61 protein-coding genes and 3 pseudogenes (1 of these 64 cut by a window edge) are annotated in these 55,459 nt (G+C 55.0%); 15 read left to right on the top strand and 49 right to left on the bottom strand.

The window, feature by feature from the left end:
* On the top strand, positions 1–63 hold a 63-nt coding region (locus tag ACMWKK_RS17840; protein ID WP_224236997.1), incomplete at its 5' end, for a hypothetical protein.
* 45 nt (positions 64–108) lie between these two features.
* Here ACMWKK_RS17840 and ACMWKK_RS17845 read toward each other — a convergent pair.
* The 12 genes and pseudogenes from ACMWKK_RS17845 to punC all read right to left on the bottom strand — a co-directional run bounded on the left by ACMWKK_RS17845 (position 109) and on the right by punC (position 12,141).
* Positions 109–525 carry an RHS repeat-associated core domain-containing protein gene (locus ACMWKK_RS17845; RefSeq protein WP_406542906.1) on the bottom strand — a complete coding sequence of 139 codons (417 nt, stop codon included), beginning with the start codon at positions 523–525 and terminating at the stop codon, positions 109–111.
* 50 nt (positions 526–575) lie between these two features.
* On the bottom strand, positions 576–800 hold the full coding sequence (locus ACMWKK_RS17850) for a hypothetical protein (RefSeq protein WP_112780693.1): 225 nt from the start codon (positions 798–800) through the stop codon (positions 576–578).
* Between the two features lie 2 nt (positions 801–802).
* Positions 803–1,168 carry a hypothetical protein gene (locus ACMWKK_RS17855; RefSeq protein ID WP_139156895.1) on the bottom strand — a complete coding sequence of 122 codons (366 nt, stop codon included), beginning with the start codon at positions 1,166–1,168 and terminating at the stop codon, positions 803–805.
* A 354-nt stretch (positions 1,169–1,522) separates the two neighbouring features.
* The gene (locus tag ACMWKK_RS17860; protein ID WP_258526870.1) at positions 1,523–1,843 is read right to left on the bottom strand and encodes a hypothetical protein; all 321 of its coding nucleotides are present in this window, start codon (positions 1,841–1,843) and stop codon (positions 1,523–1,525) included.
* Between the two features lie 5 nt (positions 1,844–1,848).
* Positions 1,849–2,229 (bottom strand): type IV secretion protein Rhs, encoded by a 381-nt coding sequence (locus ACMWKK_RS17865; protein ID WP_258526872.1) that lies wholly within the window; start codon positions 2,227–2,229, stop codon positions 1,849–1,851.
* Positions 2,230–2,325: 96 nt separating this feature from the next.
* Positions 2,326–2,598, bottom strand: a pseudogene (locus ACMWKK_RS17870) (RHS repeat-associated core domain-containing protein); the annotation flags it as partial.
* 187 nt (positions 2,599–2,785) lie between these two features.
* Positions 2,786–3,172, bottom strand: a complete 387-nt coding sequence (locus tag ACMWKK_RS17875) for a hypothetical protein (protein ID WP_112780690.1) — start codon at positions 3,170–3,172, stop codon at positions 2,786–2,788.
* A complete protein-coding gene (locus ACMWKK_RS17880) occupies positions 3,172–7,038 on the bottom strand; it encodes an RHS repeat-associated core domain-containing protein (protein ID WP_112780689.1) in 3,867 nt (1,288 codons plus the stop codon). The genes ACMWKK_RS17875 and ACMWKK_RS17880 overlap by 1 nt, the downstream gene beginning before the upstream one ends.
* A gap of 18 nt (positions 7,039–7,056) precedes the next feature.
* Positions 7,057–8,208 (bottom strand): hypothetical protein, encoded by a 1,152-nt coding sequence (locus tag ACMWKK_RS17885; protein WP_406542878.1) that lies wholly within the window; start codon positions 8,206–8,208, stop codon positions 7,057–7,059.
* 1 nt (position 8,209) lies between these two features.
* Positions 8,210–8,971 carry a DUF4123 domain-containing protein gene (locus ACMWKK_RS17890; protein WP_112780687.1) on the bottom strand — a complete coding sequence of 254 codons (762 nt, stop codon included), beginning with the start codon at positions 8,969–8,971 and terminating at the stop codon, positions 8,210–8,212.
* Positions 8,972–9,495: 524 nt separating this feature from the next.
* Positions 9,496–10,644, bottom strand: coding sequence for a cyclopropane fatty acyl phospholipid synthase (gene cfa, locus ACMWKK_RS17895; protein WP_112780686.1), 1,149 nt, complete (start codon positions 10,642–10,644; stop codon positions 9,496–9,498).
* A 297-nt stretch (positions 10,645–10,941) separates the two neighbouring features.
* Positions 10,942–12,141, bottom strand: a complete 1,200-nt coding sequence (gene punC / locus ACMWKK_RS17900; protein WP_112780685.1) for a purine nucleoside transporter PunC — start codon at positions 12,139–12,141, stop codon at positions 10,942–10,944.
* Between the two features lie 114 nt (positions 12,142–12,255).
* Here punC and punR point away from each other — a divergent pair, with 114 nt between their 5' ends.
* Positions 12,256–13,167 carry a DNA-binding transcriptional activator PunR gene (punR, locus tag ACMWKK_RS17905; protein WP_032639979.1) on the top strand — a complete coding sequence of 304 codons (912 nt, stop codon included), beginning with the start codon at positions 12,256–12,258 and terminating at the stop codon, positions 13,165–13,167.
* Positions 13,168–13,184: 17 nt separating this feature from the next.
* Here punR and purR read toward each other — a convergent pair whose 3' ends face one another.
* Entirely contained in the window at positions 13,185–14,210 is a 1,026-nt protein-coding gene (purR, locus tag ACMWKK_RS17910) for an HTH-type transcriptional repressor PurR (protein ID WP_014883552.1), read from the bottom strand.
* A gap of 297 nt (positions 14,211–14,507) precedes the next feature.
* Here purR and ACMWKK_RS17915 point away from each other — a divergent pair, with 297 nt between their 5' ends.
* Positions 14,508–14,597 carry a YnhF family membrane protein gene (locus ACMWKK_RS17915; RefSeq protein WP_008500596.1) on the top strand — a complete coding sequence of 30 codons (90 nt, stop codon included), beginning with the start codon at positions 14,508–14,510 and terminating at the stop codon, positions 14,595–14,597.
* A gap of 162 nt (positions 14,598–14,759) precedes the next feature.
* Positions 14,760–15,926, top strand: a complete 1,167-nt coding sequence (locus ACMWKK_RS17920) for an MFS transporter (protein WP_112780684.1) — start codon at positions 14,760–14,762, stop codon at positions 15,924–15,926.
* Positions 15,927–15,964: 38 nt separating this feature from the next.
* On the opposite strand, the gene sodB is transcribed toward ACMWKK_RS17920, so the two are convergent.
* Both sodB and ACMWKK_RS17930 read right to left on the bottom strand, forming a co-directional pair.
* Positions 15,965–16,546: a superoxide dismutase [Fe] gene (gene sodB / locus ACMWKK_RS17925; RefSeq protein WP_028017287.1), complete on the bottom strand. Its 582-nt coding sequence runs from the start codon at positions 16,544–16,546 to the stop codon at positions 15,965–15,967.
* A 122-nt stretch (positions 16,547–16,668) separates the two neighbouring features.
* Positions 16,669–17,442 (bottom strand): C40 family peptidase, encoded by a 774-nt coding sequence (locus ACMWKK_RS17930; RefSeq protein WP_406542879.1) that lies wholly within the window; start codon positions 17,440–17,442, stop codon positions 16,669–16,671.
* Positions 17,443–17,780: 338 nt separating this feature from the next.
* Here ACMWKK_RS17930 and grxD point away from each other — a divergent pair, with 338 nt between their 5' ends.
* Positions 17,781–18,128, top strand: a complete 348-nt coding sequence (gene grxD, locus ACMWKK_RS17935) for a monothiol glutaredoxin 4 (protein WP_003832760.1) — start codon at positions 17,781–17,783, stop codon at positions 18,126–18,128.
* A 74-nt stretch (positions 18,129–18,202) separates the two neighbouring features.
* On the opposite strand, the gene rnt is transcribed toward grxD, so the two are convergent.
* From rnt to eptA, 5 genes are all read right to left on the bottom strand, one after another.
* Positions 18,203–18,862: a ribonuclease T gene (gene rnt, locus ACMWKK_RS17940; protein ID WP_045327114.1), complete on the bottom strand. Its 660-nt coding sequence runs from the start codon at positions 18,860–18,862 to the stop codon at positions 18,203–18,205.
* 95 nt (positions 18,863–18,957) lie between these two features.
* Positions 18,958–19,365 carry a lactoylglutathione lyase gene (gloA, locus tag ACMWKK_RS17945; protein WP_032639989.1) on the bottom strand — a complete coding sequence of 136 codons (408 nt, stop codon included), beginning with the start codon at positions 19,363–19,365 and terminating at the stop codon, positions 18,958–18,960.
* Positions 19,366–19,465: 100 nt separating this feature from the next.
* Positions 19,466–20,563 (bottom strand): alkene reductase, encoded by a 1,098-nt coding sequence (locus tag ACMWKK_RS17950; RefSeq protein ID WP_045327115.1) that lies wholly within the window; start codon positions 20,561–20,563, stop codon positions 19,466–19,468.
* A 53-nt stretch (positions 20,564–20,616) separates the two neighbouring features.
* Positions 20,617–21,216, bottom strand: coding sequence for a TetR/AcrR family transcriptional regulator (locus ACMWKK_RS17955; protein WP_112780682.1), 600 nt, complete (start codon positions 21,214–21,216; stop codon positions 20,617–20,619).
* Positions 21,217–21,257: 41 nt separating this feature from the next.
* A complete protein-coding gene (gene eptA, locus ACMWKK_RS17960) occupies positions 21,258–22,883 on the bottom strand; it encodes a phosphoethanolamine transferase EptA (protein WP_406542880.1) in 1,626 nt (541 codons plus the stop codon).
* A 149-nt stretch (positions 22,884–23,032) separates the two neighbouring features.
* On the opposite strand from eptA, the gene ACMWKK_RS17965 reads away from it, so the two are divergent.
* The 3 genes from ACMWKK_RS17965 to sodC all read left to right on the top strand — a co-directional run bounded on the left by ACMWKK_RS17965 (position 23,033) and on the right by sodC (position 24,816).
* Positions 23,033–23,272: a DUF1289 domain-containing protein gene (locus tag ACMWKK_RS17965; RefSeq protein ID WP_008500587.1), complete on the top strand. Its 240-nt coding sequence runs from the start codon at positions 23,033–23,035 to the stop codon at positions 23,270–23,272.
* Between the two features lie 48 nt (positions 23,273–23,320).
* Entirely contained in the window at positions 23,321–24,217 is an 897-nt protein-coding gene (locus ACMWKK_RS17970; protein ID WP_112780680.1) for an aldo/keto reductase, read from the top strand.
* Positions 24,218–24,297: 80 nt separating this feature from the next.
* Positions 24,298–24,816: a superoxide dismutase [Cu-Zn] SodC gene (sodC, locus tag ACMWKK_RS17975; protein WP_112780679.1), complete on the top strand. Its 519-nt coding sequence runs from the start codon at positions 24,298–24,300 to the stop codon at positions 24,814–24,816.
* On the opposite strand, the gene ACMWKK_RS17980 is transcribed toward sodC, so the two are convergent.
* Genes ACMWKK_RS17980 through ACMWKK_RS17990 form a run of 3 tightly spaced genes read right to left on the bottom strand, consistent with a single transcriptional unit; the run spans position 24,795 to position 27,927 of the window.
* Complete coding sequence (locus tag ACMWKK_RS17980) at positions 24,795–26,828, bottom strand: FUSC family protein (protein WP_112780678.1); 2,034 nt, start codon at positions 26,826–26,828, stop codon at positions 24,795–24,797. The two genes, sodC and ACMWKK_RS17980, sit on opposite strands and share 22 nt — an antisense overlap.
* Positions 26,828–27,688: an HlyD family secretion protein gene (locus ACMWKK_RS17985; RefSeq protein WP_112780776.1), complete on the bottom strand. Its 861-nt coding sequence runs from the start codon at positions 27,686–27,688 to the stop codon at positions 26,828–26,830. Before ACMWKK_RS17985 ends, ACMWKK_RS17980 begins: the two co-directional genes overlap by 1 nt.
* 2 nt (positions 27,689–27,690) lie before the next feature.
* Entirely contained in the window at positions 27,691–27,927 is a 237-nt protein-coding gene (locus ACMWKK_RS17990) for a DUF1656 domain-containing protein (RefSeq protein WP_406542881.1), read from the bottom strand.
* Positions 27,928–28,113: 186 nt separating this feature from the next.
* On the opposite strand from ACMWKK_RS17990, the gene slyA reads away from it, so the two are divergent.
* The gene (gene slyA / locus ACMWKK_RS17995) at positions 28,114–28,554 is read left to right on the top strand and encodes a transcriptional regulator SlyA (protein ID WP_021241135.1); all 441 of its coding nucleotides are present in this window, start codon (positions 28,114–28,116) and stop codon (positions 28,552–28,554) included.
* A gap of 37 nt (positions 28,555–28,591) precedes the next feature.
* Here slyA and ACMWKK_RS18000 read toward each other — a convergent pair whose 3' ends face one another.
* Together ACMWKK_RS18000 and slyB are read right to left on the bottom strand one after the other, a co-directional pair.
* Complete coding sequence (locus ACMWKK_RS18000) at positions 28,592–29,953, bottom strand: GGDEF domain-containing protein (protein ID WP_112780677.1); 1,362 nt, start codon at positions 29,951–29,953, stop codon at positions 28,592–28,594.
* Between the two features lie 203 nt (positions 29,954–30,156).
* Entirely contained in the window at positions 30,157–30,624 is a 468-nt protein-coding gene (slyB, locus tag ACMWKK_RS18005) for an outer membrane lipoprotein SlyB (RefSeq protein ID WP_045329125.1), read from the bottom strand.
* 255 nt (positions 30,625–30,879) lie between these two features.
* Between slyB and anmK the strand changes: the two genes are divergently transcribed.
* The 5 genes from anmK (at position 30,880) to pdxY (ending at position 35,463) form a co-directional block, all read left to right on the top strand.
* Positions 30,880–32,004: an anhydro-N-acetylmuramic acid kinase gene (gene anmK / locus ACMWKK_RS18010; RefSeq protein WP_045329124.1), complete on the top strand. Its 1,125-nt coding sequence runs from the start codon at positions 30,880–30,882 to the stop codon at positions 32,002–32,004.
* Between the two features lie 93 nt (positions 32,005–32,097).
* Complete coding sequence (gene mliC, locus ACMWKK_RS18015) at positions 32,098–32,421, top strand: C-type lysozyme inhibitor (protein WP_045329123.1); 324 nt, start codon at positions 32,098–32,100, stop codon at positions 32,419–32,421.
* A gap of 57 nt (positions 32,422–32,478) precedes the next feature.
* Positions 32,479–33,135 (top strand): pyridoxamine 5'-phosphate oxidase, encoded by a 657-nt coding sequence (gene pdxH / locus ACMWKK_RS18020; protein ID WP_032640017.1) that lies wholly within the window; start codon positions 32,479–32,481, stop codon positions 33,133–33,135.
* A gap of 125 nt (positions 33,136–33,260) precedes the next feature.
* Positions 33,261–34,535 carry a tyrosine--tRNA ligase gene (gene tyrS / locus ACMWKK_RS18025; RefSeq protein WP_032640019.1) on the top strand — a complete coding sequence of 425 codons (1,275 nt, stop codon included), beginning with the start codon at positions 33,261–33,263 and terminating at the stop codon, positions 34,533–34,535.
* Between the two features lie 67 nt (positions 34,536–34,602).
* Positions 34,603–35,463 (top strand): pyridoxal kinase PdxY, encoded by an 861-nt coding sequence (gene pdxY / locus ACMWKK_RS18030; RefSeq protein ID WP_045329122.1) that lies wholly within the window; start codon positions 34,603–34,605, stop codon positions 35,461–35,463.
* Positions 35,464–35,540: 77 nt separating this feature from the next.
* On the opposite strand, the gene gstA is transcribed toward pdxY, so the two are convergent.
* The 12 genes from gstA to blr form a co-directional block, all read right to left on the bottom strand.
* Positions 35,541–36,146 (bottom strand): glutathione transferase GstA, encoded by a 606-nt coding sequence (gene gstA, locus ACMWKK_RS18035; RefSeq protein WP_045329121.1) that lies wholly within the window; start codon positions 36,144–36,146, stop codon positions 35,541–35,543.
* A 105-nt stretch (positions 36,147–36,251) separates the two neighbouring features.
* Positions 36,252–37,760, bottom strand: a complete 1,509-nt coding sequence (gene dtpA, locus ACMWKK_RS18040; RefSeq protein ID WP_045329120.1) for a dipeptide/tripeptide permease DtpA — start codon at positions 37,758–37,760, stop codon at positions 36,252–36,254.
* A gap of 591 nt (positions 37,761–38,351) precedes the next feature.
* On the bottom strand, positions 38,352–38,987 hold the full coding sequence (gene nth / locus ACMWKK_RS18045; protein WP_112780676.1) for an endonuclease III: 636 nt from the start codon (positions 38,985–38,987) through the stop codon (positions 38,352–38,354).
* On the bottom strand, positions 38,984–39,670 hold the full coding sequence (locus tag ACMWKK_RS18050; RefSeq protein ID WP_008500569.1) for an electron transport complex subunit E: 687 nt from the start codon (positions 39,668–39,670) through the stop codon (positions 38,984–38,986). Before ACMWKK_RS18050 ends, nth begins: the two co-directional genes overlap by 4 nt.
* A gap of 2 nt (positions 39,671–39,672) precedes the next feature.
* Positions 39,673–40,293 (bottom strand): electron transport complex subunit RsxG, encoded by a 621-nt coding sequence (rsxG, locus tag ACMWKK_RS18055; RefSeq protein ID WP_112780675.1) that lies wholly within the window; start codon positions 40,291–40,293, stop codon positions 39,673–39,675.
* Positions 40,294–40,303: 10 nt separating this feature from the next.
* Positions 40,304–41,356, bottom strand: a complete 1,053-nt coding sequence (rsxD, locus tag ACMWKK_RS18060) for an electron transport complex subunit RsxD (protein WP_045329118.1) — start codon at positions 41,354–41,356, stop codon at positions 40,304–40,306.
* Entirely contained in the window at positions 41,357–43,378 is a 2,022-nt protein-coding gene (rsxC, locus tag ACMWKK_RS18065) for an electron transport complex subunit RsxC (protein ID WP_112780674.1), read from the bottom strand.
* Positions 43,371–43,949, bottom strand: a complete 579-nt coding sequence (rsxB, locus tag ACMWKK_RS18070; protein WP_042716342.1) for an electron transport complex subunit RsxB — start codon at positions 43,947–43,949, stop codon at positions 43,371–43,373. The genes rsxC and rsxB overlap by 8 nt, the downstream gene beginning before the upstream one ends.
* A complete protein-coding gene (rsxA, locus tag ACMWKK_RS18075; RefSeq protein ID WP_008500564.1) occupies positions 43,949–44,530 on the bottom strand; it encodes an electron transport complex subunit RsxA in 582 nt (193 codons plus the stop codon). Before rsxA ends, rsxB begins: the two co-directional genes overlap by 1 nt.
* A 76-nt stretch (positions 44,531–44,606) precedes the next feature.
* Positions 44,607–45,047: a DUF2569 domain-containing protein gene (locus ACMWKK_RS18080; protein ID WP_045329116.1), complete on the bottom strand. Its 441-nt coding sequence runs from the start codon at positions 45,045–45,047 to the stop codon at positions 44,607–44,609.
* An 86-nt stretch (positions 45,048–45,133) separates the two neighbouring features.
* Positions 45,134–45,349 (bottom strand): transcription modulator YdgT, encoded by a 216-nt coding sequence (gene ydgT, locus ACMWKK_RS18085; protein ID WP_013096896.1) that lies wholly within the window; start codon positions 45,347–45,349, stop codon positions 45,134–45,136.
* Between the two features lie 231 nt (positions 45,350–45,580).
* Positions 45,581–45,706, bottom strand: a complete 126-nt coding sequence (blr, locus tag ACMWKK_RS18090) for a division septum protein Blr (protein WP_168112406.1) — start codon at positions 45,704–45,706, stop codon at positions 45,581–45,583.
* A gap of 243 nt (positions 45,707–45,949) precedes the next feature.
* Here blr and ACMWKK_RS18095 point away from each other — a divergent pair, with 243 nt between their 5' ends.
* Complete coding sequence (locus ACMWKK_RS18095; protein ID WP_112780673.1) at positions 45,950–46,990, top strand: oxidoreductase; 1,041 nt, start codon at positions 45,950–45,952, stop codon at positions 46,988–46,990.
* Between the two features lie 54 nt (positions 46,991–47,044).
* On the opposite strand, the gene add is transcribed toward ACMWKK_RS18095, so the two are convergent.
* From add to ACMWKK_RS18155, 12 genes and pseudogenes are all read right to left on the bottom strand, one after another.
* On the bottom strand, positions 47,045–48,046 hold the full coding sequence (gene add / locus ACMWKK_RS18100; protein ID WP_045329114.1) for an adenosine deaminase: 1,002 nt from the start codon (positions 48,044–48,046) through the stop codon (positions 47,045–47,047).
* A gap of 96 nt (positions 48,047–48,142) precedes the next feature.
* Positions 48,143–49,315 carry a MalY/PatB family protein gene (locus ACMWKK_RS18105; protein ID WP_112780672.1) on the bottom strand — a complete coding sequence of 391 codons (1,173 nt, stop codon included), beginning with the start codon at positions 49,313–49,315 and terminating at the stop codon, positions 48,143–48,145.
* A 48-nt stretch (positions 49,316–49,363) separates the two neighbouring features.
* A pseudogene (gene malX / locus ACMWKK_RS18110) lies at positions 49,364–50,770 on the bottom strand (maltose/glucose-specific PTS transporter subunit IIBC); the annotation flags it as partial.
* Between the two features lie 44 nt (positions 50,771–50,814).
* Positions 50,815–52,095: an Arm DNA-binding domain-containing protein gene (locus ACMWKK_RS18115; protein WP_406542882.1), complete on the bottom strand. Its 1,281-nt coding sequence runs from the start codon at positions 52,093–52,095 to the stop codon at positions 50,815–50,817.
* Between the two features lie 32 nt (positions 52,096–52,127).
* Positions 52,128–52,376 carry an excisionase family protein gene (locus tag ACMWKK_RS18120; RefSeq protein WP_054830143.1) on the bottom strand — a complete coding sequence of 83 codons (249 nt, stop codon included), beginning with the start codon at positions 52,374–52,376 and terminating at the stop codon, positions 52,128–52,130.
* Positions 52,377–52,484: 108 nt separating this feature from the next.
* Entirely contained in the window at positions 52,485–52,670 is a 186-nt protein-coding gene (locus ACMWKK_RS18125; protein ID WP_406542883.1) for a hypothetical protein, read from the bottom strand.
* A 9-nt stretch (positions 52,671–52,679) separates the two neighbouring features.
* Entirely contained in the window at positions 52,680–52,919 is a 240-nt protein-coding gene (locus tag ACMWKK_RS18130) for a DUF4222 domain-containing protein (RefSeq protein WP_045338795.1), read from the bottom strand.
* On the bottom strand, positions 52,882–53,247 hold the full coding sequence (locus tag ACMWKK_RS18135) for a hypothetical protein (RefSeq protein ID WP_406542884.1): 366 nt from the start codon (positions 53,245–53,247) through the stop codon (positions 52,882–52,884). The genes ACMWKK_RS18130 and ACMWKK_RS18135 overlap by 38 nt, the downstream gene beginning before the upstream one ends.
* The gene (locus ACMWKK_RS18140; protein WP_406542885.1) at positions 53,244–53,465 is read right to left on the bottom strand and encodes a TraR/DksA C4-type zinc finger protein; all 222 of its coding nucleotides are present in this window, start codon (positions 53,463–53,465) and stop codon (positions 53,244–53,246) included. Before ACMWKK_RS18140 ends, ACMWKK_RS18135 begins: the two co-directional genes overlap by 4 nt.
* A 199-nt stretch (positions 53,466–53,664) precedes the next feature.
* Entirely contained in the window at positions 53,665–53,883 is a 219-nt protein-coding gene (locus ACMWKK_RS18145; protein ID WP_045332436.1) for a hypothetical protein, read from the bottom strand.
* The gene (locus tag ACMWKK_RS18150) at positions 53,880–54,482 is read right to left on the bottom strand and encodes a phage N-6-adenine-methyltransferase (RefSeq protein WP_406542907.1); all 603 of its coding nucleotides are present in this window, start codon (positions 54,480–54,482) and stop codon (positions 53,880–53,882) included. Before ACMWKK_RS18150 ends, ACMWKK_RS18145 begins: the two co-directional genes overlap by 4 nt.
* Positions 54,471–55,459 (bottom strand): annotated as a pseudogene (locus ACMWKK_RS18155) (DNA cytosine methyltransferase) (its annotated part continues 427 nt past the right edge of the window); the annotation flags it as partial. The pseudogene ACMWKK_RS18155 and the gene ACMWKK_RS18150, both read right to left, overlap by 12 nt.

The following is a 55,459-nucleotide window of genomic DNA, read 5'->3' on the forward strand; positions in this document are numbered from 1 at the left end:
CTGGTACGAGCGCTGAACAAAATGACGAAAGCAGGTATGCCTGAAAGCGTGCGTATTGCCTGAAAACACAACCCGCTACGGGGGAGACTTACCCGAAATCTGATTTATTCAACAAAGCCCATATTCGGCCATATGTTCTGTTGCATTACCATGAACCCAAACTCGCTGCCCGTTAGGTAATGTCATCTCAAATGATTTAGGTATTACAGTTCCTGGGTAATTAGATTGCGTAGGATTAATATCATCCCATACAGTTCCTGTTTTACACAACCCCAGCGGATCTATCCACGACAGCGGATCCGGCACATACGCATACTGATTCAGCCCACCATCCAGCCCCACCGGATCCGGCGTGATATACCGTCCGTGGCGCGGGTCGTAGTAACGGTGCAGATTGTAAAAGAGCCCGGTTTCGCGGTCTTCGTACTGGCCCGGCAGGCGCAGGCAGTTATCTGCCCCCTCAGCCAGCCAGGCCTCGTCCGTGAGGTTACTCCAGTATTCTTGGTGACTCAGTATTCTGACAATCCATCCGAGCGCAGAATTGTTTTTTAGTTGTACAAACTGGAGCTATGAAGTTATCCGTAAATATTCATAAGTTCACTGATTAATTTTCTGTCATCTTCGACCAGATTTTTTTTAGATAAATGACAGATCTCATAATCAACATACCTCATAGGTATACAATATTTATTTTCCTGAACTGATTTCATGATTCTTTCAATATCACTTGATTCTGAAAGGTATTTCTTAAGCAATTCTAAAATGACAATCTCTGCTTCCTCTCTATTTTCAAGATTCATATCTACTCCGGAATGATATAAAGTGAGTGAAATTTTATTTCGCGTCGATCTGCATGAAGTTGCACTGCCATTCCCGACCCAAATTCAGGATATGCCATTACAAAAGGTTCTAATTTCCGAGACGCCGGATTGTCTCCTCCCCAAAAAGGTATTCGAACTCTGGGAGTTCCTTTTTCATAGAGTTGTAATGTATCAAATACTCCAACTAATCTTGCGTCCCTCCATTCAGGGGAGACTTGATAAGCACCCCGTGCAGCTCTCCATGAATCATATTTATCAAAACCTATATATGTTGTTGCCGCAGACATGTCGCTGAAAGTTGCATCTACACGATTGTTTACACTTCCTTCATCATCCAGATATCGCATATATCTATATCCAGTCGAAGGGAGGGGCGCTCCCGGCCCGTCAGGTCCTACATAAAAATCAGGTCGACCTGTATTTTCAAAACCATTTTTATCAAATGGCGATAACTCCAGCGGATCAACCCACCCAACCGGATTCCCGTCCGCATACACATACCCGTTCAGTCCACCCGCCAGCCCTATCGGATCATCGGAACAATTTTACCCCCTGCACCCATCGTACCTTTATCAGGTGCGGCAGGTGATGAAGGGGATTAAGGAGGCGGTTTTTTAGTAGAGTGAACAGCGGTAGGTAAATAAAAATCAGTCGGGAAGATTTGGGGTCTTCCCTAGCTTTATTTAATAAATATGAATATATTACCTTTCTTCTATACAATATTTATCTTTATCAGTCCAGTATATAATTTTATATTTCCCAAAATTAATTTTTTGTTCTTTATAATATTCCATAACTTCCGAGGGATACCAGCCATGTCCATATAAAAAAAGAGCATCTTCGTTAATTAATATTTTTATAATTCTTTGTTTGTCCTGATCGTCATTGACAGAAATAGTCATAAACTGCTCCGCTTCTGAAAATCCTATTAATTTCATTTTATCAATCAAATTTTTTCCGAGTACTCTAATTTTTATGGGATTTCCGGCTATATCAATAACGATAATAGAATTAGTTGGCATCTTGTTCAATTTGCATTCACCCGTATAGTTACTGGAGTTGTTGTCGGTACAGAATTTATAACCATTTCAGGAGCTCCGCCTGGTAAATGTTGACCTGGGCCTAAAAAATAATCATTCCCGCTTAATGGGCTTCGTGGTTGCATATTAGAAATACCGTCAATTTTTCTAATTTTAAATCCATCACTTAACGATCCAGGATATAATCCCATATCTTTTTCAATAGTTGCAGCCAGATACTTAGAAATAGTTATTTCCCCACTTTGGATATTACTAAAATGCTTTAAAGCACCTTCCTTGTCCGTAACAAACGTACCATCTCGTCCAATTGCAGGAAATTGATCCCAGCTTTTCGGACTTATATTATACCCTACATCATCCTGCAACATTTGAGCCTGTCGCGCTCTTGCATTATCGACTTTACATAGCCCAAGTGGATCAATGTATTTCAGCGGATCCGGCACATAAGCATAGAGGTTTATTCCACCCGCCAGGCCCACCGGGTCAGGCGTGATATACCGCCCGTGGCGCGGGTCGTAGTAACGGTGCAGATTGTAAAAGAGCCCGGTCTCGCGGTCTTCGTACTGGCCCGGCAGGCGCAGGCAGTTATCTGCCCCCTCAGCCAGCCAGGCCTCGTCCGTGAGGTTACCCCAGGCGAGCCGCTGTGCCCGCCAGACCGTTTTCCCCGCCGCGTCCGTCAGCTCAACGGGCGCGCCGGTGGTGTCCGTGCCGTACCACCACACCTGCGGAGTATGCACCCGGGCGTGGTGGTGCGTCTGCGCCAGCGGGGTCCAGCTGCCGGGATGGAATAGCTCCGTTTTTTTCAGGGAGTCAGCTTTGCAGTATTAGCTTCTTATTCTGTCACCACTGGAACCATTTTTTATGATTTTCAATCGATTATTTATGTATGGTTCGAATGACTGATAGTCAAAAATATTTTTATCATCAATAGGCCGGAGCTATTTTTTCGGCGATTTTAAAATTATCAAGGTCAACATTGAAGTGCCATTGGTTAAAATCACCTTCATTTTCCTGGCACTCAGCAACCACAGCGACGTTAGATTTAGAGTATTCATGTGAAGTGATGTAAATATATGCTAGTTTTTTTTCATGAGGCTTGATTTTTCCAATGAATTCACCATCTAATGTGTAGACATTCATATCCAGATCAAATTGTTCCTTTTTATAGTTCATCACTACGACTAGTTTATATTTTTTGCTATATACAGCTCCTCCGCCTTCTTCGCTATAATTGACATATATTTCTTTTTCTTCAAAAGTCCATTGAACGCCTCTGTTGATATCCTTTATGAGACTAATCTTATTGTTCATTATTTTATTTCCTTTGTTGATATTATTTTGAGATACATCATTTTATCATCTATCCCATATTTAAATGGCATTTGTAATTGACTCCCGCCTCCTGGTAAATAAATCCCATTATCGATTTGAGGACCAACCGGTCCTTCTTTTATGATAAATGGATGAGTAACTTCATATGTCGTAACTCTATTTATTTCAGGCTTCCAAGGGACTTTTACTGCAAGCTCATTTCTTACATAATCAACGCTAATGATTTCATCAAATGTCCCAAAGTTACCAGGGTGGATATCTTTTTGATCGGGCGACATAGCTACATTAAACTGCTCTCCAATCTGTATCTCCCTCTGAGTTGGCTCATATCCTATCGGCCATGGTGATTGTTCTTCTTTAAGCCTTTTATAAGCTGCTGCAGATTCTGTACTATCGCCGAAATGTCCCTTATGAGCCTCTTGAAACCTATTCCAACTATTTTGAGGGTTGTGTTCACCTAATCCGGCTAACAACCCCAGCGGATCAGCCCACCCAACTGGATCCCCGTACGCATACGCATACCCGTTCAGTCCACCCGCCAGGCCCATCGGGTCAGGCGTGATATACCGCCCATGGCGCGGGTCGTAGTAACGGTGCAGATTGTAAAAGAGCCCGGTCTCGCGGTCTTCATACTGGCCCGGCAGGCGCAGGCAGTTATCTGCCCCCTCAGCCAGCCAGGCCTCGTCCGTGAGGTTACCCCAGGCGAGCCGCTGTGCCCGCCAGACCGTTTTCCCCGCCGCGTCCGTCAGCTCAACGGGCGCGCCGGTGGTGTCCGTGCCGTACCACCACACCTGCGGAGTCTGCACCCCGGCGTGGTGGTGCGTCTGCGCCAGCGGGGTCCAGCTGCCGGGATGATAAATATAGCCGCGGTAGTCCCGTCTGCCGGAAAGCATTTCACCGGAGAGGCGGGTGTCGTGCCAGAAAAAGTACCGCGTTTCCCCGTGCGCGGTCTTTGACGTACGCCGGTTAAGGACATCATAAGTATACGTGACCTGCTGCCCGTCGGGCAGCTCGCTGCGTACCAGACGGTGACGGCAGTCATAGTGGTGGCGGGTGACGCCCCGGAAGCCGTGCTGTTCCGACAGGCGGCCGAAGCGGTCATACGTCATCCGCGTGCCGCCGTATTTCAGCAGGCGGTTGCCGGTCACATCCTGCTGCGCCTGGCGGGGATGCCAGACGCGGTTACCCGCGGTGTCCCAGGTAAAACCGTCTTCCGGCTGGTTCTCCGGACGCTGGTGCGGCAGCTCAGCCTGGAGCAGGCGGCCCGCGTCGTCGTAGTGATAGCGTCGCGGTTCATCGCCGGAGATATCCGTCAGCCGGCCGTCAGGGGAATACTGAAACGCCTGCGCGTGGCGGACGGCGTCATGAAGGGTCTGCCGGTGCAGGGTGCGCCGCCCCCGGCTGTCGTACCGGTACTGGTGCAGCAGGCCGTTGCCCTGCTGCCATGCACTGAGTCGCGTTTTGCCGTCGTACTGCCAGCGGGCGAGGAGGGTGTCGCCGAGATGCAGCTGTGTCAGGCGTCCGGCGTCATAGCTGAACTGCTGCCACTGTCCGTCGGGCTGCATCACGCCGCCGAGGCGGCCCAGCTCATCGTAACGGTAGCGGGTGGTGGCCCGCTCCTGGTACTCCGCCGTCAGGCGCCCGAAGCGGTCATACTGCCAGGCCAGGGACGACGTACCGTCTTCGGCTTCGGTCATTCGCCCGCAGGCGTCATAGCGGCGGCGCAGGGTCTCCCCGTCCGGAAGGGTGGTGCAGACCAGGCGTCCGCCGGGGGCATAGTCATACGCGGTCACCCATGGCGGGGCGCTGTGGTCGCTGCCGTATTCCCGCTTCTCCTTCAGCCGCCCGGCCCGGTCGTATGACCACTGCGTTTTCACCCCGTCGAAGCGGATTTCCTCACACAGCAGCCCGTCTGCCTGGTAGCGCAGGCGGTGGGACTCCCCCTTCTGGTTAATGATTTCGCTGACCTGCAGGTGGACATTATCGTAGCGGTACTGCAGGGAGGAGCCGTCCGGCAGGCGCTTGCGGGTTAACAGATGCAGCGGGGCGTCGTAATCATAGTGCGTGACCCGGCCCGCTTCATCCTGATGACGGGTGACTTTTCCCCAGGCGTTGTAACGCCAGTGTGCGGCCGTGCCGTCGGGGTGCGTCAGGCTGAGCAGCCGGCCGGCGGCGTCATATTCATAACGGGTGAGGCTGCCGTACTCGTCCTGAACGGTGGCGGGATGAACGCAGCTTCCGCGATAGGTATACTGACGCGTCCCGCTGCGGCGCGTTTCGGACTCGCAGCGGCCCAAAGCGTCGTAGCGAAAGCGGCGAACGTCGCCATCGGGAAGAATAACCTGCGTGATGCATCCCTGCGGGGAGTACTGCCAGCGGGTGCGCTGCCCTTCGGGGGTGACGGCTTCCGTGATGTCGCCGCAGGCATTCCGTCGGTACTGCCAGACCAGGGCATCCCGTCCGTGTCCCTGCTGCTTTCGCACGACGGCGCCATTGAGCCAGATATAACGCACGCTCTGACCGTCCGGCAGTGTGACCAGGGCCAGTTCTCCCGTGTCGCGGTAAAAATAGCGAGTGGTTTCACCCTCACCGTTAGTAAAGGCGGTGCAGAGTCCGGCATCGTTATAACGCCACCGTTTTTGCGTTCCGGAAGCACTAACTTCGAAGGTCTGCAGGCCGGCTTCATTGTGCTCATGGGTCTGCTGAGAACCGTCGGCGCGGGTCAGGGTGACACGGCGGTTGGCGCTGTCGTATGCGTAGCGCGTATCCAGCTGTGCAAAGTTGCCGTACTGCCGGGTGCAGCGGGCCTGGCTGCCTTCATCTTCCCACTCCCAGTGAAACTCCGCTCCGCCGGCGAGCCGGCGCGAAGTAATCACGTTATCCTGGCAGTAGCGGTAGTGCTCCGTCTCGTCAGAAACATTGCGCACGGAAATCAACTGGCTGGTGTCGCTGTAGCCGTAGCGGGCGAGAATATGTTCGGTCTGCCAGCCCTCGCCGTTATTGCGATTGAACTGACGTCTGACTTCCGATATCAGCGGGGCGGTCGCGGAGGTGTACACGAAGGCGAGCCGCCAGCCCGCGCTGTTACTGAGCGATGCCAGCCGCCCGGAAGGGTCACAGCCCACGTGCAGCTGGTTGCCGTACCGGTCCTGAATCACGCTCAGCCTGGCCGTGCTGCCGTCGCGAATAAAAATATACTCCAGGCCGTTACCTCTGCTCAGGGCATAGCCGTCCCTGAGGGGCAATCCGTTTACCCTGGCAAGACTGAGCGTGGCACGCCCGGTAAGGTTCAGAATGTGGGGGGCGCTCTCATCCGGCAGGGGAAAGACGGTGGTGCGATGCTCATCGTCGCGCCACTCCACGGTATCGCCATGAAATGTGAGCGTATGCGCGAGGCTGTGGGTCCAGCCGTGCCCGAGTGGACCGCTAATGCCTGCGGCTGTGGAACGGTAAAAGCGTCGCCAGGTAAAGGCGGGGAGGCCTGGGAGGGTGCCGTCTTCAATGGCGAGCAGTTCTTCGCCATTCAGGAGCGAAACCGGGTCACCGTCGGTGGGAGTATCTTCGTGAGGAGGCGTGTCTTTACCATCCGGTCCCCTGCCTGAGTGATTGTGAGGCTTTATTTCAGCGCTGAGTGCCGTCTGGTGGGTATGCTGATAGCCCGCATTAAAGGAGATATTGTCGTGGCGCGCCGGATCCCTGCTTAACTCAGCGCTGTAACTTTTTTTCGTATTGAGATGACCCGCGTTCGGAATGCTGGCAGCCGTTTCCAGATGATGGGATGATTTGAGGGCTGCACGGATATCATCGAGCAGGGAGTTTATTTTAAATGGAAATCCTTTTGCCATTTTTGCTGTCCTTGAGAATTATATTTTGGGAATGTCATTAGTCGTGGCAAACCCGCTCAGGTTATCCAGGCCGTCAACCAGATATGTCATTATTCCTGCAGGGAGAATTAAATTAAGGATGACCATAATAAGTATTTGTCCAAATGCTTCCCCAATCGTATCAACAATCAGTTGTGGAGTTAGAAGGCTGATAAAATGCAGCAAGGTCTTCCCGACGATATAGATAAGGATTTCATCGCTTAGCATCATAAGCGTATCTGATTTTTGTTTTGTGCCGTTTTCGACTTGCTTCTGAAGTTCCTGCAAACCTTCTGCTGAAATATATTTACTGAGCGCATCCAGATTACAGTTTGTTATCCAGTCCCAAATCAGCTTTACAGTATCGTACAATGCTATTATCTGGCCGAGCATCCCTGCGACAATATGAGACACGGCCTGAACCACATCCAGATTAGGATTTTTAGCCCATTCCTCCCAGGCTGGTTTTAACTCATTGTCCCACGTTTTTTGTAACCAGCCTGCACATGTATCGGCCACGCTGCGATAAGACTCAACGAGTTGGTTAATCATCTCATCGCTGATGTCTGAGTTGATCACCAACGCAAATTCATAACCTGCTTCACAGGCCGGAATGCTCAGAGTTGCTTTACCCCGTGCGTCAAATTCCTGCGGAGATCCTAAAGGTGTTCCGCCATTAATATTTATGTTCCGCCACTCCTGAAACCCTAGTGCGTTGACATCCTGAAAAAAGGCTCCACGATAGCGCACCGGATTAGCATTCTTTTTTTGTGCTGCTGAGAATTTTAAAATCTGAAACTGCATGCCAGGTATTGGAATAAATTTCGCGGCTTCAAAAGCATGCGTTAGTATGACAGTTTTTGCGGTGTTCTTACTGCATTCCATCCAGGAGCCGATTTTTTTCTTTTCAACATTTTCAGTGGTGAGTACCATATCACCTGATTTTATTTGCTGCTCCATATCCAGCAGACTGCCCCAGAATTGATTTTTATTATCTGAGCGGTAGTTAGCTATCGAGCTTTTAATATCAGCGATCGCATTTTTATATTTTTCAGTGGCTTCAGATAGAATATGTTCGGGTGAATAGGGGACGGTGATGTAAATCAGTTTTCCGGAAGGGGAATAACCTGGGTAAGTGTAACCATATGTCATTTTATGCCCTTTCCAGTTCTGACATTACAATAGACAACCAGTCATTCTTGCTGCACAGTTCTGGCGTCAGCAATTGGCTTAATCGCCTTGTAAGTTGTTTTTCAGGCCAGTTTAAAATGCGTTCAGGATAAACCTCACTTATTACTTTCAGGGTATTTAAAACTAATGGCATATTGTTTGACTGATTCATTTCATCGATCAACTTTTGAGGTATTGACAATGGAAACCGGTGTTGCGACTCGCTCACGGGAGACGTTATGAGATGATGTGTCTTACCATTCAGCCAGTAATCAGAAAATGCGGGCAGTATTTGTCCCCATTCATCACCATAAAAATTGACATGATGCGAAAAAAAACCGGCATCCCAGTAGCGAAAGAAAACGGTATTGCCTTCAGGCATGTTAACCTGCATAAGGTTCCTCAGCTGGGTAGCGATCTTTTCCGTCGATAACGATGAGCTACCCAGCCAGCCCCAGCCCCGATAATTTGCAGACTCTTTTTCTACCCAGAGGAGGAAGCGGCTGTACCGTGCCACGGGGACCAGCACAGGCATTACAGCACGCCACTCTGAATACCGAGTATTGCTGTAGAGACCAAAAGGTGTCGCCGACCCATCATATTTATACCAGGCTTTTACGCCATGAGCGCCGTTGGTATTGGACAGAATGGCAAAAAGAGACCCAGAAGTGAGGGACTGAATCCATTTATTTACTGAAGTCCATGAGGCAACCTCAGTATTAATAGAATGCTTATTTATATTCATAATAAATATGGCTACCGCACTGGATATTTATTATGGGATAGTGTTTCTGGGGAGGGGTAAAGTCAACGTCGTGAAAGTGTTTTCGGAATTTTAATATACTAAATATTGATCGTTGTGATTGGTTTATAATTATCAGGAATGAATTGTTGAGTTAAATAGAAACGCGATATTACCCCATGCAGAACGATAAGGATATGCGCGAGCTGCTCGACATTACGCAGCGGCACTTGACCCCGCAGAATTAATCCAGAATGGCACGACCTGAATTTCCTTGCTGTTGAGAGTGCTGCCGGGCGTACAGCGGACGCTCCGTGAGACAACCCGCCCTTACCACTGACAGAGCGAAATCGCTATCCTGAGAGGGATATCAGCGAGTTAGAGCCTCAAAAGTAGAAACACAATTGGATTGTGGGTAAGAAAAGTGCAAAGCCGCCCAGGGAAAAGGTAAAAGCCCAGAAATATCTAGCGAGAAAAAATGCTGATCACCTCAAGTGACCAGCATTACGGCCTGCCGGAATTATTTTTTAGCGTGCGACCCGCAGGCCGTGTTCAATTCCGCGGCTGAAAACCACCTGCCAGAGCTGAATATCCCGCGCGCGAAATGCCCCCGCGCAGGCATTCAGGTAATAGCTAAACATTCGCTTGAATCGTTCTGAATAGTTATCCGCAATCTCTGGCCAGGCCTCCTGAAAACGCGCATGCCATGCCATCAGCGTGGTGTCATAATCCGCGCCAAAGTTATGCCAGTCTTCCATCACGAAATGGGATTCACTGGCGTTGGCAATCTGGCGAACGGACGGTAAACAGCCATTCGGGAAGATGTATTTGTTGATCCACGGGTCGACGTTATTGTCGGTCCGCTTAGAGCCGATGGTGTGCAGCAGGAAGATGCCGTCCGGTTTCAGATTACGATCTACCACCTCAAAATAGGTATCGTAGTTTTTCGGCCCGACGTGCTCGAACATGCCGACGGAAACGATCCGGTCAAACTGCTCGTTCAGGTCGCGGTAATCCTGCAGCCGGATGTCCACATCGAGACCCTGGCAGCGTTCCCGCGCCATCTTTTGCTGTTCTGCTGAAATCGTTACGCCGACCACGCTGACGCCGTAGTGCTTCGCCATAAAGTACGCCAGCCCGCCCCAGCCGCAGCCGATATCCAGCACGCGCATGCCGGGCTGCAGCTGCAGCTTCTCGCTGATTAGACGCAGCTTGGCCTGCTGGGCCTCCTCAAGCGTCGATGCGTCTTTCCAGTAGCCGCAGGAGTATTGCATGAAAGGGTCCAGCATACGGCTGAACAGGTCATTGCCCAGATCGTAATGCTCTTTACCGACGATCCATGCGCGTTTTTTACTTTGCAGGTTGAACAGACGGGCAGAGGCGACGCGCAGGGTGTCTTTCAGATTGCGAGGGAGTTGATTTTCAAGACCGGCACGCAGCACGCTGGCAAAAAAGGTATCCAGACGCTCGCACTCCCACCAGCCGTCCATGTAGCTTTCGCCCAGGCCTAACGATCCCTCCCGCAAGACGCGTTTAAAAAAGTCGGGATGTTTAACCTGGGGATCGGATGGCGATGATCCATTGATAGTGATGCCTGCTCGACCTAACAGTTCACTGACGATCCGGGACCAGTTGTCGTCCGGAACGCTGACTTCTTCTATACACGATGAACTCATAGCTTCTCCATCACCCTGATGTGATCAGAACCTTCAAACAGCGTAGACGCTTTTTTGGTTTGTGAGAAATCTCACGGTAAAAACCGCGAGGCTAGTATCCGACGTAGAACAGAGGAAGGGAGATAACCCTTGCCGAAATGCCTTCCATGGTAAAACGGGAGCGCTCCGGCTCCCGTTAACACTTAATATTTATCGTATTTAATCGAACCAAATTTAGTATAGGCCTCAAAATTTGGTGATTCAATAGAAAATTGTTAGCAACCTAATCACTGAAATGTAACATGATTTCTGGCGCAATCAGGCATGCGAGGTTTCTGCCTGCGTCCGCGCATTGTGCTCGCGCCGAGCGGCCGACTGCATGCGATAGCCCAAAACCGCCAGCGCAACGGTAACCAGCATCACGCTGGTGGTGGTTAATAGCGGCGTCGCAATCAGCGCGGAGACCACCAGGCTTGCAAGGAAGCACAGCCCCAGCTGCAGGGTATTTTGCAGCGCGGCGGCGCGGCCTGTCGCCTGCGGGAACGGACGTAACGCCTGTGCTACCACAATCGGGTAAATCGCGCCGTTCGCCACGGCCATCACGCAGAAGGGGATCAAAATTTCGGCCAGGCCTGCGCCAGGAATAAACCCGACGGCCCAGGTACCGATGACGCTCAGCGCATAGAGCACCAGCAGCCATGGCAGCATCTGCTGACCTTCCCATTTTTGCAGCGCCGCGCGGCAGCCGTACCCGCCTACCAGGAACGCGATGGTCTGCGGAACATAGCTCAGACCGATGGCCGCCGGGCTGTAGCCCATATCGTGCAGGATAAACGGCGAGCCGGTGAGCCACGCGAAGAAGCTGGCCGAACAGGCGGCATAGATCAGGACATTCCCGCGATACGCTTTGGCGCTCAGCAGGGAGGTGAAGGTGATCGGCTTCGCGTCGGCATGCACCTCTTTTTTATGCGCGGGCTTGAGGCCGAACGCCGGCAGCATCAGCACCAGGGTGATGGCAAACAGCGTGGCAAAGATCGCCTGCCAGTCGAAGTGCGCGAGGATCCAGCTGCCCAGCAGGGGAGCGAGGGCAGGTGAGAGACCTACCAGCGGCATAATGGTCGCGAAAATACGGTTGGTACGGTTTGCCGGATAGTAGTCGGTGACCAGCGCCTGCCAGGTCACCGCCGCGGCACAGACGCCCACGGCCTGAATGAAGCGCAGCACCAGAAGCCAGGTGGCGTCGCGCACCCACAGCATCCCCAGGCAGCCCACGGCAAAAATGGCCAGCCCCAGCAGCAGGACGGGTTTACGACCAAAGCGATCCGAGAGCGGTCCCCACAGCAGCTGGGCGAAGGCAAAACCGGCGAGGAATAAGCTCAGGCTGGCGCTGATGGCCGCAGCAGGGGTTTGCAGATCTTCCTGCATCGCGGCAAACGCCGGCAGGTACATGTCAGTGGCCAAAAAGCCCAGCACGCTTAAGCCGCCGAGCCAGACTAAAAATCCTTTCCTGGGTTGCATTCTTTTATTCTCCTGAGGAGGCAGGTGTACGTTGACGCAGAGTGTAGGGAGTGCAAAGCGGCTTGTGAAACGCTAATATTTGGCGGGTGCATTCAAAATTTTTGCAGGCAGAAAATGTGGTCAGATTATTCTCTTGAAGTGGTCGATGCTGTTGCACGTAACGGCAGCTTTAGCGGTGCGGCGCAGGAGCTGCACCGAGTCCCCTCAGCCATCAGCTACACGGTGCGTCAGCTTGAGGAGTGGCTGGCGGTTCCGCTGTTTGAACGGCGGCATCGCGACGTGGAATTAACCCCCGCCGGGGCGTGGTTTTTGAAGGAAGGGCGTTCTGTTATCAAAAAAATGCAGATCACCCGCGAGCAGTGTCAGCAGATCGCCAACGGCTGGCGGGGACATCTCTCCATCGCGGTGGATAACATCGTGAAGCCGGAACGCACCCGGCAAATGATCGTCGATTTCTATCGTCATTTCTCTGACGTTGAGCTGCGGGTCTCCCAGGAGGTGTTCAACGGCGTCTGGGATGCGCTGGCGGACGGCAGGGTGGAGATGGCGATTGGCGCCACGCAGGCGATCCCGGTCGGGGGACGTTACGCCTTCCGCGATATGGGAATGCTGAGCTGGAAATGCGTGGTGGCACGCGATCACCCGCTGGCGGCGATGGAAGGGCCGCTGAGCGATGATACGTTGCGCAACTGGCCGTCGCTGGTGCTGGAGGATACCTCCCGTTCATTGCCCAAGCGTATCACCTGGCTGCTGGACAACCAGCGGCGGGTGGTGGCTCCTGACTGGGAATCGTCGGCGACGTGCCTCAGCGCCGGGCTGTGCGTCGCGATGGTGCCCGTTCATTTTGCGCGTCCGCGCATTGATACCGGCGAGTGGGTGGCGCTGACGCTTGAGAATCCGTTCCCGGATGCGGCATGCTGCCTGACCTGGCAGCAAAATGATGTCTCGCCAGCGATGGCCTGGCTGCTGGATTATCTGGGCGACAGCGAAACGCTAAACCGGGAGTGGTTACGGGAGCCAGCATAGCTGGCCCCGTAAAGGGATTAGCGACGGTAGTCGCGGAACGGACCATCCGCAACGGAACGGCGTTCGATGAGGCGCGGGTGAACTTCAATGGACTGCGACTCTTCGCGTTTGTTGACGATCCTGTCCAGCAGCATGTTGAAGGCCGTTTCGCCCAGCGAATCTTTCGGCTGGTGAATGGTGGTCAGCGCCGGGGTAAAGAAGCGCGCGTTACGCACGTTATCATACCCGATCACGGAAATATCCTGCGGCACGCGCAGACCCAGCTCGTCGGCAGCGCAGAGCGCGCCCATGGCCATGATGTCGCCCCCGCAGAAAACGGCGGTTGGACGGTGCTGCTGGGAAACAATCTGCTGCATCGCGCGGTAGCCTGACTCCGGCTCAAAGTCGCCCTGCACGATCCAGTTTTCCGGCACGGTAATCAGCGCTTCTTCCATCGCTTTCATAAAGCCGGCCAGACGGCCCGCGCCGGTGTTGCGCTCCAGCGGACCCGGGATCACGCCAATTTCGCGGTGACCGCGTTCGATCAGATAACGGCCCGCCATATAGCCGCCTTCAAAGGCGTTGTCGATAACGGAGTCGGTGAAGTCCGCGCGCGCTTCACCCCAGTCCATCACCACCATCGGGATATGGCGATACTCTTCCAGCATCGACAGCACGGATTCCGGGTACTCGGAACACATCACCAGCAGGCCATCCACGCGCTTTTGCGCCATCATCGACAGGTAGGCGCGCTGTTTTTCAATGCTATTCCACGCGTTGCCCAGAATCAGGGTATAGCCTTTCTGGAAGCAGTTTTTCTCTACCGCTTCAATGATCTCGGCAAAATAGGCCGCTTCACTGCTGGTCGCCAGCAAACCAATGGACTTGGTGTGATTAACCTTGAGGCTGCGCGCAACCGCACTTGGCGAATAGTGCAGCTCTTTGATCGCTGCCCAGACGGCGTTGCGCGTCTCTTCCGCCACAAAGCGGGTTTTGTTAATTACATGTGATACGGTTGTAGTGGAAACGTTTGCGCGTTTTGCTACGTCTTTAATTGTTGCCATTAAATGTCACTCCAGACCATATCCTAAACTCCTGAAAAACTTGAAGGTAAACGTTTGCCTTCTCTCACCCTTATCTCGCAATGTTGAACTGCGGCACGCCGGGAAAACGACACGGGACGTCAGGAGGGGGTCAATGGCCGGTACGCTAATAAATTTAGCGTGGAATTTTGTCCTATCTTGATGAAAAGGGGAAGAGGTAAAGTGGTTATCAGTATAAATCCAGGAAGATTTTTGACGTAATCTGTGCAAAAATGAGCAAGCTCACTTTTCGTGGGGGGATTAAAAGGAGAAAAATTGATGAGTTCCGATCTGAAGTTTTCGCTGTTCACCACCGTTGTTGTGCTGGCTCTGATTGTCGCAGCGGGTCTGACGGCTGCGCTGCACTGATTTACGCGGGGGGAGAGCCTTCTCCTCCCAGTTTCCCGGATTGTTACTTCTCAGGCAAAAATCTTTTGCCATTTTGTTAACTTCTCATTTTTTGTGATTGATGTCATGCTTTCCGCTTCTTTGTTCTGTGTCACCACATGACACGGCATCCGGAGTTGACGCATGAAAATCAATTTTCCCCTGCTGGCCCTGGCGATTGGCGCTTTTGGGATTGGCACCACTGAATTCTCCCCGATGGGGCTACTGCCCGTTATCGCCAGGGGCGTAGACGTTTCGATCCCTGCTGCAGGCATGTTAATCAGCGCCTACGCTATCGGCGTGATGGTCGGGGCGCCGCTGATGACGCTTCTGCTTTCGCACCGCGCGCGCCGTAATGCGCTGATTTTCCTGATGGCGATTTTCACCCTGGGCAACGTGCTTTCGGCCATTGCGCCGGACTACACCACATTGATGCTGTCCCGCATTCTGACCAGCCTTAACCACGGCGCGTTCTTTGGGCTGGGGTCGGTTGTTGCGGCAAGCGTGGTGCCAAAACATAAGCAGGCCAGCGCCGTGGCCACTATGTTTATGGGGCTGACCATCGCGAACATTGGCGGGGTGCCTGCGGCAACCTGGCTGGGGGAAGCGATCGGCTGGCGGATGTCCTTCCTGGCGACGGCCGGACTGGGCGTGGTCGCGATGGTGGCGCTGTTCTTCTCCCTGCCGAAAGGCAGCGCGGGAGAACGCCCTGACGTGCGCAGAGAGCTGTCGGTGCTGATGCGCCCGCAGGTGCTCTCCGCGCTGCTCACCACCGTGCTGGGGGCAGGGGCGATGTTTACCCTCTACACCTATATTTCACCGGTCCTGCATGACATCACCCATGCGACGCCTCTCTTTGTTACCGCGACGCTGGTGCTGATTGGCGTGGGCTTCTCGATCGGCAACTATCTCGGTGGGAAATTTGCCGACCGTTCCGTGAGCGGGACGCTGAAGGGCTTCTTGACCCTGCTGATTGTCATCATGATCGCGATTCCCTGGCTGGCGCGGAATGAAGTCGGCGCCGCGATCGCGATGGTTGTCTGGGGCGCAGCCACCTTTGCCGTGGTGCCGCCGCTGCAGATGCGCGTGATGCGCGTTGCGCATGAAGCGCCCGGGCTCTCATCTTCGGTTAATATCGGTGCCTTCAACCTGGGCAATGCGCTTGGGGCGGCGGCCGGCGGGGCCGTAATTTCAGGGGGGCTGGGGTACAGCTTTGTGCCGGTGATGGGGGCGATCGTTGCCGCGCTCGGCCTGCTGCTGGTGATGATGTCGGGTCGTAAACAGCCCGAAGCAGCCTGTGCTGCGGAATAAAACAAAAACGCAGAAGGGCGAACCCTTCTGCGTGTCTCTTACGCGGCGAAGTTCTTCGCCACAAACTCCCAGTTAACCAGTGCCCAGAAGTGCTCCAGGTAGTTAGGGCGCGCGTTGCGGTAATCAATGTAGTAAGCGTGTTCCCATACGTCCACGGTCATCAGCGGCTTCGCGCTGGTGGTCAGCGGGGTGCCCGCGTTCGAGGTGGAGACGATAGCCAGTTTGCCATCCGCCTCTTTAACCAGCCACGTCCAGCCAGAACCGAAGTTCTTGATGGCGGCATCGGTGAACTTCGCCTTGAAGTCCGCGAAGCTGCCAAAGGCGGCGTTGATGGCGGTAGCCAGCTCACCGGCTGGCTCGCCACCGGCGTTCGGCGCCAGGCAGTGCCAGTAGAAGGTGTGGTTCCACACCTGAGCCGCGTTGTTGAATACGCCACCCTCTGAGCTGCGGACGATCTCTTCCAGCGTTTTGCCTTCAAAATCGGTGCCCTTGATCAGGTTGTTCAGGTTGGTGACGTACGTCTGGTGATGCTTGCCGTAATGGTATTCCAGGGTTTCCGCAGAAATGTGCGGGGCCAGGGCGTCTTTTGCATACGGTAGTGCAGGTAATTCGAACGACATTGCTTCTCTCCTTATTGTATTTTGTGTTGCCAATAACCACACAGACAACAAGGACAGGATAGCAAATTGAAAGGGTATGCAAAAGAGGAACTTACCCTGCCACGGGTGTGGCAGGGTAGGGGTTAGCGAATGGTTTTCGGCGTCATCACGCGACGCGCGCCGACGTAGTGGCGTACCCAGTAGTCTTCACTGAGCGAGGTGATCTGAATATCCTGGCCGCTACGTGGAGACTGAATGAATTTCCCGTTGCCAACATAGACGCCGACGTGGTCAGCCGTGCCGCGGCCCTGCGTGCGGAAGAAGACCAGATCGCCGTTCTCCAGCTCGCCGCGGTCAACCGGTGAGGCATCGCGCAGGTGGTACATCTCGTTGACCGTACGCGGAATGCGGAATTTGACCAGATCTTTATAGGCGTAATAGACGAGGCCGCTGCAGTCAAAACCGGTACGCGGTGAACTCCCGCCCCAGTGATAAGGTTTGCCAATCTGCCCCATCAGCTTGTTCATTGCCGTTTTTTGCGCTTTCTGTACGCGCACTTTATGCACTTCCGCTATTTTAGTGACCTTCGTGCATTTCGCCTTGTGGCCTTTACGCGCGATGCATTTTTCAGTCACGAGGTTAGCGGCGGTTTGCGAAGCTTTACTTTTGGCGGAGTGGGCAGTGCGGGAAGGTTTTGTTTTCGTCTTGCTGGAAGCGGTCTGTTTTGTCTGAGCCGGTGTTTTTTTCTTGTCGTTCTTAGCGGTGGTTTTTTTCTTACGTTCTGTGGCTTTCACCAGATGGCTTTTTTGTGCAGCAGAATGCCGCGCCTGCTGAGAGGCGTTTGCCACTGGCGTGAAGGTAAGTGAAGTAAACAGTAAAGCACAGAGCGTGATCGAGATTTTATTTATCCGCGCCACTGGGCAGTCCCCTGATAAATGCAGGTCATCAATAATACCCGCGTGTGATTTACAAAGCCCGTCGATTCTAATCTATAAAAAGCCAGAAAGTTAATAGCATTTTTCAATCTACAATCCTGTTTCGTTAGCAAGTGCAAAAAAATTCATCGTTCTGTCGCACATTTGCCCACTCCCTAAGCAAAACCCTGGCCGACGCAGGGGTAAACACCATTTGCAATGCAACTTTTCGCGACTCGGGGTAGAATGTATAAACGTGACAAAAATGTTATTTTCCGATGCCAGTCTGAACCGCTACAATGTCAGACGAATGCCGTAACAGAAGTTAAAGGAAGCAAGACATGAGCACCACTATTGAAAAAATCCAGCGCCAGATCGCTGAAAACCCGATTCTGCTGTATATGAAAGGTTCTCCGAAGCTGCCAAGCTGCGGCTTCTCCGCGCAAGCGGTTCAGGCGCTGTCAGCCTGTGGTGAGCGTTTTGCTTACGTTGATATCCTGCAGAACCCGGACATCCGCGCTGAGCTGCCTAAGTACGCTAACTGGCCAACGTTCCCACAGCTGTGGGTTGACGGTGAGCTGGTTGGCGGCTGCGATATCCTGATTGAAATGTATCAGCGCGGCGAACTGCAGCAGCTGATCAAAGAGACGGCGGCGAAGTACAAAACCGAAGAGCCGGACGCAGAGTAATTTTCTGCGGAAATAAAAAAGCGACCCGCTATGTGGTCGCTTTTTTTTGTCGGGTGGCGCTGCGCTTACCCGACCTACGATTGGTGCTCGTCCTCATCACCCATCGGCAGCGGCCAGCCGCCAAGGCGCTTCCAGCGGTTGACGATTTCACAGAACAGCTCTGCGGTACGCTCCGTGTCATACAGCGCGGAGTGCGCCTGCGTACCGTCAAATTCAATGCCGGCCGTAATACAGGCCTTTGATAACACCGTTTGTCCCAGCGCCAGACCGCTCAGTGCGGCGGTGTCGAAGGTCACAAAAGGGTGGAAGGGGTTGCGCTTGAGCGAGGCGCGCTCGGCTGCGGCCATAGTAAAGGTGTGATCGAAGGTGGCGTTATGGGCCACCATGATGGCGCGGCTGCAGTTAGTCTCTTTCATGCCTTTACGCACCATTTTAAAGATGGCGTGCAGGGCATCATATTCACTGACCGCACCACGCAGCGGGTTATGCGGATCGATACCGTTAAACGCCAGCGCCTCTGGCTGCAGGTTTGCCCCTTCGAAAGGTTCAACGTGGAAATGCAGCGTGGTGTCCGGTGTAAGCCAGCCCTGTTCATCCATCTTCAGCGTGATGGCGGCAATTTCGAGCAGCGCATCGGTTTTAGCGTTAAATCCGGCTGTTTCTACATCAATGACAACGGGATAAAAACCACGAAAACGGTCGCACAGACCGCTAAATTGAGCGTTATCGGACATCAGGGTCTCTTACATGGGGAAAAAGCAGAGCGCATTATGGCAAATTTTGGCGGGTGATGCAGTAAAACTACGGGCGCAGATTGCGCCCTGAAGGATCAGTTGCCCAGACCGCGACCGGCGTCTTTAGCTTCAATCAGCTCGATTTTGTAACCGTCCGGATCTTCCACAAACGCAATCACGGTGGTGCCCCCTTTTACCGGGCCCGCTTCGCGCGTGACGTTACCGCCGTTGCTGCGAATGCGCTCACACGCGTCGGCCGCGTTATCCACTTCCAGCGCGATATGGCCATAGGCGGTACCCAGCTCATAGCTGTCTACGCCCCAGTTGTAGGTCAGCTCGATCACCGCTTCATCCGTTTCCGGGCCGTAACCCACAAATGCCAGCGAGTATTTGTATTCCGGGTTTTCGCTGGTGCGCAGCAGCTTCATGCCCAGGACGTTAGTGTAGAAATCAATCGAACGTTGCAGGTCGCCAACGCGCAGCATGGTGTGAAGTAGGCGCATAATATCCTCATTAACCAATGAAATAGACTGTCATTTTGAACAGAAACGATGTTTGAGTATAGCGGCGAAGTATCGCCGCTATCAATGAACAACGGAGAGATTACAGAGAAGGGTAGTCGGTGTAGCCTTCCGCGCCGCCGCCGTAGAAGCTTTCCGGGCGCTGCGGGTTCAGGGCCGCTTTTTTCTGCAGACGAGCAACCAGATCCGGGTTGGCAATGTAGTCGCGGCCAAACGCGACGGCATCGATCAGCCCTTTATTAATCAGGTCTTCGGCTTTCTCTGGCGTATAGGCACCTGCACCGATGATCACCCCGTGGAAGCGCTCGCGCACTTTCTGGCGGAAGGCTTCAGTGTAAGGCTTACCGCCAGCCCAGTCCGGCTCGGACATGTGCAGGTAAGCGATGCCGCGTTTCGCCAGCTCTTCGATCAGGTACAGCGCATCGGCCTCTTCGTTCGGACCGTTGTCGACGTTCTGGAAAGAGCCGATAGGCGAGACGCGGATACCGATACGGTCCGGGCTCCACTCCTGGCATACGGCATCAACCACTTCCAGCACCAGGCGGGCGCGGTTTTCAACGCTGCCGCCGTACTGGTCGGTGCGATGGTTAGACGACGGTGACAGGAACTGGTGCAGCAGGTAGCCGTGCGCGGAGTGCAGCTCAATCAGGTCAAAACCGGCTTCGCGGGCGTTGGCTACCGCCTGGCGGAAGTCGTTCACGATACCCGGGATTTCATCCAGCTCAAGCGCGCGCGGCATAGAGGTATCCACGCGGATCGCATTGCCGTTTTCATCGCGCAGGGAGGTACGGGTATTGGCGCTCAGGGCCGACGCGGAAACCGGTGCCTGTCCGCCAGGCTGAATGCTGCTATGAGAGATGCGACCGGTGTGCCACAGCTGGACCGCAATGCGACCGTCTTCAGCATGGACGCCCGCGGTGATTTTCTGCCATGCGGCGATCTGTTCCGGGCTGTGAAGTCCCGGCGCACCCGCATAACCCTTAGCCTGAGCAGAAATCTGCGTGGCTTCGGTGATGATCAGGCCAGAGCTTGCGCGCTGACGATAGTATTCACCCATCAGTGGGGTTGGGATGTCGCCCGGCTCAATGCTGCGCAGGCGGGTTAGCGGAGCCATGAATACGCGGTTTGGCGCAGTAACGGCACCCACTTTCAATGGGGTAAATAATTTTTCAGCTGACATAAAGACTCCTGAGTAGACCAGTCGACTAGTAATAATGGAAATAAAAGCGCCGGCTACATGCCTGGCGCAGTAATTGTACTCTTCACATGTGCCAGCGCGCTTTCCAGCGGCACGGCACTGCGTGAAATTTTTGCCTGCAGGTTAGCGCCCAGCCAGAGCGCATATAACACCTGCGCCTGGGTTAACGGCTCGCCGGGAAAGGCCAGCGTTTTTTCATCGCGGCCTTTCTTCAGCGCCTGAGCCAGCAGGGCGATAACGCCGCTGGCGCCTTTATCCATCGCCGTACGCATATCTTCAGAAAGATCGCACACTTCGGCAGACAGTTTGACGGTCAGGCAACCGCTGATAATGCCCTGCTGACAGAACTGGTTCAGCGTTTCCTGATAGTAGTTCAGAACACGATCCCGGTAGTTCCCTTGACCCGACGCAAAGTGGGTCGCCAGACGCTGGTGATAACCCGCGTAATGACGCTCCAGCATCGCCACGCCGAAGGCCTCTTTGGACCGAAAGTAGTGATAAAACGATCCCTTCGGTACCTCAGCGGTTTTTAACAGCTCGCTCAAGCCCATACCGGTAAACCCGCGATGCATGCAAAGTCGCTCGCCGGTTGCCAGTAAATGTTCGCGGGTATCGTGTTCAGTATTTCTGCTCATGGCCGCACTCTAATAGACCGTTCGGTCTAATGCAAGCGAGTTTACTGACGACATGCGCTCAGTATGTCCAGCTGTGGTTGATAAACTGTTGATTTTACGTCCATCATACCCAATACGGTTGAGAACAAATTATCCTGGGAAACCGCATTTTTTGCTGCATGGTCACGCAAACACTGCTCGTTTACGCCAAAGTTTTTCGCGTAATCCGGTGACAGCCAGAACATAAACGGAATATGCGTTTGCTGCTCCGGCGCCAGCATGTACGGGGTGCCGTGCAGATAAATACCGCTTTCACCCAGGGATTCACCGTGATCGGAGAGATAAATCAGCGCGGTGTTCATGCTTGCCTGGCGCGCTTTCAGGGCATCAATGGTTTTGCTGACCATGCTGTCGGTATACAGGATGGTGTTGTCATAGGTATTCAACAGCGCCTGATGATCGCAGTTCTGAATTTCATTGGTGTCACAGGTTGGGGTGAACTTACGGAAGTTATCCGGGTAGCGGCGATAGTACGCCGGGCCGTGGCTCCCCATCAGGTGGATGACCAGCACCGTATCTTGCTTCACGCCATCCAGCACGTTGTCCAGACGGTAGAAGTTCACATCGTCAATACAGGATTTGTCTTTGCAGAACTGATCCAGATTCCACTGCGTCATGTCGGTATGAGGCACGCGATCGCAGGCACCTTTACAGCCGCCGTCGTTGTCGCGCCACAGCAGGTTGACACCCGCATGTTTGAGGACGTCGAGCAGTCCTTCCCGATGGTGAGCCAGGTCGGCATCGTATTTGCTGCGCGTCATGCCGGAGAACATGCAGGGAACGGAAACCGCGGTTTCGGTGCCGCACGAAGAGGCCTGCGGGAAGTTAATTACGTCCTGCTTTTTCAGCTCCGGATTGGTTTCACGATCGTAACCATTCAGGGAGTAGTTTGCCGCGCGAGAGGCTTCGCCAACGACAAGCACCAGAACGGTTTTCTTTTGTTGACCGGCAATCAGCGGCCCTTTATGGGCATCTTCACCAATGCGCACCAGCGTTTGGTCGCCGGCAAACCAGCGCATTTTGCTGTACTTCACCACGGCGCTGACATAGTTCGCGGGGGTGACCATTTTGACGATGCTTTTGTTATTGCGGAACAGCGACGCGTAATCTTTATAAAACAGGGCGGCAATCAGGATGATCACCAGCAGAGCGCCCAGCATCGCGGCGACGCGCGTCAGCAGCGCGTACCACCATTTTCCGCTACGAATGCGGGTGAGCGCCAGCACCACGGACGGAACCAGGCCCGCTACGGCAATCCACAGAATCATCTGCAGGGTCACCAGGGCGGCCGCCTCCTGAGAGTTGGTTTCGAACACGTTCACAATCATGTTCTGATCGATAACCGCGCCGTAGGTGTACATAAAATACGTTGCCGCGGCGCAGCCGACGGTCAGGACGATCAGCAGCGGCTTGCGGAGATAGGGGATATTGAGCAGGCTAAAAACAATTACCCAGCCGCAAAACAGCACCAGCGGTACGGAGGCGGCAAAGAGGAAATCGTGCAGGTGGGCAGGGGCGATAATGGCCCAGCTGCGCTGGATAAACAGCCCGTTAATTAGCGTAAAGAAGAAAGCACAGCCCAGGGTAAATTTTATGTCGTTACATTGTAACTTTTTGATAAACCACATCGATCCGTAAACCTGTTATTTTGATGATGGGCCGAGTATAGGGAGAGAAGATTAGTGAAACCTTAATGCCATAAATCTGTGGTATAGGCCTTGCACGACGCGCGTTTAGCGTCTTCACTGTAGGTGAGAGTGGCTATCTGGAGGTGAGTGTGGCAGAGCAGCTGGAGTTTTTCCCCATCCAGAGCCCGTGCCGGGGTATTTGTCAGGTGGATGAACGCGGATACTGCCGCGGGTGTATGCGCACCCGTGACGAGCGTTTCAACTGGCAAAACTTCAGCGACACGCAAAAGCAGGAGGTGTTACGCCTCTGCCGACAGCGTCTTTTGCGCAAAATACGCGCAAACAAAGCCGGTGAGACCGAAGAACCCCAGCAACCTTCACTTTTTTAACACGGTAATTGCGTATACTCATGACATTACGTCCTTGAGGAAAATGTTATGGTTCAGCGAATTACCCTTGCCCCCCAGGGGCCAGAATTCTCCCGTTTTGTGATGGGCTACTGGCGCCTGATGGACTGGAATATGTCCCCCCTCCAGCTGGCGAGCTTTATTGAAGAACATCTCGACTTAGGCATCACTACGGTCGATCATGCGGATATTTATGGCGGCTATCAGTGTGAAGCCGCCTTCGGCGAGGCGCTCAAGCTGGTTCCGGCGCTCCGTGACAGGATGGAAATCGTCACCAAGTGTGGTATTGCCACCACGGCAAAACCCGAGCACGCTCTCGGTCATTACATCACCGACAGCGCGCATATTATCAAGAGCGCCGAGCAGTCGCTGGTCAATCTGGCGACCGATCGTATCGACCTGCTGTTAATCCACCGTCCTGACCCGCTGATGGATGCCGATGAGGTGGCGGAAGCCTTTCTGAACCTGCACCAGAGCGGGAAAGTCCGTCACTTCGGCGTGTCTAACTTTACCCCGGCGCAGTTTGCGCTGCTTCAGTCACGCCTGCCGTTTACCCTGGCCACTAACCAGGTTGAGATCTCCCCGGTTCACCAGCCGCTGCTGCTGGACGGTACGCTCGACCAGCTGCAGCAGCTGCGCATTCGCCCAATGGCCTGGTCGTGCCTCGGGGGCGGACGCCTGTTTAATGATGATGAATTCCAGCCGCTGCGTAACGAGCTGGAAGCCATCGCCCGCGAACTGAACGCGGAGAGCATCGAACAGGTGGTTTACGCGTGGATCCTGCGCCTGCCGTCAAAACCGCTGCCCATTATCGGTTCCGGTAAAATTGAACGCGTGCGTTCTGCGCTGGCCGCCGAAGAGCTGCAGATGACCCGCCAGCAGTGGTTCCGCATCCGCAAGGCCGCGCTGGGTTACGACGTGCCATAAACCGCCATAAGGTGACTTTCCGGTGAAATCTTTGCCCCTGGTATACACTTAAGGGGCAAAAAATAACCCGAGGAGGTCGTATGAAGCGTTTTGCTCTGGCAATGGTCACGCTGGTTGTTTGCGCAGGGGCGCAGGCAGCCAGCGACGAAGTGGAAATGAATCTCGTCACCTCTCAGGGTGTGGGCCAGTCAATCGGTACGGTGAAAATTACGGAAACCGATAAAGGACTGGAGTTCGCCCCCAACCTTAAAGCACTCCCCCCCGGTGAGCATGGCTTCCATGTTCACGTCAAAGGCAGCTGTCAGCCCGCGTTAAAAGAGGGTAAAGCGTCGGCGGCGGAAGCGGCAGGAGGACATCTGGATCCCCAGCATACCGGCAAGCATGAGGGCCCGGACGGCATGGGGCATCTGGGCGATCTGCCCGTACTGGTGGTCAATAACGACGGTAAAGCCACCGATCCCGTCGTCGCGCCGCGTCTGAAAAAGCTCGATGAAGTGAAAGGTAAAGCGCTGATGATTCATGTCGGTGGCGACAATATGTCCGACCAGCCTAAACCGCTTGGCGGCGGCGGGGCACGTTATGCCTGCGGCGTGATCTGATCCCCAATCGTGCCCGGCGGTGGGGCCTGCTCCAGCTGCGACAGCGAGCAGTGCAGCCGCCAGATTATCGAGGCTAAATCACGCGCTGCGGGGTGATGATGTCGTGCCAGGGTATCGAAGATCCGCTGCAGTTCATTCAGCGTGGCGGCCAGCGGTCGCTGCTGGACACCGCGCTCGCTCATCACGTCGCGCAACAGGGAGATGCATACGTCACGCACCTGCGACAGCGGATCGGACCGCGTTTCCCATGCGCGCAACTGCCAGACCACGTGCGAACAGTTCAGCAGCACCACGCCCCAGCGCAGCAGCCAGCGTCGGGAAAGGGCATCCTGGCTGTTATTGAGCTGGCTGACGTGGTGATACACCAGCGATTCATACTCGTTTTCACCCATATGCGGTTTACGGCTGAGCTGGTCGACAAACCCCCTGCGTAACTCCCGAATATGCCTGCGGCTTTTCCGCGCATCAGAGCCGGGACGCAGCACCGCAAAAGCCAGCCACGCCAGCCCCACGCCGAGGATCTTTGCCAGGTTGTCATTGAGAAAATCGGCATAATCGTAAACCGGCGGATTCGTCACCGAGATAAACGAGCCCATAAAGACAATCAGCTGTCCCCAAAGACCCGCCAGCTTTGGCATTTGCAGCTTCAGAAGCTGCATGGTGGTCAACAGGGGAAACAGAAACAGCAGGAACTGCCACAGATCGCTTATCTGCACCATCAGGCCAAACTTCACCACAAAGCTGAACAGCGAGAGCAGCACCAGCGTGCGCAGCAGGAGCGTCAGCGAGTTGAACGGCGAGGCCGCGACGGAGTAAAGCACGCAGCTGATGGCGGCAAGCGTCAGCGCCGCCGTACCGGACTCCCACTGCGTGGTGATGCTCCACGCGCCAACCAGCGTCAGCGCGCAAAAGGTACGAAAACCGCTCCACATCGCTTCCAGATAGTCGGTGTGCCGCGCGAGTGCCGGGCTGCCGGGGACGTTAAACTCCGTTATCGGACTGGCATTCTCGATCGCGTTAATCCAGCGGCTGCTGCGCAGGTATAACCGACAAAAGTAATTCAGGCGCTGCCAGAAGGCGCGATGACGGTAGTCGTACTCATCCACCGGGGCGAGCGGGGCGATGATCTTCGCGACGGTGTAGATATCCGCGTCCGGCCGGGCAAGCGCCGCGAGCAGCGCGTCAATCACGGCGCGGGTGTTTTTAGGCGGCGTCGGCCAGCTGAGCAGCATCCGGCGAAGGCTGGAGATGGCGCTGGTCATGCGGAGCTGCTGGTGCAGCAGGTAGTTAAGCAGGGTGTTCTGACGGCGAAAACGGTAATGGCTCCAGAACGCCTGAATGCGCAGCAGATTCGTGGTCAGGATCTGCCCGATAACCCTTTCATGCGCGAGGCGGATGTCGTCGTTGGTATCCGGCTGCCACAGCAGGCTCGCATGTTCCAGCAGCCGGGTATGCATGGTTTTCAGCGCGGTAATCAGCGCGGTGCCGTCGGAGGTGCTGGGCAGGACCATCATCATAAATCCGCCGCTGAGGATCCCGACAATCACCTCGCAGACGCGCGCCTGGGCAATATCCCACAGCTCGGTGGTGTCGAGCACGTTCACCACCGGGAAGGCAATAATCGCGGCGGTATAGCCCGCCAGCTGGAAAGCGTAGGCGACGTTGTTGGTAAAATGGGCGCAGGCCCAGGTACAGCAGCCCAGCCATGCCGCCATGCTCAGCAGGAACATCCACGGATCGTTCAGCGTGTGTCCGGCGATAATTAACGCTGCGGTGGCCCCCAGCAGACTTCCCGCGATACGGCCCAGGCTTTTGCTGATTACCCCGCCAACGGTGGGGAAACTCACCACCGCCGCTGAGGTCAACGCCCAGTAGGGTTGGTCCAGATTCAGATAATAGGCGACCGTCAGAGCAAGACACATCGCAATACCGTTACGCAGCGCGTAGCGCCACTGGGGACGCGTCGCCTTCATCCACGGCGTGTTTTGCCAGGAGGGCACCTGTAGCTTCATTAACGGGTTCCGATTGAGACGGTACAGGTGGTGCCGGAGACCAGGGTGATGTACTCCGGTAAACGGTCAAACTCCACGCGTACCGGAACGCGTTGAGCCAGTCGCACCCACGGCACGTTCGGCTTGATGTCCGGCACCAGCCCGGAATCCGTTTCCACGCTTTGATCGTAAATGGCGCGACCGATGCTGGATACGTGACCCTGTAACGTTTGCGAGCCGCTGTAAAGCGTTATCGCGGCAGGAGAGCCAGCGCGAATATGGCGAAGCTTAGTCTCTTCAAAGTAGCCTACGACGTAGAAGGAGTGGCTGTCGACGAGGGCAAAAACCGGCTGGCCGGTGGTGGCGTAGTTCCCCACACGGGCGGAGAGGTTGGTCACCCATCCGTCGACAGGGGCCGTAATCACGGTTTGGGTCAGCTGCCACTGCGCCTGCTTCAGGGTCGCCTCCGCCACGTTGACGTTCGCCTGCATGGCCTTGACGTTGATATTCGCGGTATCTAAATCTTCCGCTGAGATGTAGTTTTGCGACAGGTGGCGGCGGCGGTTGGCCTCGTTGTTGGCCTTTGCGAGGTCAGACTGGGCTTTGGCCAGCTGCGCCTGAGCGTTCAGAATGGCTATGTGGTAAGGGGTGTCGTCGATTCGGAATAACACCTCTCCCTTTTTGACGAACTGGTTATCCTTAACCAACAGCGTCGTGATACTTCCCGACACCTGAGGGGTAATGCTGACCTGTTCAGCGCGAACTTTGCCGTCACGCGTCCAGGGCGACTGCATATAAAAATTCCACATCCACCAGCCCGCAACCAGCGCGAGGGCAAGGACAAACAGGGTGGAAAAATACTTTAGCGTTTTCATGGATATATTCACCACACGGTCAAAACGGCAAGGCCCAGGCATACGGAAAGGGCAAACAGGGAGAGATCCATCAGCATGGGATGCCAGATTTCGCCGGAGTACATCAAGTCGCGAAGCAGGCGATGCGCGATGAGCCAGAGCATAAAGCCCACCAGAACGGCCTTAAACAGGGGAGGAAAGTAGACTGACGCACCGAAGATCAGGTCCTGAAGGGGTAAACCTTCTGAGTGATGAAAAAACGTCACGGGCAGAAATCCTTTGCAGTGAACAGAATGCCGCGTTGGCTTGTCTTAGTAGGATGAAGCATCACAATTCAGTGTAAGTCATACTTTAAAGTTCGATGAATGCAGTATTGCATTTGTTTTGGCAATACAAATGCTGCACACTATTCTAAAATCAGTATAATAACTTAGCAAGCTAATTATAAGGAGATGAAATTGGAATCGCCATTAGGTTCTGATCTGGCAAGGTTGGTACGCGTCTGGCGTGCTCTGATTGACCATCGCCTGAAACCTCTGGAACTCACCCAGACGCATTGGGTCACGCTGCACAACATTCATCAGCTGCCGCCCGATCAGTCGCAAATTCAGCTGGCAAAAGCGATAGGCATTGAGCAACCGTCGCTGGTGCGCACGCTTGACCAGCTGGAAGAGAAGGGGTTGATCTCGCGGCAGACCTGCGCCAGCGATCGCCGCGCCAAGCGGATTAAGCTCACCGAGAAAGCGGCGCCGATTATCACGGAAATGGAAGCCGTGATTACTAAGACGCGCGGTGAAATCCTCTCAGGCGTGTCGCCAGCCGAGCTGGAAATGCTCATCAGCCTGATTGCTCGCCTTGAGCAAAACATCCACGAGCTGCAGTCGCGCGACTGACCAGACAACAGGGCCTTGCATCCGCAAGGCCTTTTTTCTATTTGAACACAACGACGCGGTTACGGCCGGTCTCTTTTGCTTCATACATCGCCTTATCCGCGCTTTCCACGCACTTTTCTGCGGTCACTGATGACGACGTTGCCGTAAACACCCCCATGCTGATGGTAATCGGCTCCGGCAGCTGGCCCCCGCTGCTGGTTTTATCAAAGCTGCTCAGCTTCAGCCGGATACGTTCCGCCACCTGGACTGCAGCGTCTGAAGAGGTATCGGCCAGCATCAGGACAAACTCTTCCCCGCCAATACGCGCCGCAATATCATGCGGGCGAACGGAATCCATCAGCAGATTGGCGACAAACTGCAGGACTTTGTCGCCCTGGAGATGGCCATAGTTGTCATTGATGCGCTTAAAGCGATCGAGATCGCTCACGATAACCGACACGGGGCGGCTTGGTTTAGCAACGTCCAGCGCCTGGTTCAACGATTCATAAAAATAGCTGCGGTTATAAAGGCGCGTAAGCGGATCGCGAATCGAATTTTGATATGACTGCTGATACTTTACATGCGAGTCGCGGTAAAGCCTGAAAACATCACAAAGCAGAACAAAAATAATGATCAGCGTCGCGACGGTTTCAAATAGCCGGGCACGATACCACGAGATATCTTCGGCATGTCCTCCTAATAGCAGCATCGATAGCGTGACGATATAGCAGAGACAGAGAAAATTACCGCTTGCCCAGAATAGGTTGCGCACGCGCGTAATAAACATCAGCGTTGCTAATGTCACCACCCAGAGCACAATCAATGAAATATTGATGCAGTGGCTCCAGAGAACCATAAACTGCCGCGTTTCATTATCAATTAGATCGAGGGATAAGAACGCAGAATGGCTGGAGTACATCCAGGCCACAATTAACATGCAGGCGGTAAAAAGAGAGGCGCTACTGACGATGGCGATATGCGCCAGGCGTGAAAGAGGCTGATTGCGAATGGGGAAGAGTAATGCGGAAGCGATTATCAACAGCGCCATTAAGATATGGCGGAACATATAGTAGATCATCGCATCGTTGTAGTTCACGACGTTGAACTGGTAGAGGTCCAGCCAGGCGGGAAAACTGGAGAGCGTTCCGACCATCAGCAATGCCGAACCGGCAAAGGCAAAGGCTATTGGGACCAGGTACAGCCGTTTCTTATCACACCAGTATTTCATCCCCATAAAACAGGCAATAAACAGATGGAAGACAAGCAGGAAAATGGTGAGCGTGGGGAACAAAAGCGGCGAGAAGGAGGGAACCCATTCAACCACTTTTGAAAATAGCGCTTGTAATATTCCGATGACAATAATGCAACCGAAACAGAATGAGAGATAACGACTTTTTGAAGATTGACTATTCGCAAGCATATAAATTTTTTTAAATAATTAAAAAGGAATTAAGGTAAGGTACTTGGGAAAAGTCTAACCAATTAATTCATTAAATACTTTGCGCAGAAACAATATCCAGCATGATAGATAATTGGTGGGGTGGATGTATTTTGTAAATATATTTATTTAAGTTATATATATTGTAAATGGATGTGGCCCGATGACCACATCCATTTTTTTAATTAACGCGGGGAGACGGTCACCTGGCGTCCGTTGCTCGCCAGCACAACGCGCTGGCCTGCAGAGAAGCGGGTGCTGCCCTGTTTCTGAACAACCATGATCGTACTGCCGTCGTCCTTACGAATTTCAAGCTCTACGCCCTGGGTTTTGTTCATCGCACCCTGAACGCCCTGGCCTGCTACACCACCCGCCACAGCGCCCGCTGCGGTTGCCAGAGAACGGCCTGCGCCACCGCCGACGGTATTCCCCAGGAAACCACCCAGCACGGCACCGCCGATTGCGCCCATCACGTTGCTATCATCACCACCCTGAATCTGTACAGGGCGCGCGTTAACAACGGTACCGTAAGTCACGTTCTGAACCTGTTTCGCTTCAGAAGCGCTGTAAACGTCGCCGGACAGTGAACTGTCATTCACACAGCCAGCCAGAGTTAAACCAATCAGCGAAACGCCCAGTACACGTAAAATCATTTGAATCTCCTGTTCACCAAAAACGCCCGATTGGGGGCATCCGTTATGGCTAAATTATATGGCATAACACGCCATCGTTCATATCTTTGCACTAACAATAGGAAAATTGTACTTGAATTTGACTTAACGAGACATAAACAGGGGCTGCCTGTGTTACCCGCCTGACATTGTTAAAAAATATTATTGCCGGATGGCAAAGCTGCGCCGTTTATGGTTGAGTGGATAGCCTTAGCCCACGCAACGTAAGGAAAGCGCATGAAATCGGGTCGCTACATTGGTGTGATGTCGGGCACCAGTCTGGATGGGGTAGATGTCGTTCTGGCTGCCATTGACGAGAACATGGTGGCACAGCAGGCGAGCCTGACCTGGCCAATCCCCCTTTCGCTCAAAGAGGATATTCTGAGTATCTGTCAGGGGCAGCAGCTGACCCTCTCCCAGCTTGGACAACTTGATGTTCGCCTGGGGGCGCTTTTTGCGGATGCGGTGCAGGCGTTGATGCAAAAAGAACACCTTCGCCCGCAGGATGTGGTGGCCATCGGGTGTCACGGCCAGACGGTCTGGCATGAGCCCGGCGGAGAAGCCCCGCATACCCTGCAAATCGGCGATAACAACCAGATTGTGGCGAAGACGGGCGTCACGGTAGTCGGCGATTTTCGTCGTCGCGATATCGCTCTTGGCGGGCAGGGCGCGCCGCTGGTGCCCGCGTTTCACCAGGCGTTACTGGCGCACCCGTCAGAGCGGCGTATGGTGCTGAACATTGGCGGCATCGCCAATCTGTCAATGCTCATCCCGGGACAGCCGGTCCGCGGCTACGATACCGGCCCGGGCAATATGCTAATGGATGCCTGGATCTGGCGTCAGTGCGGCCAACCGTATGACAAAAACGCGGAGTGGGCGTGCGGGGGAAAAGTCATTCTGCCGCTGCTGCAGTCCATGCTGAGCGATCCCTATTTTGCCTTACCGGCACCGAAAAGTACGGGGCGTGAATACTTCAACTTTGGCTGGCTTGAGCGCCAGCTTGCGTCATTCCCGGCGCTTGCGCCGCAGGATGTCCAGGCGACGCTTGCCGAGCTCACGGCCGTGTCGATCTCCGAGCAGGTGCTTCTCAGCGGCGGATGCGAACGCCTGCTGGTGTGCGGTGGCGGAAGCCGCAATCCGCTGGTGATGGCGCGTCTTGCCGGGCTACTGCCGGGCACCGAAGTGTCGACGACCGATGAGGCCGGCATCAGCGGTGATGATATGGAAGCGCTGGCCTTCGCCTGGCTTGCCTGGCGCACGATTGCCGGCCTGCCGGGAAACTTACCGTCCGTAACGGGTGCGCGCGAGGCGAGCGTCCTTGGGGCGATTTTCCCGGCAAATCCTCGGCATAATCAGAGTTAACTGAAATTCAGCGCGGCGCGTCGACGTTAGAATGGGACGAAACGGGAGGGCAGCCATGCCCTCCAGGACCAGGAAAGTCTTCGGAATACGCCCATGAAAAAACTTCTTCTTATTGCCGCCCCTTTGTTGCTGTCAGGATGCAGCGTCTACAACCAGCTTGTTGAGCGCATGCAGACCGATACGCTGTCGTATCGCTGCGACGAGAAACCGCTGACCGTAAAGCTGAATAATCCACGCCAGGAAGCCAGTTTTGTTTACGACAACAAATTGCTGACGCTGAAGCAGGGCATGTCGGCCTCGGGCGCACGCTACACCGACGGTATCTATGTCTTCTGGTCGAAAGGCGACAGCGCTACGGTCTACAAACGCGACCGCATTGTGCTGAACAATTGCCAGCTCGAAAATCCGAAGCGTTGAGATTTTTACAGGGGCGGCGCACAATAGCGCCACCCACTCTCAACGTCAGCTAACGCCATGTCAGATAACGACGAACTGCAGCAAATTGCGCATCTGCGCCGTGAATACACCAAAGGCGGCCTGCGTCGCCAGGATCTTCCCGCTGAACCCCTCGTGCTTTTTGAACGCTGGCTGAAACAGGCCTGTGAAGCAAAACTCGCCGACCCAACGGCCATGGTCGTCGCCACGGTAGATGAAAACGGTCAACCCTATCAGCGCATCGTCTTGCTCAAGCATTATGACGAGAAAGGGCTGGTGTTCTATACCAACCTCGGCAGCCGCAAGGCGCACCACTTAGAAAACAATCCGCGCATCAGCCTGCTGTTCCCCTGGCACATGCTGGAACGTCAGGTCATGGTCACCGGCAAGGCGGAACGTCTCTCGACGCTGGAAGTGGTGAAGTATTTCCACAGCCGCCCGCGTGACAGCCAGATTGGCGCCTGGGTCTCTAAACAGTCCAGCCGAATTTCTGCGCGCGGCGTGCTGGAAAGTAAATTCCTCGAGCTGAAACAGAAGTTCCAGCAGGGCGAAATTCCGCTGCCAAGCTTCTGGGGCGGTTTCCGTATCCCGATTGAGCAAATAGAGTTCTGGCAGGGAGGCGAACATCGCCTGCACGACCGCTTTTTATACCAGCGCGAGGATAGCGGCTGGAAAATCGACAGACTGGCGCCGTAATCCCCGAAATTTGTTGATTTAAGCGCTAGCGCACGCCGCGCTTGCGCTTTATTCTATGGTCCTTTCGCATCAGGCGAAAAGTCGTGTACCGGCAAAGGTGCAGTCGTTTATACATGGAGAATTTGATGGCAAGCAGTAACTTGATTAAACAATTGCAAGAGCGGGGCCTCGTGGCCCAGGTGACGGACGAGGAAGCGTTAGCAGAGCGACTGGCGCAAGGCCCGATCGCGCTCTATTGCGGCTTCGATCCCACCGCTGACAGCTTGCATTTGGGGCATCTTGTTCCATTGTTATGCCTGAAACGCTTCCAGATGGCGGGCCATAAGCCTGTTGCTCTGGTAGGCGGCGCGACCGGTCTGATTGGCGATCCAAGCTTTAAAGCCGCCGAGCGTAAGCTGAATACCGAAGATACCGTGCAGGAGTGGGTGGATAAGATCCGCAAACAGGTTGCACCGTTCCTCGACTTCGACTGTGGCGATAACGCTGCAATTGCCGCGAACAACTACGACTGGTTTGGCAGCATGAACGTGCTGACCTTCCTGCGCGATATCGGCAAGCACTTCTCTGTTAACCAGATGATTAACAAAGAGGCCGTTAAGCAGCGTCTGAACCGTGACGACCAGGGGATCTCCTTTACCGAGTTCTCCTACAACCTGCTGCAGGGCTATGACTTTGCCTGCCTGAACAAACTGCACGGCGTTTCCCTGCAGATTGGCGGTTCTGACCAGTGGGGTAACATCACCTCCGGTATCGACCTGACCCGTCGTCTGCATCAGAATCAGGTCTTCGGTCTGACCGTTCCGCTGATCACCAAAGCTGACGGCACCAAATTTGGTAAGACGGAAGGCGGTGCGGTATGGCTCGATCCGAAGAAAACCAGCCCGTATAAATTCTACCAGTTCTGGATCAACACGGCGGACGCTGATGTTTACCGCTTCCTGAAGTTCTTCACCTTCATGGATATTGCAGACATCAATGCGCTGGAAGAAGAAGACAAGAACAGCGGTAAAGCACCGCGCGCCCAGTACGTGCTGGCGGACGAAGTGACCAAACTGGTTCACGGCGAAGAAGGTCTGGCCGCGGCAAAACGCATTACTGCAAGCCTGTTCAACGGTACCCTGAGCGATCTGAGCGAAGCGGACTTCGAACAGCTGGCGCAGGACGGCGTGCCGATGGTTGAGATGGAAAAAGGGGCTGACCTGATGCAGGCGCTGGTGGACTCCGAGCTCCAGCCATCCCGCGGTCAGGCGCGTAAAACCATTGCGTCTAACGCGATCACCATCAACGGTGAAAAACAGGCCGACCCGGAATACACCTTCGTTGACGGCGATCGTCTGTATGGCCGCTACACGCTGCTGCGTCGCGGCAAGAAAAACTACTGCCTTGTCTGCTGGAAGTAATTAACAGTCTCCAGGGGCGTGGGAAACCACGCCCCTTTTTGTTTTTTCAGGGTTTGGTAAGAAAAAAATGAAGAACATCCTCGCCATTCAGTCCCACGTTGTTTTTGGACACGCTGGCAACAGCGCCGCGGAATTTCCGATGCGTCGCCTCGGCGTCAACGTCTGGCCCCTCAATACCGTGCAGTTTTCCAACCACACGCAGTACGGCAAATGGACCGGCTGCGTGATGCCGCCTTCGCACCTTACCGAGGTTGTGCAGGGCATTGCGGAGATCGACCAGCTCAGGCGCTGTGACGCCGTCCTGAGCGGTTATCTCGGCTCGGCGGAGCAGGGGGAGCATATCCTCGGCATCGTGCGCCAGGTGAAAGCGGCAAACCCGGCGGCAAAATACTTCTGCGACCCCGTCATGGGCCATCCGGAGAAAGGCTGTATCGTGGCGCCCGGCGTCGCAGAGTTTCACGTCCGCCACGCGCTGCCCGCCAGCGATATCATTGCGCCAAACCTTGTTGAGCTGGAGATCCTCTGCGAGCATCCGGTTAACAGCGTAGATGAGGCGGTAAGCGCGTCTCGCGAGCTGATCGCTCAGGGGCCTGAGGTTGTGCTGGTAAAACATCTCGCGCGCGCAGGGCTCAGCCAGGACCGTTTTGAGATGCTGCTGGTGACGAAAGATGACGCCTGGCATATCAGCCGTCCGCTGGTGGATTTCGGACTTCGCCAGCCGGTTGGCGTGGGGGATGTAACCAGCGGGCTTCTGCTGGTGAAATTGCTGCAGGGCGCAACGGTGAGAGACGCGCTGGAGCATGTTACCGCCGCGGTGTACGAAATCATGATTGCGACGAAAGAGATGCAGGAATACGAGCTTCAGGTGGTCGCGGCGCAGGATCGTATCGCGAAGCCGGAGCACTATTTTAGCGCAACGCAGCTTTAAACGATGCCGGGTGGCGCTGCGCTTACCCGGCCTACAAAACCCGTAGGCCCGTGCAAGCGAAGCGCCGCCGGGCGATATTAGTTAAGGCCTTCCGCTTTCAGCGCCGCGGCCACCGCAGGACGCTCCGCCACGCGTTTCATATACGATGCGATGTGGTCTAACCCTTCCAGATTTAGCTTAACCGCGCGCGCCCAGCGCAGAACGGTAAACAGGTATGCGTCGGCAATCGTAAAGCGCGAACCGCCAATCCACTGTTCGTCTTTCAGCGACTCGTTAACGTACTGCAGCTTTTTCTCAAGCAGCGCGCGCAGGGTCGGTTTGAACTCTTCTGGCGTATCCGGGCGGAACAGCGGCGTAAAGCCTTTGTGCAGTTCGGTCGCAATGTAGTTCAGCCATTCCAGCGTCTTGTAGCGAGAAACGGTACTGACCGGCGCCAGCAGCTGGCGATCCGGTACGCTATCGGCCAGGAACTGCATAATCGCCACGCCTTCGGTCAGCAGAGTACCGTCATCCAGCAGAAGCGCCGGAACTTGTCCCTTGGGGTTAATAGCAAGAAAATCATCGCCATTTTCCAGACGCTTTTTCATCAGATCAACGCCATCCAGCGTGAAATCCTTGCCGCTCTCGCGCAGGGTGATGTGGGAAGCAAGAGAGCACGCGCCCGGCTTGTAGAACAGTTTCATCGGTAACTCCTTTTTGCTGAGGTTTCAGCTATGTTAGTGCGCGGATGGACAAAAAAAAAGCCGCTAATGCATTAGCGGCTTCTGTTCGGTCGTTTCTCAATACTCTTACGCGGTAGCGGTACTGGTCGCTTTAGCGGTTTTATCGTCGTCCTGAGTCATGCGGTTCAGCTTCGGTGCGGTCAGCAGCATCAGCGCCGCGATCACCGCTGTCGCGATACCAATCTGCATGAACACGGTTCCGTAGACGTTCAGGGAGACCAGTGGGTCAGTAACGTTATCCGGTACGGCCATCAGGTTCGCAATCTTACCGGCGATAATTGCCGCACCGGCAGTGGTCAGGAACCAGCTACCCATAATGAAGCCCATCAGACGCTGTGGAACCAGCTGTGCCACCATCGCCAGACCCAGACCGGAGATCATCAGTTCACCGATAGACTGCAGCGCGTAGCTCAGGATCAGCCAGTTAACGGATACGATACCCGCGTCGGTGGCAAATTTGGTACCCAGCGGCAGCACCAGGAACGCGCCGGAACACAGCACCATACCAATGGCGAACTTGTGCGGCATCGGCAGTCGGTCACCCATCTTGTTGTAGATCGCGGCCAGAATCGGGCTACCAATCATGATCCAGAACGGGTTCAGGGCCTGATACTGCTCCGGCTCAAACGCGATACCCAGGATAGAGTGCTCAACGTTACGAATAGCGAAGAAGTTCAGAGAGGTTGGCATCTGGCTGTACAGTACGAAGAAGATGATCGCTTCCAGCATCAGAATGAACGCCACAATCATCTTACGGCGCGCAGCACCCTGCATGGAGAAGGCTTCTTTCGCGAAGATGACCACGATACCCAGCGCAACCACGCCCAGAACGGCACGTGCGATACCCTGGTTGTGCAGCAGCCAGGTGGCGATGGTCGCCAGAACGGCAACGCCCACGATGGTCGCCAGCAGTTTGCCCATATGCACGGGTTCGAAATCAGGTTTTGAACCGTAGTCTTTCACCCAGCGTTTGCAGAAGGCAAAGTTGACCACGGTGATCAGCATACCTACCACGGAGAGCGAGAAGGCCACGCTCCAGCCGAATTTCGCCGCCAGCCATGGAGTTGCCAGCATAGAGAAGAATGAACCGATGTTCACGGACATGTAGTACATGGTGAATGCACCGTCCAGACGCGGGTCGTCTTTGCTGTAGCAGGTAGAGAGCAGGGAGGACGGATTCGCTTTAAACAGCCCGTTACCGACGGCAATCGTCGCCATACCCATATATACGACAGCGGCATCGTGACCTGACCATGCAACCAGAGCATAGCCAATCGCCAGGACAATCGCGCCCAGCATAATGACGCGTTTAGTTCCAAGAACTTTATCGCCCAGCCAGCCGCCGATAGCGACCAGACCGTACACCAGAGCACTGAAGGAGGAGAACAGCGTGATGGAATCGGCTTCGGACATACCCAGCTGTTTTACCAGGTAAACCGCCATGATCCCTTGCAGGCCGTAATAACCAAAACGCTCCCATAACTCGATAGAGAAGATGAGATAGAACGCTTTTGGTTGTTTAAAAGCGTTAAGACTCACGCTTTCATCTGTTGGTTTATTGTTTGCAGTAGACACATATACCTCTTTTTTTACATCCCATATTAACGGGGGTGTTCATAGCGTGATGGCCGTAGCCCATACGCCTTATAGTTATATTGGGAGGAGAAACGGCGGGTAATGTTCACTATCCTGCCCCATCTGGCAATACGTTTGTAATAATCTGTTACATATATCTGGCGTGGTATAATCGTCCGTTCATACAAATGTTATTTAGCGTTAAATTTCATACGATGAGTAAAGGTAGTTTTTTCGACTGGTAATGACCGGCTCCGATCGCCGTTTGGCGATATGTTCTGCTATTTGTCGCATATGGCAGTGATATAGCCCATATTCTGAAAAATAGCTGGTCTTATCGTCGGCAAAGAAAGAGAAGTGTCTTGTCAGGCAAAGGGTTTAGGTCAGTTTTCACAACAAAAATACAACATGAAGTTATCAGGGTGATCGCGATCACAGATGTATAGAAATTTTTGGCTATGAAAAAACTATTAACCTGTTTGAGCGTTAAACAGCCGAACAAGTGACAGGTCAGGGGAAGCGACGGGCGGACAAATAACGGCCAAAAGAAGAACGATCGGTAACCCTTCTTTTGGCAGGGGATTGCGACGATCAGGAATAGACTTTTTCTTTATATTCACAAAGATCTTCAATGATGCAGGAGCCGCAGCGAGGCTTGCGGGCAATGCAGGTATAACGACCATGCAGAATGAGCCAGTGATGGCAGTCCACCTTAAATTCAGCCGGAACCACTTTGAGCAGCTTCTCTTCGACCTGCTCGACATTTTTCCCCGGCGCGAAGTTGGTCCGGTTAGACACGCGAAATATGTGCGTATCGACGGCGATAGTGGGCCAGCCAAACGCGGTATTGAGCACCACGTTCGCGGTCTTACGTCCTACGCCCGGTAACGCCTCCAGCGCAGCACGATCTTCCGGCACTTCACCGCCGTGCTGATCCAGCAGGATCCGGCAGGTTTTAATGACGTTCTCGGCTTTGCTGTTAAACAGGCCGATGGTTTTGATATACGACTTCACGCCCTCCACGCCCAGCTCCAGCATGGCCTTCGGCGTATTGGCGACCGGATAGAGCAGGGCGGTGGCTTTATTAACGCTCACGTCGGTAGCCTGTGCAGAGAGCAGCACGGCGATCAGCAGCTCAAACGGGGAGGTAAAATTCAGCTCCGTCGTCGGGTGCGGGTTCTCGTCCCGCAGACGGGTCAGGATCGCAATGCGCTTTTCTTTATTCATGAGGCCTTCTCGGGTGTCCCTTCCAGAACGCTGCGCTCGGCCGCGCGGCGCTTACGTTTCTCATCAATCAGGTATTTTATTGCCAGCATCATGCCAAGGCCAATAAACGCGCCGGGCGGCAGCATCGCCAGCAGGAACGGCGTATCGGTGTGGAACACTTCAATGCGCAGCGCTTTGGCCCAGCCGCCCAGCAGCGCGTCTGCGCCGTCAAACAGCGTACCGTTTCCGAGGATTTCACGCAGTGAGCCCAGCACGAACATGGCGCAGGTGGCGCCCATGCCGATGGAAAAACCGTCCAGCGCCGACATGGCGGGGCTGTTTTTCACCGCGAAGGCTTCCGCGCGCCCGACCACGATACAGTTGGTGACGATAAGGGGAATGAAGATCCCAAGCGACTGGTACAGGCCGAACGCGTAGGCGTTAATCAGCATCTGGACGATACTGACCACCGACGCAATGATCATGACGTAAATCGGAATACGAATTTCCGACGGCGTCCAGCGGCGCAGGGCAGAGATGGAGAGGTTGGTCAGGGTCAACACCAGCGTGGTGGCCAGACCCAGACCGAGCGCGTTGGTGGCGGTGGACGTGACCGCCAGCAGTGGGCACATCCCCAGAAGCTGGACCAGCGCGGAGTTGTTTTTCCACAACCCCTGGACAATAACCTCTTTAACCTGGCTCATGATTACTCTCCACAGGCCGGAAGATTGTTGATTTGCGCGGGCAGCGTCTCAGCATAAAGCCCGGCTCGTTTTACGGCGTTCACCACGGCCCGCGGCGTGATGGTCGCCCCGGTGAACTGGTCGAACTCGCCGCCATCTTTCTTCACCGCAAACGCGGTGTCACCTTCGCCATGGATGACCTTACCGGCGAAGTGCAAAATCCAGTCGCTCAGACGGGTTTCAATTTTATCGCCAAGACCCGGCGTTTCATGATGTTCCGTCACGCGGGTGCCCAGTATGGTGCCGGAAAAATCGCTGCCGACGAGCAGCTGAATAGCGCCGGAATAGCCGTCGGGCGCCGTCGCCTCCATCACCGCGCCGACCGGTTTATCCCCTTTACGAGCGATAAACAGGCGGTGCGGGCCTTTACCAAGCTGCGGCGCGTCTACCACGAAGCAGCTCTTTTGCAGGTCATTATCGTAGAAGTCTGACGGGATAACCTGATCGAACAGCGCCTTTTGCTGCTTCGTGGCCTGTTCTTCGATGGTCGTTTTGGTCAACGCATTCACCAGTGCCGTCAGCCCGGTCAGGACTGCGGCGAAGACGGCCAGCGTGACGCCGTGCTTTTGCATCGTTTTTAACATGGCGAAACCCTTAGCGATGGCCGTACACGCGTGGACGCGTGTAGTAGTCGATGAGCGGAACGGTGATGTTGGCGAGCAGGACGGCAAAGGCCACGCCGTCCGGGTAGCCGCCAAAGCTGCGGATAAGCCAGACCAGCAGGCCTGCCAGCGCACCGAAGATGAGGCGTCCGCGGTTCGTCGTTGATGCGGTCACCGGATCCGTCAGGATAAAGAAGGCACCCAGCATGGTTGCGCCGGAGAGCAGGTGCATCTGCGGGCTGGCCAGTGATTCAGGCGAGAATGCCCAGCCCAGCGTGGCGCAAACCGCCAGCGTCACGAGGAAGCTGACCGGAATATGCCAGCGGATGGCTTTCTGCTGCAGCAGGAACAGGCCACCCAGCAGATACGCCAGGTTGACCCACTGCCAGCCGGCTCCCGCCAGCACGCCGCTGTAGATCGCGGATTTCATGATCTGCTCAACGCTGTGTCCGGCATGCAGGGACGTTTTGAACGTGTCGAGAGGCGTCGCCTGGCTGATACCGTCCACGCCCATTCGCAGCGCGTTCATATCCGCGCCGAGCGCCGTATGGCCGGTAAAGATCACGTGCAGGGCATCCATAAAGCCCGGAACCGTGGCGGCAATCTCGTGCGGCGGCAGCCAGCTGGTCATCTGCACCGGGAAGGAGATCAGCAGCACCACGTAGCCGATCATCGCCGGGTTAAACGGGTTATGTCCCAGTCCGCCATACAGCTGTTTGGCAATAATCACGGCAAACACGGTACCAAGAACCACCATCCACCACGGGGCAAACGGCGGGATACTGATCGCCAGCAGCAGGCCGGTGAGTAACGCGGAGTTATCGGCAAGAATGCGGGAGACCGCCGCCTTGCGAAGCTTAAGCACCAGGGCTTCCGCCGCTAAGGCACTGGCACAGCCCAGGAGTATCTGGAACAGGGTTCCCCAGCCGAAAAACCAGCACTGAACGGCAATGCCCGGCAGCGCCGCCAGGCAGACCAGCATCATGATGCGCGATGTCTGGCGCTGATTATGGGTGTAAGGGGAGCTTGCGATTCTGAAAACCATTTAATCCTCGTTAACTGCTTGCTGTGCGGCTTTCTTCGCCTGAACGCGCGCAATGGCGGCGGCGACGGCGGCCTTGCGCGGGTCATCGTTAGCGGCCTGCGGCTGCTCTTCCTGCTGCGCTGCCTTACGGGCTTTGGCGCGGGCAATCGCCGCTTCGACGGCGGCTTTACGCGGGTCGACCGGCGCTTCGGGTTCTGCGGTTTGCGTGTGCTGCGCTGCTTTGCGCGCTTTGGCACGGGCTATCGCCGCCTCAACGGCCGCTTTGCGCGGGTCGACGACGTCCTGCTCGACCACCACATTCTGCTCACCGGTTTTGCGTGCCTTAGCGCGGGCTATTGCCGCTTCAACGGCGGCTTTACGCGGGTCGACCTCGGCATCCGTCCGGGCCGCTTGTGCTTTTTCAGCCTGACGGGCGCGTGCAGCGGCCTTGCGCGTCTCACGTGCGGCTATCGCTTCGCTGTTATCCGGCTTCTCTCCCGCCGGGATCACCACCGTCTGGGCGGCATTCGCCTTTTTCTCGCGAACGCGCGCCAGCGCGGCGTTAATCGCATCCTGATCTTTCTCGCCAGGCTGAACGGCGGCCTGTTTATGGCGCTCCTGACGGGCGATTTTTTCGCGTTCCAGTCGTGCCTGGCGCGCTTCAAAGCGCGCTTTGGCTTCTGCCGCGCGTTTTTCTTCCATGGAGATGGCATAAATCTCGGCCTTCTCCTGGCGGAAATACTGCACCAGCGGAATATTGCTCGGGCAGACCCAGGCGCAGGCACCGCATTCGATGCAGTCGGCCAGGTTATGGGCTTTTGCCTTGTCGTGCAGCTGGCCTTTGCTGTACCAGTAAAGCTGCTGTGGCAGCAGATCCGCCGGGCAGGCATCGGCGCAGGCGCTGCAGCGGATGCAGCCTTTTTCTTCCTGCTCTTCGCCCATCTCGGTCGGCGAAGGGGCGAGCAGGCAGTTGGTAATTTTCACTACCGGAACGTCCAGCCACGGCAGGGTAAAGCCCATCAGCGGGCCGCCCATGATCACCATCTGGTCGCTGCCCGGGCAAAACTCCGCCTGTTCAAGCAGGTGACGCACCGGCGTACCCAGCCGCGCCCAGACGTTGCCCGGACGGGAGACCGAACCGCCGGTCAGGGTCACCACGCGCTCGGTTAGCGGCTCGCCGTCAATCACCGCGCGCTTCACGGCGTAGGCGGTGCCGACGTTCTGCATCAGCACGCCGATATCCGAAGAGCGTCCGCCGTGCGGAACCTGCTTACCGGTGAGAATTTGCGTCAGCTGCTTTGCGCCGCCAGAAGGGTACTTGGTCGGGATAACGCGCAGGCTGATATCGTGACTGCCCGCCAGCACGGCGCGTAGCATCGAGATAGCCTGCGGTTTATTGTCTTCAATACCGATCAGCACTTCCCGCGGCTGCAGAATGTGCGCGAGGATGCGGATGCCTTCCACCACCTGGGCGGCGCAGTCCTGCATCAGACGATCGTCGGCGGTGATATACGGTTCGCACTCGGCGGCGTTGACGATCAGCGTCTGAATGTTATCGCCACCGCCGCGCAGCTTGACGCCGGTAGGGAAGCCCGCGCCGCCCAGACCGGCGACGCCGAACTGGTGAATGCGCTCGATAAGCGCTTCGCGGCTGTGGGCGCGGTAGTCGCTCCAGCCATCACGATCGATCCAGCGGTCTTCGCCGTCGGCTTCAATAATCACGCTCAGCTCTGAGAGCGCGGAGGGATGCGCTACCGTATGAGGCGCGATGGCAACCACCTTACCGGAGGTAGGGGCGTGCACCGGCAGCATACGTCCGCGACCAAAGGTCAGCGGCTGGCCGCGAAGAACCGCATCGCCTTCTTTCACGCACAGCTCGCCCTCGGCACCGATGTGCTGCTTGAGCGGCATGACGAAACGGGTCGCCAGCGGAATCTGACGCAGCGGCGTGCCGTTGGACTGGGTTTTCATCTCCGGCGGGTGAATACCGCCGTCAAAGTCCCAAATCTTCTCTTTTCTGAAAGCAGAAAATAACTTAAGCATGTTGTTCCACAGGAATATTGCGAACCGGAATGGTTTGAAGATCCCACTTCCAGCTTTCGGTAGTCGTTTCAACCGGGCGTAACTCGATACATTGCGTCGGGCAGGGGGCCACGCAGAGGTTACAGCCGGTGCACAGGTCCGCCACGACGGTGTGCATGGCGCGGGTTGCGCCCACAATGGCGTCGACCGGGCAGGCCTGAATACATTTGGTGCAGCCGATGCAGTTGGCTTCGTCGATCACGGCCAGGGCACGGACCGGCTCCTGCACCTCCGCGTCGCCGTCAACGGGCTGCGGATCAACGTTAAGCAGGGCCGCAATTTTCAACATCACCGCTTCGCCACCGGGCGCGCAGCGGTTAATTTTTTCACCCTGAACGCCTACCGCTTCGGCATAGGGGCGGCAGCCGGGGTAGCCGCACTGCCCGCACTGGCTTTGCGGCAGAAGCTCATCAATTTTTTCTACAACAGGATCGTCCTCTACCGCGAAACGGCGGGAGGCGTAACCCAGGATAAGGCCAAACACCAACCCCAGGACGCTGATAGAGGCGATGGCAATCCAGATAGCACTCATTACAACTTCACCAGACCACTAAAGCCCATAAAGGCCAGAGACATTAAACCGGCGGTCACCAGCGCAATCGCGTTACCGCGGAAGGGCGCAGGAATATCCGCAGCGGCCAGGCGCTCGCGAATAGAAGCAAACAGCACCATGACCAGCGAGAAACCGACGGCTGCAGAAAAACCATACAGTGCCGACTGCATAAAGTTATGGCCAAGGTTGATGTTCAGCAGCGCCACGCCGAGAACGGCGCAGTTGGTGGTGATCAGCGGCAGGAAGATACCCAGCAGGCGATAGAGCGCCGGGCTGGTTTTGCGCACCACCATTTCGGTAAACTGCACCACCACCGCGATAACCAGAATAAAGGCCAGCGTGCGCAGATAGGTTAACCCCAGCGGGATGAGGATCCAGGTATCGATCCACCACGCGCAGATGGATGCCAGCGTCATCACGAAGGTCGTCGCCAGCCCCATACCCATTGCCGTTTCCAGCTTTTTGGAAACGCCCATAAACGGGCACAGGCCAAGGAACTTCACCAGAACGAAGTTGTTAACCAGCACGGTGCCGACAAAGAGCAGTAAGTAATCGGTCATTATTTAGCCTGAAATAAAAAAGCCGCCTATTATCGGACAAACCAACGCAGGCGACAACAGGTTATCTGTAGGGTTATTACGGGTTCACGAAGGTGTTTTTCACCCGCGTCGAACGTTTGAAATAGGGCACCAGCAGCGCCGCGGCCAGCAGTGGGAAAAGCAGCTGACGAACGGCCAGCGCGTCTGATACGGGCGAAAAAGCAAACGCCTTCACCGCGAGCAGAACCGAAACCAGCAGCCAGATGATGTAGTGCTTAGGCACGCTCTTGCGGCGCTTAAAGAAGGCAATGGTCAGCCACAGCGTGTAGTACCACATGCCAATCGCGAAAACGAACGACACGAACCACAACGCAATATTCAGCACGCTTTGCGACATCAGGGTCTGTATGGCGTGGGGGGTAATCAGTGCGGTGGTATAGAGCAGCAGCGCAAGTGATGCGCTTAGTAAGGCAACCAGCAGCCATGCCAGTGGGGCGATTAACCAGCCTCCGATGCGTTCTCCAGGCGTTGCGGTCATGAACTCTCCCATAATCTGCGCGAAATGTTGTACAGCCAGTTTGCAGGGCGGAGAGTATATAACATTTCGCGCGGATGGCTACTTTCTTATAAAACGTAACGCCACACGGACTTAGGTACTTCCCCGACGTTGAACAAACGACCGCCGGAAACCAGCTCCGCACGACGATGGTCGGCGGCGCGATACATATTAATGATGTCCTGATTATCCGACAGGGTGTAGTTCAGATGGTCAAACAGTTTTTCCAGGCTCTCAAGTGAATTGATCTTGCGAAATTTTAATAAATAGTCCTGAACTGTCATATTAATAAGTTTCCATATAAAAGTGAGTAATACCAGTTAAGGTAATTCGGTCGAATAATAAACGGATTAATAAAGACGTAAACAGCCCACTCAGGTAACGCGACGAAATTAGGAGTTTTCTTTGCTGAAATTCAGGCATCAGACGATGCCTGGAAGAGAAGGTTAACCGTGTTCACCAGGGCTGGCAATACGTAACTGACATATTGTGTCACTCTTTATTGCAGTAACCGGTTACTTAGGTTGAGCGACGGTGACAGGCTCCGGCGGCTGGTAGTTATCGATATGGCTGGCGACGCCCAGCAAAATGACCGAAACCCCAAGGACAATCCATCCCGCTAATTCAATGATTCGATTAATAATTGACGTCATGATTCGCAATTGTACTTTATCCATAAATACAGGGCGCAAATGTTACAGCGACGTTTCCCCGACGGCAAGCGCTTTGGGAACGGTTCCCTTAAACAAAATCAGTAAGTTAATACTATGTAACAAAAACAACCCGTACAACCTGCTATTTTAAGTCATATAGCGCATTATTAATTTGTCGTCATGCCGGGTGAGCCAGCGTGAAATAAGAACGTCATAAAAGAGGATGACAGTATGAGTGATAATATCCGCGTCGGGCTTATCGGCTACGGGTACGCGAGCAAAACGTTTCATGCGCCTCTGATCGCCGGGACGCCGGGAATGGCGCTGGCGGCGGTATCCAGCAGCGATGCCGCTAAAGTCCATGCCGACTGGCCTTCCGTGCCGGTTGTCTCTGAGCCAAAGCACCTTTTCAACGATCCGAATATTGATTTAATCGTCATCCCCACGCCGAACGACACCCACTTTCCGCTGGCAAAGGCCGCGCTGGAGGCCGGTAAGCACGTGGTTGTCGACAAGCCTTTTACCGTGACACTGTCACAGGCACGTGAGCTGGACGCGCTGGCAAAAAGTCTGGGCAGGCTGCTGTCGGTTTTCCACAACCGCCGCTGGGACAGCGACTTTCTCACGGTAAAACGGCTTCTCGGCGAAGGCACGCTAGGGGAGATCCTCTTTTTTGAATCGCACTTTGACCGTTTCCGCCCGCAGGTGAGAAACCGCTGGCGCGAGCAGGCCGGTCCGGGCAGCGGTATCTGGTACGATTTAGCTCCGCACCTGCTGGATCAGGCCGTCACGCTATTTGGTCTGCCGGTGAGCATGACGGTCGATCTGGCCCAGCTCAGGCCCGGGTCGCAGACGACCGATTACTTCCACGCGGTGCTCAGCTATCCGCAGCGGCGCATTGTGCTGCACGGCACGATGGTCGCGGCCGCCGAATCGGCCCGCTATATCATTCACGGTACGCGGGGAAGCTACGTGAAGTTTGGTCTCGATCCGCAGGAAGACAGGCTTAAAAACGGCGAGCGTCTGCCGCAGGAGGACTGGGGCTATGATATGCGCGACGGCGTCGTCACGCGGGTGGAAGGCGAGGAGCTGGTCGAGGAGACCTTGCTGACGATACCGGGTAACTATCCGGCCTATTATGCGGCCATCCGCGATGCGCTGACCGGAACGGGAGAAAATCCGGTTCCGGCCAGCCAGGCGATACAGATTATGGAGCTGATCGAGCTGGGTATCGAATCTGCCAAACATCGCGCCACGCTCTGTCTGGCATAAGGTGAAGATAATTTGTAGGCCGGGTAAGGCGCAGCCGCCACCCGGCAAAAAGGGTTACGCGGCTGCCACCTTATCCCGCAGCGCCTGCTTCTCCGCAGACGTCAGGAAGGCGATCTCCAGCCCGTTGATCTGCGCCTGACGGATCTGCTCGCGGCTCAGGCCCGCCTGCGGTGCGGCGATGTTGTATTCGTGGATGATATCCACCCCCTGTACCGCCGGATCGTCCGTGTTCAGCGAGGCCAGCACGCCGTGCTCGAGGAACGTTTTCAGCGGGTGATGCGCCAGCGTTGCCACGGTGCTGGTCTGAATGTTAGACGTCAGGCATGATTCAATCCCGATACGCTGCTCCGCGAGGAAATCCATCAGGGCACGGTCTTCTACCGCCTTCACGCCGTGACCGATACGCTCGGCGCCCAGCTCGCGGATGGCCTGCCAGATGCTTTCCGGACCCGCCGCTTCACCGGCGTGCACGGTAATGTGCCAGCCGGCATCGCGCGCCCGGTTGAAGTGGGAGAGGAACAGGCTGCCCGGGAAGCCCAGTTCGTCACCGGCTAGGTCGACGGCGGTGATGGCATCGCGATGGGCCAGCAGCGCTTCCAGCTCCTGCAGGCAGGCGGCTTCGCCGAAGGTACGGCTCATAATGCCAATCAGACGGGCCTGAACGTCGAAGGTTTTACACCCTTCGCGGACGCCTTCAATCACGGCTTCCACCACCCCTGCAACCGGCAGGCCGTGGGTCATTGCCATATAGCCCGGCGAGAAGCGCAGCTCAACGTAGTGCAGGCCGTTGCGGGCCGCATCTTCAATATTCTCAAACGCCACGCGGCGGCAGGCATCCAGGGAGGCCAGCATCTTCACGCCCCAGTCGAGTTTGCTCAGGAAGCTGACGAGGTCCGGCTCACTGGAGGTGACCTGTACGTGGGGGATCAGAGACTCAAGCGTCTGTGCAGGAAGCGTTAAATTGAACTGGCGGCCAAGATCGAGGATGGTTTGGGCACGAATGTTACCGTCAAGGTGACGATGAATATCAGTTAAAGGCAGGCGTGTATCAATCATGGTCGCACTCTTTTCTGGTTAAAGTGCGCCATATTATAAAAACAAAACGGGGTAAAAAGCTATTTGCGCAAGGGAATATTCCGTTGCGCAAAATGATTACAGGAGCGAGTTAATCCCAGCGATCAGGCGTTGCACCCCCTGTTCCAGCTTGCTGCGCGGGCAGCCTGCGTTCAGGCGGACAAAACCATTTCCCTCTTTACCGTAGGTATATCCCGGCATGATGGCGACCTTTTGCTGCTCGATCAGCGTTTTTTGCAGCGCCCGATCGTCAATATTCAGCGGGCGCAGGTCGATCCAGGCCAGATAGGTCGCTTCCGGTGGCTGCCAGTTCAGTTTCGGAAAAGCGCTGTTTAATTCCTGTGCGATATAATGCAAATTCGCGTCCAGATAGCTCCGCAGGGCATCCAGCCACGGGGCTCCCTGCTGGTAGGCGGCGATATGCGCCGTCAGCGCCAGCACGGAAGGGGAAGAGAGTCCGTCCCGGCCTTTTAGCGCGCTAAGGTAGCCGTTACGGCTCGCGTCGTCACCGATCAGGCCGTAGGCGCCCGTCAGCGCCGGAATATTAAAGCTTTTCGAGCCGGAGGTCAGAAGTGCCCATTTGCCGCGCGCCACCTCGTTCCACGGCGTGTGGCGATGCTCTCCCCACACCATATCCATATGAATTTCATCGCTAATTACCGCCACGTCATAGCGTTCACACAGTTCCGCCATCTGCTCCAGCTCATCCCGCGTCCAGACCTTGCCGGTCGGATTCTGCGGGCTGCACAGCAAGAGAATTTTGTTTTCCGGTTTCGCCAGCGCCGCTTCAAGCGCGGCCATATTACCCAGCCAGCCTGAGGCATTTTTTTCCATCTCCACGGGCACCACGTGACGGGCATTCCCTTCAATGGCCTTGTAAAAGGCATCGTATGCCGGCGTGTGAACCACCACGCCTTCGCCGGGGTTCGACCAGAGACGAATCAATTCAGAGACCATATAAATGACTGAAGGGCCATAAACCACAGCGTCAGTCTCAATCTGACTGTGAAAGCGCTGCTGGAACCAGTGCGCGACGGCGGCGAGAAATTCATCGTTTTTCCAGCGGCTGTAGCCAAACACGCCGTGATGAATGCGCTGGTGCAGCGCGTCGGTAATGCAGGGGGCGGTAGCGAAATCCATATCCGAGATGGTGAAGGGCAGCAGATCGGCCGCGCCGAAGCGGTCGGCGACGTAGTCCCACTGCGTACACCAGGTGCCGTGTCGATCCACGACGGTAGAGAAATCAAACATGCTTTAATCCTTAACGTAAAACCCCCTCATGCTGAGGGGGATGAGGCATCAGGCTTCGACCGTTCGCATCAGGGTTGCCAGCTCGTCCTTCACCGACTGGACCTGCGGGCCGATAACCACCTGCAAATTGTGCTGATTTAACTGTACCACGCCGATTGCCCGGTTGGCTTTCAGGGCGTTGGTGTCCACTTTTGACATATCCGCCACCGACAGACGCAGGCGGGTAATGCAGTTATCGAGAGAGGTAATGTTATCCGCACCGCCCAGCGCCGCCAGAATAGCAGGCGTGTTATAGCCGGATTTGCCGACGGTGCCTGCGACAGCCTGTTCGACGCTGGTGGCCGTTTCAACATCACGACCCGGCGTTTTCAGGTTGAAGCGGGTAATGGCGAAGCGGAAGATGCCGTAGTACACCGCAAACCAGATGGCCGCCACGACCGGCACCAGATACCACTTGGTGGACAATCCGTGCAGGATCCCGAACACCACGAAGTCAATCACGTTACCGTCGGTGTTGCCGATGGTGACGCCCAGCACCGCCATGACGGTAAAGCCCAGACCGGTCAGCACCGCGTGGATGAGGTACAGCACCGGCGCAACAAACAGGAACAGGAATTCGATAGGCTCGGTGGTGCCGCCGACGACGCAGGCGATGACGCCGGAAATCAGCAGGCCTTTAATTTTGTGACGGTTTTCCGGACGGGCGCAGTGGTACATCGCCAGCGCGGCACCCGGCAGGCCGCCGAGGAAGGCCGGCATTTTACCCTGAGACAGGAAGCGGGTGGCGCTTTCGGAGAAGCCGTGGGTGGTTGGGCAGCTCAGCTGCGCCTGGAAGATGGTGAGCGCGCCGCTCACGTCGTGACCGCACACGTCCATCGTCCCGCCCGCTTCGGTGAAGCGAATCAGGGCGACCAGAATATGCTGCAGGCCAAACGGCAGCAGCAGGCGCTCGCCGGTACCGAAGATCATCGGACCAAAATCGCCCGCGCCGTTGATGATGCGGCCAATGCCGTTGATGCCCAGCGCAAAGACCGGCCAGATCAGAGGAATGATCAAACCAAACAGGCCCATGACCACCAGGGTTACAATCGGTACAAAGCGGGTACCGCCAAAGAAGGCCAGGGCATCCGGCAGGCGGATATTGTGGAAGCGTTCGTGCAGCATCCAGATAATCACCCCGGCGATCACCGCCCCGAGGATCCCGGTATCAATAGACTGGATACCGATCACGCTCTGAATGTTGTTGGCCTTCAGCACGGCCGCGTCGGTGGTCGGCAAAATGCCTTTCGCGGTCAGCCAGAAGTTAACCGCCAGGTTCATCACGGCGTAACCCACGAAACCGGCAAACGCCGCGACGCCTTTGTTCTCGCGCGCCAGACCCAGCGGGATCGCGATGCAGAACATCACGGGCAGGAAGCTAAAGGCAAAGGAGCCGACTTTACTCATCCAGATGAATCATGATTGAAGTGATATTAATATGTTAAATCAGATAGTTAAGGTTATGCGGTTTTTCTATGGGGCATCAGTGGGGCATTTTGAGTAAATGATGCGTTCAAAATGCCCACCTGGTCATGGTTGTTCTCGGTCATCCATTTACCGTAAACCGTGAATAGCATTTGCGCTGACGAATGGCCCATCTGGTGCGCAACGAAATTTGGGTTCGCTCCGGCGACCAGTGCCCAGCACGCATATGTGTTCCTGGTTTCATAAGACCGTCTTTGTCGGACGCCTGCACGACGCAGGGCAGTGCGCCAGGCTGAATTAATGGATCCTGGGACGTAGCACATCGTCTTCTTACCGTTCATTGAAGTAATGGACGGCGAGAATATAAAGGTGCATTCATCGGTTCTCTTTTTTTTGTATTCCCGTAGGCTGACGCTTACCTTGTGGGATGCCATCATTCTGGTCAGTGGCATTTGCGCCTTGAGTGCATCAATTGCTGGCTGGGTCAGCTGTATTGTTCGAATCCCGGCGTTGGTTTTTGGCAGGGTGAAGTTTCCCTTCAGGGAATAGTTCCGTGACACTGTAACAGTCCAGTTGACAGTATCCACATCCTCCCAGGATAACGCGCTTAGTTCGCCATGCCTTACGCCTGTATTTACCGCAAAGATAACCATATTCTGAAACTGTAGCGTTGGGCAGGCCGCAACCACTCTCTGATACTCATCAGAAGTAAGAGGATCTGGAATGGGTCTTTCTTTTGCGAGAGGGGTAATACCTGCCATCAGATCGGTTTTCAGGTATCCACTTTTGAAAGCAAAGCTCAGCATCCCGCCAAGGCATGCCATATAGCTATTGACTGTAGGAACGCTTCTTCCCTTTTTGGGGGGATGATTTAGGCCATGTCTGGTCTTCTGCCAGCCGTTCAGTAGCTCCTTCCTGGCACTAAGGATATCTTCAGTGTTCAGGCTGCCGATATACCTGTGCTCACCAATTGTTTCGATAGTGGTTGTGAGGTGGCAATCGTAACGCTTCAACGTCCCGAGGCTAAGCTCCATCTCTTTAAGCCCAAGCCATTTCGATTTCAGTTCAAGTAGTGAGATTTGCTTTCTGACAGTGCTGAATTTCTCTGCGTTCGATGAATCAGGGAATTGCGAGGCATAATTGAATGTGCCTGTCTTTATCGCAAAGCAGACTGAAGCCCGAAGTTCGCCTGCCATTTTCCTGTTTTTTGGCGTGTCAGGAACGCCGAGATTTTCCCTGACACGCTTCCCCTGATATATGAACCATATGCGTAACGATTCGCCATGAACCTCTACGCCTGTTGGGTATGCTGCCATAATTATTCCTCGTTTGATGTGCCAAAGGACATTTAAGCAGATATTCTCCGGCGTTTCGCTGGGCTTTGGTGCTCGATCCAGTGGTTTATCTCATCGCGGTTATACATGATTGGGCTGTTTTGCTTAGGTGCCATATCAGGGGAAACATGGCGATAATGCTTTCCCTCCATCCAGGTAGACCGGCGGGCATGCTGAATCATGTGCTTTGACATGCCGGTTGTCGCAGTTAAAAGTTCCTCTGTGACCCATTTATTCGGTACCAACTGAATAATGTCGCTCATGGTTTTCTCCAAGCAAAAAGAAGCCGCCCGTAGGCGGCAATAACATCAAGGGATGTGAGGCAGTGCTTTCGCACCCAATAGCCAGCTCATAACTGGCTATCAGTTGCGTCATGACCGGTTGTGAATTTTATCTAGCCAATCAGGGTCCGGCCCCGCCTCATCACATACTTCAGGCTCTTCGAGAGCGTCACGAAATGCAGCTGCGACAATCTTCCCGCCCATAAACTCAAGCCCCGCACTGACTGGCGGCTCCTTGCCGTCTTCATACTCAAATACGAAAGTCATCTTTCCCATAATCTCCCCTCATGCCGCACGCATAGCGCGCAGGCGTTTAATGTGCTCGCTCGTCTCCAGTTCGGCGCGGATCTGCTCCGCCTCCCGGTGATCGAGCGGTTCGAAATCGTTAATAAATCTGTCGATTGACGCGGTGTTGATCCGGCCCTGTCGCCAGTAGCGGACAACTTCTGATGTGCTGCTGTGGATAATGACGGGCCAGTTATGCTGGTCAGCGAATATCTGGCCGCGCTGAATTAGCTTGAACATTGGCTGACTCCTGCAAAAGGAGGTAGACGATTGCCACGGCGCGAAGTGGGTTACGGTGAGTGGCGCTGATGCCCGATTCGTGGGATGCCTGCCAGACGGTCTTCCCTGATGGTGCCAGTCCGATTCGATGCTTCTTCATTGCCGGGTAAAGCTCCTCGGCACGACGCAGCGGGAAATAACCCGTTGTCTGCACCGTGTTGAGCCAGTTCCATGACAACTGAGCGGCGGCCTGGTCATACGGGTGAATGGTGGCGCTATATTTTGGCTTAAGGAAATAGGCCAGCCTGACGCTAATCTCCCCATCACTCAGCTTGCTGTAATCCATCATCCCCTCCCATGTTTCATGGGTACTTCTTCATCCTGCTGGCAACTTGCGCAGCGCTGGCAGCCAGGCACATTCACCCGGCGCAACTCTGGGATATCCTCTCCGCAATCGCTACAGTGCGTTGCCGATACTGCATCACGGTTAATCCTGTGGGCAGCGATAGCCATATCGATTCGCTGCTGAGCAAGCTCGTTGGCTGCATAAATTATTTCTGCTGACATGTTGCACGCTCCGCCACCTCGGTTCCGATTAAAAATTCGCAGTCTTTTTTATGCTCGTTACAAGACCAGACAACTTCGTCGTCGCCACGGAAAATATTCACTTCCACGGTCGTTTTATACTTCGCCACTGCACCGCATTTGCATTTAGCGGAGGTGTTTTTGCTTTTGGATGACACGCTGCCAACCCTTGGATATTTGGTCACGATTCCACTCCGAAGCGGCGATTAAGCCGCCCTGTGTATACGACGAACTCCAGGAGACTAACTCCCAGAGCTTCAATTTTCTTGTGATGCTTGTTGATGATGGGTGGCACCGTTTCGTTCCAGTTAGGCTTTGGCTTCTTGCGCATGGCCTGCTGGATTTCCTCTGTGCAGCGGCGGCAGGCTGCGCGGATGGCGTTGTCTTTTTCTGGCGTCATGCGGCCTCCCGGCGGGCGAGAAGTTTCGCCCCGAAAGCCATCAGCACGTTCCGGTCCACAGTTGCGAAGTGGCAGTGTGTACGCGGGTACGGTCGCCAGATGATGAGCATCGACCCCTTGTTATTTCCCGATACCGGCTTACCGGTGACCGGGTTGATAAATGCCAGCCGCCCGGCGGTGATGAAGCGAACCTCGCTGGCGGTCTGGATGGCTTCCTTGAACCAGCCAACCGAAGTGTCTGCCGGTACCAGCATGACCGTGCCGATCTGATTGGCGCACTCGGTTGCAGCCTTCTTAACGAACGGCGTAATGTCGCTGTATGGCGGGTTAAGCCAGACGTAGCCAGGAATGCTCAGGTAATCAGACCATGGCGTTTCCAGCGTGTTCTGCTCGGCTGTGATGAACTTCCTGCACAGCGCGTTATGCGGCGCCGCGGCGGCATCCAGCTGGAAGCAGAACTCAGCATCAAGGGAAGCGAAAAGGGCTGGTGGAGTGCGCCATAGGTCGCGCTGTTCGAGCGGTGTTTTACTTCCGCCATAATCACCGTTCAGCTTCTCGGCTGGCAGCGCTGCGGCGATGCGCTCTCCGATCCATCGCATTACCGGTACCGCCATGCTGTTACCGATCGCTTTATAGCGTGGCCCGTCCGGGCATTCGGTAGCATCCTTCCCGCGCCAGCCGATCAGAGTGTGATTATCTGGAAAGCCCTGAAGGCGCTCGCACTCAATCGGTGTTAGGCGGCGCACTGCAATACCATGCATTACCGCCGGTGCAAGGTTGGTTCCGCTGCTGGCGCTGGTTAATGTCGGTGATTGCTCTTCCGCATAACCAATGCCACCCGTTTTCGCACCCTGTCCGGCCTTGAATGCATACGCAATAGCTGGAGGCTGTCCGCTGTTAGCATGGCTTTTATCATGGTTGCCTGCGCGAATCGTTGGTGACAGATCCGACGTAGCATCAGCGCCATTATCTTTGTAGCTAAATGCAATGCAGGCGTTTTCTTGGCCGTTGTTGCGGCCTAGTGTGTGTGCCAGTTCCCGATTGGTATCTGGATCCTGCGTGCCATGCACTGCGAAAGTCTCAGTATCAAAATCTAACCTGATCCCATGCGCGGTGCAGGCGGTCGCTACATCAATATGACCGGCAGTATTGCCACCGCCGAAAGCTACAACTGGAACACCTCTCCCGGTTCCGTCCTCACTGCCATCAAACCCTTCACCCTTTAATGTGTGGCTAACGTCACCATTAGCGCACTGAGCTATCAGGTGTCCTGCTTGTGCCTGATTGTCGTCAGCGCCACACGTTCCAACGCCTCGTGCAGTAAGGGCGGCAACAGCCTTTTGCGTTTCTCGGCGCGGCGCAGAATCCCGGCGCACGCTGTCGAACTCAAAAAGTACTTCTGCGGGATCGAATCCTTTTCGAGCACTTGCGACAACGAACACACGGCGGCGTCGTTGGGCCACTCCGAAAAATTGAGCATCAAGGACACGCCAGGCGATAACCCTTTGTGGTCCAGACACACAACCTGCGTGCGTCCATTTTCCCCCTGATGGCTGCAACTCACTGCTTTCTCCGG

This window comes from Enterobacter sp. 01-M-03-SI-ECC (assembly GCF_047530215.1).
GTDB lineage: Bacteria > Pseudomonadota > Gammaproteobacteria > Enterobacterales > Enterobacteriaceae > Enterobacter > Enterobacter chengduensis.

Bases quoted from the DNA above. Each gene is read 5' to 3' on its own strand.
- ACMWKK_RS18050 (WP_008500569.1), bottom strand. From the start codon at position 39,670: ATGAGCCAGGTTAAAGAGGTTATTGTCCAGGGGTTGTGGAAAAACAAC.
- gstA (WP_045329121.1), bottom strand. From the start codon at position 36,146: ATGAAACTGTTCTACAAGCCGGGCGCGTGCTCTCTTGCTTCCCACATC.
- rsxD (WP_045329118.1), bottom strand. From the start codon at position 41,356: ATGGTTTTCAGAATCGCAAGCTCCCCTTACACCCATAATCAGCGCCAG.
- ACMWKK_RS18130 (WP_045338795.1), bottom strand. From the start codon at position 52,919: ATGTTCAAGCTAATTCAGCGCGGCCAGATATTCGCTGACCAGCATAAC.
- ACMWKK_RS17865 (WP_258526872.1), bottom strand. From the start codon at position 2,229: ATGTTGCAGGATGATGTAGGGTATAATATAAGTCCGAAAAGCTGGGAT.
- ACMWKK_RS18120 (WP_054830143.1), bottom strand. From the start codon at position 52,376: ATGAGCGACATTATTCAGTTGGTACCGAATAAATGGGTCACAGAGGAA.
- ACMWKK_RS17915 (WP_008500596.1), top strand. From the start codon at position 14,508: ATGAGTTCCGATCTGAAGTTTTCGCTGTTCACCACCGTTGTTGTGCTG.
- ACMWKK_RS18145 (WP_045332436.1), bottom strand. From the start codon at position 53,883: ATGACGCCAGAAAAAGACAACGCCATCCGCGCAGCCTGCCGCCGCTGC.
- grxD (WP_003832760.1), top strand. From the start codon at position 17,781: ATGAGCACCACTATTGAAAAAATCCAGCGCCAGATCGCTGAAAACCCG.
- gloA (WP_032639989.1), bottom strand. From the start codon at position 19,365: ATGCGCCTACTTCACACCATGCTGCGCGTTGGCGACCTGCAACGTTCG.
- ACMWKK_RS17950 (WP_045327115.1), bottom strand. From the start codon at position 20,563: ATGTCAGCTGAAAAATTATTTACCCCATTGAAAGTGGGTGCCGTTACT.
- ACMWKK_RS17860 (WP_258526870.1), bottom strand. From the start codon at position 1,843: ATGCCAACTAATTCTATTATCGTTATTGATATAGCCGGAAATCCCATA.
- nth (WP_112780676.1), bottom strand. From the start codon at position 38,987: ATGAATAAAGAAAAGCGCATTGCGATCCTGACCCGTCTGCGGGACGAG.
- punR (WP_032639979.1), top strand. From the start codon at position 12,256: ATGTGGTCAGATTATTCTCTTGAAGTGGTCGATGCTGTTGCACGTAAC.
- tyrS (WP_032640019.1), top strand. From the start codon at position 33,261: ATGGCAAGCAGTAACTTGATTAAACAATTGCAAGAGCGGGGCCTCGTG.
- ACMWKK_RS18125 (WP_406542883.1), bottom strand. From the start codon at position 52,670: ATGGGAAAGATGACTTTCGTATTTGAGTATGAAGACGGCAAGGAGCCG.
- ACMWKK_RS18095 (WP_112780673.1), top strand. From the start codon at position 45,950: ATGAGTGATAATATCCGCGTCGGGCTTATCGGCTACGGGTACGCGAGC.
- ACMWKK_RS18105 (WP_112780672.1), bottom strand. From the start codon at position 49,315: ATGTTTGATTTCTCTACCGTCGTGGATCGACACGGCACCTGGTGTACG.
- rsxB (WP_042716342.1), bottom strand. From the start codon at position 43,949: ATGAGTGCTATCTGGATTGCCATCGCCTCTATCAGCGTCCTGGGGTTG.
- rnt (WP_045327114.1), bottom strand. From the start codon at position 18,862: ATGTCCGATAACGCTCAATTTAGCGGTCTGTGCGACCGTTTTCGTGGT.
- ACMWKK_RS17855 (WP_139156895.1), bottom strand. From the start codon at position 1,168: ATGCGATATCTGGATGATGAAGGAAGTGTAAACAATCGTGTAGATGCA.
- ACMWKK_RS17880 (WP_112780689.1), bottom strand. From the start codon at position 7,038: ATGGCAAAAGGATTTCCATTTAAAATAAACTCCCTGCTCGATGATATC.
- ACMWKK_RS17920 (WP_112780684.1), top strand. From the start codon at position 14,760: ATGAAAATCAATTTTCCCCTGCTGGCCCTGGCGATTGGCGCTTTTGGG.
- ACMWKK_RS18080 (WP_045329116.1), bottom strand. From the start codon at position 45,047: ATGACCGCAACGCCTGGAGAACGCATCGGAGGCTGGTTAATCGCCCCA.
- slyB (WP_045329125.1), bottom strand. From the start codon at position 30,624: ATGATTTTACGTGTACTGGGCGTTTCGCTGATTGGTTTAACTCTGGCT.
- pdxY (WP_045329122.1), top strand. From the start codon at position 34,603: ATGAAGAACATCCTCGCCATTCAGTCCCACGTTGTTTTTGGACACGCT.
- purR (WP_014883552.1), bottom strand. From the start codon at position 14,210: ATGGCAACAATTAAAGACGTAGCAAAACGCGCAAACGTTTCCACTACA.
- pdxH (WP_032640017.1), top strand. From the start codon at position 32,479: ATGTCAGATAACGACGAACTGCAGCAAATTGCGCATCTGCGCCGTGAA.
- ACMWKK_RS17890 (WP_112780687.1), bottom strand. From the start codon at position 8,971: ATGAATATAAATAAGCATTCTATTAATACTGAGGTTGCCTCATGGACT.
- ACMWKK_RS17850 (WP_112780693.1), bottom strand. From the start codon at position 800: ATGAATCTTGAAAATAGAGAGGAAGCAGAGATTGTCATTTTAGAATTG.
- rsxA (WP_008500564.1), bottom strand. From the start codon at position 44,530: ATGACCGATTACTTACTGCTCTTTGTCGGCACCGTGCTGGTTAACAAC.
- add (WP_045329114.1), bottom strand. From the start codon at position 48,046: ATGATTGATACACGCCTGCCTTTAACTGATATTCATCGTCACCTTGAC.
- ydgT (WP_013096896.1), bottom strand. From the start codon at position 45,349: ATGACAGTTCAGGACTATTTATTAAAATTTCGCAAGATCAATTCACTT.
- ACMWKK_RS17970 (WP_112780680.1), top strand. From the start codon at position 23,321: ATGGTTCAGCGAATTACCCTTGCCCCCCAGGGGCCAGAATTCTCCCGT.
- ACMWKK_RS17980 (WP_112780678.1), bottom strand. From the start codon at position 26,828: ATGAAGCTACAGGTGCCCTCCTGGCAAAACACGCCGTGGATGAAGGCG.
- ACMWKK_RS18000 (WP_112780677.1), bottom strand. From the start codon at position 29,953: ATGCTTGCGAATAGTCAATCTTCAAAAAGTCGTTATCTCTCATTCTGT.
- ACMWKK_RS17875 (WP_112780690.1), bottom strand. From the start codon at position 3,172: ATGAACAATAAGATTAGTCTCATAAAGGATATCAACAGAGGCGTTCAA.
- mliC (WP_045329123.1), top strand. From the start codon at position 32,098: ATGAAAAAACTTCTTCTTATTGCCGCCCCTTTGTTGCTGTCAGGATGC.
- ACMWKK_RS18140 (WP_406542885.1), bottom strand. From the start codon at position 53,465: ATGTCAGCAGAAATAATTTATGCAGCCAACGAGCTTGCTCAGCAGCGA.
- ACMWKK_RS18115 (WP_406542882.1), bottom strand. From the start codon at position 52,095: ATGGCAGCATACCCAACAGGCGTAGAGGTTCATGGCGAATCGTTACGC.
- rsxG (WP_112780675.1), bottom strand. From the start codon at position 40,293: ATGTTAAAAACGATGCAAAAGCACGGCGTCACGCTGGCCGTCTTCGCC.
- rsxC (WP_112780674.1), bottom strand. From the start codon at position 43,378: ATGCTTAAGTTATTTTCTGCTTTCAGAAAAGAGAAGATTTGGGACTTT.
- sodC (WP_112780679.1), top strand. From the start codon at position 24,298: ATGAAGCGTTTTGCTCTGGCAATGGTCACGCTGGTTGTTTGCGCAGGG.
- eptA (WP_406542880.1), bottom strand. From the start codon at position 22,883: ATGTGGTTTATCAAAAAGTTACAATGTAACGACATAAAATTTACCCTG.
- slyA (WP_021241135.1), top strand. From the start codon at position 28,114: ATGAAATTGGAATCGCCATTAGGTTCTGATCTGGCAAGGTTGGTACGC.
- ACMWKK_RS18135 (WP_406542884.1), bottom strand. From the start codon at position 53,247: ATGATGGATTACAGCAAGCTGAGTGATGGGGAGATTAGCGTCAGGCTG.
- ACMWKK_RS18150 (WP_406542907.1), bottom strand. From the start codon at position 54,482: ATGCGATGGATCGGAGAGCGCATCGCCGCAGCGCTGCCAGCCGAGAAG.
- sodB (WP_028017287.1), bottom strand. From the start codon at position 16,546: ATGTCGTTCGAATTACCTGCACTACCGTATGCAAAAGACGCCCTGGCC.
- punC (WP_112780685.1), bottom strand. From the start codon at position 12,141: ATGCAACCCAGGAAAGGATTTTTAGTCTGGCTCGGCGGCTTAAGCGTG.
- ACMWKK_RS17955 (WP_112780682.1), bottom strand. From the start codon at position 21,216: ATGAGCAGAAATACTGAACACGATACCCGCGAACATTTACTGGCAACC.
- ACMWKK_RS17885 (WP_406542878.1), bottom strand. From the start codon at position 8,208: ATGACATATGGTTACACTTACCCAGGTTATTCCCCTTCCGGAAAACTG.
- anmK (WP_045329124.1), top strand. From the start codon at position 30,880: ATGAAATCGGGTCGCTACATTGGTGTGATGTCGGGCACCAGTCTGGAT.
- cfa (WP_112780686.1), bottom strand. From the start codon at position 10,644: ATGAGTTCATCGTGTATAGAAGAAGTCAGCGTTCCGGACGACAACTGG.